Annotated in this window: 59 protein-coding genes and 2 tRNA genes (2 of these 61 only partly in view); 23 read left to right on the top strand and 38 right to left on the bottom strand. The window is 51.9% G+C overall.

What is annotated here, in order from left to right; translation table 11 throughout:
• The 14 genes from pnp to rlmE all read right to left on the bottom strand — a co-directional run.
• Window positions 1-1,056 carry the 5' end (the start) of a polyribonucleotide nucleotidyltransferase gene (gene pnp, locus JOE25_RS09285; RefSeq protein WP_209634358.1) on the bottom strand. 1,062 nt of this gene lie to the left of the window's left edge, so only the first 1,056 of its 2,118 coding nucleotides appear in the window; it begins with the start codon at window positions 1,054-1,056; the stop codon falls past the left edge of the window.
• 255 nt (window positions 1,057-1,311) lie between these two features.
• Window positions 1,312-1,581 carry a 30S ribosomal protein S15 gene (gene rpsO, locus JOE25_RS09280; protein ID WP_012004950.1) on the bottom strand — a complete coding sequence of 90 codons (270 nt, stop codon included), beginning with the start codon at window positions 1,579-1,581 and terminating at the stop codon, window positions 1,312-1,314.
• Window positions 1,582-1,705: 124 nt separating this feature from the next.
• Window positions 1,706-2,650: a tRNA pseudouridine(55) synthase TruB gene (truB, locus tag JOE25_RS09275; protein WP_209634356.1), complete on the bottom strand. Its 945-nt coding sequence runs from the start codon at window positions 2,648-2,650 to the stop codon at window positions 1,706-1,708.
• A complete protein-coding gene (gene rbfA, locus JOE25_RS09270) occupies window positions 2,650-3,060 on the bottom strand; it encodes a 30S ribosome-binding factor RbfA (RefSeq protein ID WP_209634353.1) in 411 nt (136 codons plus the stop codon). Before rbfA ends, truB begins: the two co-directional genes overlap by 1 nt.
• Window positions 3,061-3,128: 68 nt before the next feature.
• A complete protein-coding gene (infB, locus tag JOE25_RS09265) occupies window positions 3,129-5,816 on the bottom strand; it encodes a translation initiation factor IF-2 (protein WP_209634351.1) in 2,688 nt (895 codons plus the stop codon).
• A 24-nt stretch (window positions 5,817-5,840) separates the two neighbouring features.
• A complete protein-coding gene (nusA, locus tag JOE25_RS09260) occupies window positions 5,841-7,349 on the bottom strand; it encodes a transcription termination factor NusA (RefSeq protein WP_012004946.1) in 1,509 nt (502 codons plus the stop codon).
• A gap of 21 nt (window positions 7,350-7,370) precedes the next feature.
• Window positions 7,371-7,823: a ribosome maturation factor RimP gene (rimP, locus tag JOE25_RS09255; RefSeq protein ID WP_004952852.1), complete on the bottom strand. Its 453-nt coding sequence runs from the start codon at window positions 7,821-7,823 to the stop codon at window positions 7,371-7,373.
• Window positions 7,824-8,039: 216 nt separating this feature from the next.
• A tRNA-Met gene (locus JOE25_RS09250) sits at window positions 8,040-8,116 on the bottom strand.
• A 60-nt stretch (window positions 8,117-8,176) separates the two neighbouring features.
• Window positions 8,177-8,263, bottom strand: a tRNA-Leu gene (locus JOE25_RS09245).
• Between the two features lie 77 nt (window positions 8,264-8,340).
• Complete coding sequence (gene secG, locus JOE25_RS09240) at window positions 8,341-8,676, bottom strand: preprotein translocase subunit SecG (RefSeq protein WP_020824951.1); 336 nt, start codon at window positions 8,674-8,676, stop codon at window positions 8,341-8,343.
• Window positions 8,677-8,929: 253 nt separating this feature from the next.
• Entirely contained in the window at window positions 8,930-10,267 is a 1,338-nt protein-coding gene (gene glmM, locus JOE25_RS09235) for a phosphoglucosamine mutase (RefSeq protein ID WP_209634349.1), read from the bottom strand.
• A gap of 7 nt (window positions 10,268-10,274) precedes the next feature.
• Entirely contained in the window at window positions 10,275-11,108 is an 834-nt protein-coding gene (folP, locus tag JOE25_RS09230) for a dihydropteroate synthase (protein WP_209634347.1), read from the bottom strand.
• A gap of 100 nt (window positions 11,109-11,208) precedes the next feature.
• Window positions 11,209-13,140 (bottom strand): ATP-dependent zinc metalloprotease FtsH, encoded by a 1,932-nt coding sequence (ftsH, locus tag JOE25_RS09225; protein ID WP_037423171.1) that lies wholly within the window; start codon window positions 13,138-13,140, stop codon window positions 11,209-11,211.
• Window positions 13,141-13,196: 56 nt separating this feature from the next.
• Window positions 13,197-13,826, bottom strand: coding sequence for a 23S rRNA (uridine(2552)-2'-O)-methyltransferase RlmE (rlmE, locus tag JOE25_RS09220; RefSeq protein WP_012004940.1), 630 nt, complete (start codon window positions 13,824-13,826; stop codon window positions 13,197-13,199).
• Window positions 13,827-13,970: 144 nt separating this feature from the next.
• Here rlmE and yhbY point away from each other — a divergent pair, with 144 nt between their 5' ends.
• Complete coding sequence (gene yhbY / locus JOE25_RS09215) at window positions 13,971-14,264, top strand: ribosome assembly RNA-binding protein YhbY (RefSeq protein WP_004933536.1); 294 nt, start codon at window positions 13,971-13,973, stop codon at window positions 14,262-14,264.
• Between the two features lie 114 nt (window positions 14,265-14,378).
• On the opposite strand, the gene greA is transcribed toward yhbY, so the two are convergent.
• Window positions 14,379-14,855: a transcription elongation factor GreA gene (gene greA, locus JOE25_RS09210; protein ID WP_209634345.1), complete on the bottom strand. Its 477-nt coding sequence runs from the start codon at window positions 14,853-14,855 to the stop codon at window positions 14,379-14,381.
• 256 nt (window positions 14,856-15,111) lie between these two features.
• On the opposite strand from greA, the gene dacB reads away from it, so the two are divergent.
• Genes dacB through pmrB form a run of 3 tightly spaced genes read left to right on the top strand, consistent with a single transcriptional unit; the run spans window position 15,112 to window position 18,277 of the window.
• Window positions 15,112-16,545 carry a serine-type D-Ala-D-Ala carboxypeptidase gene (gene dacB / locus JOE25_RS09205; protein WP_209634343.1) on the top strand — a complete coding sequence of 478 codons (1,434 nt, stop codon included), beginning with the start codon at window positions 15,112-15,114 and terminating at the stop codon, window positions 16,543-16,545.
• 8 nt (window positions 16,546-16,553) lie between these two features.
• Complete coding sequence (gene pmrA, locus JOE25_RS09200; RefSeq protein WP_209634341.1) at window positions 16,554-17,216, top strand: two-component system response regulator PmrA; 663 nt, start codon at window positions 16,554-16,556, stop codon at window positions 17,214-17,216.
• The gene (gene pmrB, locus JOE25_RS09195; protein ID WP_209634339.1) at window positions 17,213-18,277 is read left to right on the top strand and encodes a two-component system sensor histidine kinase PmrB; all 1,065 of its coding nucleotides are present in this window, start codon (window positions 17,213-17,215) and stop codon (window positions 18,275-18,277) included. The genes pmrA and pmrB overlap by 4 nt, the downstream gene beginning before the upstream one ends.
• Window positions 18,278-18,327: 50 nt before the next feature.
• On the opposite strand, the gene cgtA is transcribed toward pmrB, so the two are convergent.
• The 4 genes from cgtA to rplU all read right to left on the bottom strand — a co-directional run bounded on the left by cgtA (window position 18,328) and on the right by rplU (window position 21,187).
• On the bottom strand, window positions 18,328-19,500 hold the full coding sequence (gene cgtA / locus JOE25_RS09190) for an Obg family GTPase CgtA (protein ID WP_209634337.1): 1,173 nt from the start codon (window positions 19,498-19,500) through the stop codon (window positions 18,328-18,330).
• Window positions 19,501-19,516: 16 nt separating this feature from the next.
• Window positions 19,517-20,488 carry a DMT family transporter gene (locus JOE25_RS09185; RefSeq protein WP_209634335.1) on the bottom strand — a complete coding sequence of 324 codons (972 nt, stop codon included), beginning with the start codon at window positions 20,486-20,488 and terminating at the stop codon, window positions 19,517-19,519.
• Window positions 20,489-20,600: 112 nt separating this feature from the next.
• Entirely contained in the window at window positions 20,601-20,858 is a 258-nt protein-coding gene (rpmA, locus tag JOE25_RS09180) for a 50S ribosomal protein L27 (RefSeq protein ID WP_004933559.1), read from the bottom strand.
• 17 nt (window positions 20,859-20,875) lie between these two features.
• Window positions 20,876-21,187, bottom strand: coding sequence for a 50S ribosomal protein L21 (gene rplU / locus JOE25_RS09175; protein WP_037423192.1), 312 nt, complete (start codon window positions 21,185-21,187; stop codon window positions 20,876-20,878).
• Window positions 21,188-21,456: 269 nt separating this feature from the next.
• Between rplU and ispB the strand changes: the two genes are divergently transcribed.
• Entirely contained in the window at window positions 21,457-22,428 is a 972-nt protein-coding gene (ispB, locus tag JOE25_RS09170) for an octaprenyl diphosphate synthase (protein ID WP_209634333.1), read from the top strand.
• Between the two features lie 48 nt (window positions 22,429-22,476).
• Here the strand turns inward: ispB and JOE25_RS09165 are convergent, their stop codons facing one another.
• On the bottom strand, window positions 22,477-22,827 hold the full coding sequence (locus JOE25_RS09165) for a DNA-binding protein (protein WP_209635264.1): 351 nt from the start codon (window positions 22,825-22,827) through the stop codon (window positions 22,477-22,479).
• Between the two features lie 181 nt (window positions 22,828-23,008).
• On the opposite strand from JOE25_RS09165, the gene JOE25_RS09160 reads away from it, so the two are divergent.
• On the top strand, window positions 23,009-23,269 hold the full coding sequence (locus tag JOE25_RS09160) for a helix-turn-helix transcriptional regulator (RefSeq protein WP_209634331.1): 261 nt from the start codon (window positions 23,009-23,011) through the stop codon (window positions 23,267-23,269).
• A 67-nt stretch (window positions 23,270-23,336) separates the two neighbouring features.
• Here the strand turns inward: JOE25_RS09160 and mdh are convergent, their stop codons facing one another.
• Window positions 23,337-24,275 carry a malate dehydrogenase gene (gene mdh / locus JOE25_RS09155; RefSeq protein WP_209634329.1) on the bottom strand — a complete coding sequence of 313 codons (939 nt, stop codon included), beginning with the start codon at window positions 24,273-24,275 and terminating at the stop codon, window positions 23,337-23,339.
• 465 nt (window positions 24,276-24,740) lie between these two features.
• Here mdh and argR point away from each other — a divergent pair, with 465 nt between their 5' ends.
• The 3 genes from argR (at window position 24,741) to yhcN (JOE25_RS09140) (ending at window position 26,268) form a co-directional block, all read left to right on the top strand.
• Window positions 24,741-25,211, top strand: coding sequence for a transcriptional regulator ArgR (argR, locus tag JOE25_RS09150; RefSeq protein WP_020824937.1), 471 nt, complete (start codon window positions 24,741-24,743; stop codon window positions 25,209-25,211).
• Window positions 25,212-25,616: 405 nt separating this feature from the next.
• Entirely contained in the window at window positions 25,617-25,880 is a 264-nt protein-coding gene (gene yhcN / locus JOE25_RS09145) for a peroxide/acid stress response protein YhcN (RefSeq protein ID WP_209634327.1), read from the top strand.
• Window positions 25,881-26,004: 124 nt separating this feature from the next.
• The gene (yhcN, locus tag JOE25_RS09140; protein WP_209635262.1) at window positions 26,005-26,268 is read left to right on the top strand and encodes a peroxide/acid stress response protein YhcN; all 264 of its coding nucleotides are present in this window, start codon (window positions 26,005-26,007) and stop codon (window positions 26,266-26,268) included.
• A gap of 200 nt (window positions 26,269-26,468) precedes the next feature.
• On the opposite strand, the gene mpl is transcribed toward yhcN (JOE25_RS09140), so the two are convergent.
• Window positions 26,469-27,848: a UDP-N-acetylmuramate:L-alanyl-gamma-D-glutamyl-meso-diaminopimelate ligase gene (mpl, locus tag JOE25_RS09135; RefSeq protein ID WP_209634325.1), complete on the bottom strand. Its 1,380-nt coding sequence runs from the start codon at window positions 27,846-27,848 to the stop codon at window positions 26,469-26,471.
• 168 nt (window positions 27,849-28,016) lie between these two features.
• Here mpl and fbp point away from each other — a divergent pair, with 168 nt between their 5' ends.
• Window positions 28,017-29,021, top strand: coding sequence for a class 1 fructose-bisphosphatase (gene fbp, locus JOE25_RS09130; protein WP_099064485.1), 1,005 nt, complete (start codon window positions 28,017-28,019; stop codon window positions 29,019-29,021).
• Window positions 29,022-29,060: 39 nt separating this feature from the next.
• On the opposite strand, the gene JOE25_RS09125 is transcribed toward fbp, so the two are convergent.
• Window positions 29,061-30,614 carry a methyl-accepting chemotaxis protein gene (locus JOE25_RS09125; protein ID WP_209634324.1) on the bottom strand — a complete coding sequence of 518 codons (1,554 nt, stop codon included), beginning with the start codon at window positions 30,612-30,614 and terminating at the stop codon, window positions 29,061-29,063.
• Between the two features lie 256 nt (window positions 30,615-30,870).
• Here JOE25_RS09125 and ppa point away from each other — a divergent pair, with 256 nt between their 5' ends.
• On the top strand, window positions 30,871-31,401 hold the full coding sequence (gene ppa / locus JOE25_RS09120) for an inorganic diphosphatase (RefSeq protein WP_209634322.1): 531 nt from the start codon (window positions 30,871-30,873) through the stop codon (window positions 31,399-31,401).
• A 52-nt stretch (window positions 31,402-31,453) separates the two neighbouring features.
• Here the strand turns inward: ppa and JOE25_RS09115 are convergent, their stop codons facing one another.
• From JOE25_RS09115 to JOE25_RS09105, 3 genes are read right to left on the bottom strand one after another with little or no spacing between them, the layout of a single operon-like run.
• Entirely contained in the window at window positions 31,454-31,801 is a 348-nt protein-coding gene (locus tag JOE25_RS09115; RefSeq protein WP_209634320.1) for a gamma-glutamylcyclotransferase, read from the bottom strand.
• Window positions 31,802-31,803: 2 nt separating this feature from the next.
• Window positions 31,804-35,622 carry a translocation/assembly module TamB domain-containing protein gene (locus JOE25_RS09110; protein ID WP_209634318.1) on the bottom strand — a complete coding sequence of 1,273 codons (3,819 nt, stop codon included), beginning with the start codon at window positions 35,620-35,622 and terminating at the stop codon, window positions 31,804-31,806.
• Window positions 35,619-37,355, bottom strand: a complete 1,737-nt coding sequence (locus JOE25_RS09105; protein ID WP_209634316.1) for an autotransporter assembly complex family protein — start codon at window positions 37,353-37,355, stop codon at window positions 35,619-35,621. The genes JOE25_RS09110 and JOE25_RS09105 overlap by 4 nt, the downstream gene beginning before the upstream one ends.
• A gap of 289 nt (window positions 37,356-37,644) precedes the next feature.
• Here JOE25_RS09105 and msrA point away from each other — a divergent pair, with 289 nt between their 5' ends.
• Window positions 37,645-38,283, top strand: a complete 639-nt coding sequence (msrA, locus tag JOE25_RS09100) for a peptide-methionine (S)-S-oxide reductase MsrA (protein ID WP_209635260.1) — start codon at window positions 37,645-37,647, stop codon at window positions 38,281-38,283.
• 176 nt (window positions 38,284-38,459) lie between these two features.
• The gene (locus JOE25_RS09095) at window positions 38,460-39,791 is read left to right on the top strand and encodes a hemolysin family protein (protein ID WP_209634314.1); all 1,332 of its coding nucleotides are present in this window, start codon (window positions 38,460-38,462) and stop codon (window positions 39,789-39,791) included.
• Window positions 39,792-39,859: 68 nt separating this feature from the next.
• Here the strand turns inward: JOE25_RS09095 and JOE25_RS09090 are convergent, their stop codons facing one another.
• Complete coding sequence (locus JOE25_RS09090; protein WP_037423237.1) at window positions 39,860-40,066, bottom strand: DUF1107 domain-containing protein; 207 nt, start codon at window positions 40,064-40,066, stop codon at window positions 39,860-39,862.
• A 324-nt stretch (window positions 40,067-40,390) separates the two neighbouring features.
• Between JOE25_RS09090 and JOE25_RS09085 the strand changes: the two genes are divergently transcribed.
• Window positions 40,391-40,948 carry a YtfJ family protein gene (locus JOE25_RS09085; protein WP_037423240.1) on the top strand — a complete coding sequence of 186 codons (558 nt, stop codon included), beginning with the start codon at window positions 40,391-40,393 and terminating at the stop codon, window positions 40,946-40,948.
• A 1-nt stretch (window position 40,949) separates the two neighbouring features.
• Here JOE25_RS09085 and cysQ read toward each other — a convergent pair whose 3' ends face one another.
• Window positions 40,950-41,690: a 3'(2'),5'-bisphosphate nucleotidase CysQ gene (gene cysQ, locus JOE25_RS09080; RefSeq protein ID WP_209634312.1), complete on the bottom strand. Its 741-nt coding sequence runs from the start codon at window positions 41,688-41,690 to the stop codon at window positions 40,950-40,952.
• 380 nt (window positions 41,691-42,070) lie between these two features.
• On the opposite strand from cysQ, the gene JOE25_RS09075 reads away from it, so the two are divergent.
• Together JOE25_RS09075 and ytfE are read left to right on the top strand one after the other, a co-directional pair.
• Window positions 42,071-44,023, top strand: a complete 1,953-nt coding sequence (locus JOE25_RS09075; RefSeq protein WP_209634310.1) for a bifunctional 2',3'-cyclic-nucleotide 2'-phosphodiesterase/3'-nucleotidase — start codon at window positions 42,071-42,073, stop codon at window positions 44,021-44,023.
• Between the two features lie 120 nt (window positions 44,024-44,143).
• On the top strand, window positions 44,144-44,809 hold the full coding sequence (gene ytfE, locus JOE25_RS09070; protein WP_209634308.1) for an iron-sulfur cluster repair protein YtfE: 666 nt from the start codon (window positions 44,144-44,146) through the stop codon (window positions 44,807-44,809).
• Window positions 44,810-44,852: 43 nt separating this feature from the next.
• Here ytfE and fklB read toward each other — a convergent pair whose 3' ends face one another.
• Entirely contained in the window at window positions 44,853-45,473 is a 621-nt protein-coding gene (gene fklB / locus JOE25_RS09065) for an FKBP-type peptidyl-prolyl cis-trans isomerase (RefSeq protein ID WP_037423251.1), read from the bottom strand.
• A gap of 288 nt (window positions 45,474-45,761) precedes the next feature.
• On the opposite strand from fklB, the gene JOE25_RS09060 reads away from it, so the two are divergent.
• Window positions 45,762-46,436, top strand: a complete 675-nt coding sequence (locus JOE25_RS09060; RefSeq protein WP_209634306.1) for a LysM-like peptidoglycan-binding domain-containing protein — start codon at window positions 45,762-45,764, stop codon at window positions 46,434-46,436.
• Between the two features lie 48 nt (window positions 46,437-46,484).
• Here JOE25_RS09060 and JOE25_RS09055 read toward each other — a convergent pair whose 3' ends face one another.
• Entirely contained in the window at window positions 46,485-46,838 is a 354-nt protein-coding gene (locus JOE25_RS09055; RefSeq protein ID WP_209635258.1) for a DUF488 family protein, read from the bottom strand.
• A 490-nt stretch (window positions 46,839-47,328) separates the two neighbouring features.
• Here JOE25_RS09055 and JOE25_RS09050 point away from each other — a divergent pair, with 490 nt between their 5' ends.
• A complete protein-coding gene (locus tag JOE25_RS09050; protein WP_174575357.1) occupies window positions 47,329-48,234 on the top strand; it encodes a Mu-like prophage major head subunit gpT family protein in 906 nt (301 codons plus the stop codon).
• Between the two features lie 46 nt (window positions 48,235-48,280).
• Entirely contained in the window at window positions 48,281-48,739 is a 459-nt protein-coding gene (locus tag JOE25_RS09045) for a Mor transcription activator family protein (protein ID WP_174575358.1), read from the top strand.
• 384 nt (window positions 48,740-49,123) lie between these two features.
• Here the strand turns inward: JOE25_RS09045 and JOE25_RS09040 are convergent, their stop codons facing one another.
• Together JOE25_RS09040 and JOE25_RS09035 are read right to left on the bottom strand one after the other, a co-directional pair.
• On the bottom strand, window positions 49,124-49,429 hold the full coding sequence (locus JOE25_RS09040; RefSeq protein ID WP_209634304.1) for a hypothetical protein: 306 nt from the start codon (window positions 49,427-49,429) through the stop codon (window positions 49,124-49,126).
• Window positions 49,422-49,622 (bottom strand): host cell division inhibitor Icd-like protein, encoded by a 201-nt coding sequence (locus JOE25_RS09035; protein WP_174575360.1) that lies wholly within the window; start codon window positions 49,620-49,622, stop codon window positions 49,422-49,424. Before JOE25_RS09035 ends, JOE25_RS09040 begins: the two co-directional genes overlap by 8 nt.
• A 518-nt stretch (window positions 49,623-50,140) precedes the next feature.
• Between JOE25_RS09035 and JOE25_RS09030 the strand changes: the two genes are divergently transcribed.
• A complete protein-coding gene (locus JOE25_RS09030; protein ID WP_209634302.1) occupies window positions 50,141-52,285 on the top strand; it encodes a phage tail tape measure protein in 2,145 nt (714 codons plus the stop codon).
• 240 nt (window positions 52,286-52,525) lie between these two features.
• Here JOE25_RS09030 and rplI read toward each other — a convergent pair whose 3' ends face one another.
• The 4 genes from rplI to rpsF are packed head-to-tail and all read right to left on the bottom strand — an operon-like array spanning window position 52,526 to window position 53,974.
• The gene (gene rplI / locus JOE25_RS09025; RefSeq protein ID WP_209634300.1) at window positions 52,526-52,978 is read right to left on the bottom strand and encodes a 50S ribosomal protein L9; all 453 of its coding nucleotides are present in this window, start codon (window positions 52,976-52,978) and stop codon (window positions 52,526-52,528) included.
• A gap of 39 nt (window positions 52,979-53,017) precedes the next feature.
• Window positions 53,018-53,245, bottom strand: a complete 228-nt coding sequence (gene rpsR / locus JOE25_RS09020; protein ID WP_000135199.1) for a 30S ribosomal protein S18 — start codon at window positions 53,243-53,245, stop codon at window positions 53,018-53,020.
• 4 nt (window positions 53,246-53,249) lie between these two features.
• Window positions 53,250-53,567: a primosomal replication protein N gene (gene priB, locus JOE25_RS09015; RefSeq protein ID WP_037422542.1), complete on the bottom strand. Its 318-nt coding sequence runs from the start codon at window positions 53,565-53,567 to the stop codon at window positions 53,250-53,252.
• Window positions 53,568-53,575: 8 nt separating this feature from the next.
• The gene (gene rpsF, locus JOE25_RS09010) at window positions 53,576-53,974 is read right to left on the bottom strand and encodes a 30S ribosomal protein S6 (RefSeq protein ID WP_006317459.1); all 399 of its coding nucleotides are present in this window, start codon (window positions 53,972-53,974) and stop codon (window positions 53,576-53,578) included.
• A 457-nt stretch (window positions 53,975-54,431) separates the two neighbouring features.
• Here rpsF and JOE25_RS09005 point away from each other — a divergent pair, with 457 nt between their 5' ends.
• A complete protein-coding gene (locus tag JOE25_RS09005) occupies window positions 54,432-54,698 on the top strand; it encodes a DUF1471 domain-containing protein (RefSeq protein ID WP_209634298.1) in 267 nt (88 codons plus the stop codon).
• Between the two features lie 93 nt (window positions 54,699-54,791).
• On the opposite strand, the gene yjfP is transcribed toward JOE25_RS09005, so the two are convergent.
• Complete coding sequence (yjfP, locus tag JOE25_RS09000) at window positions 54,792-55,544, bottom strand: esterase (protein WP_209634296.1); 753 nt, start codon at window positions 55,542-55,544, stop codon at window positions 54,792-54,794.
• 126 nt (window positions 55,545-55,670) lie between these two features.
• Here yjfP and bsmA point away from each other — a divergent pair, with 126 nt between their 5' ends.
• Window positions 55,671-55,979, top strand: coding sequence for a biofilm peroxide resistance protein BsmA (gene bsmA / locus JOE25_RS08995; protein WP_209634294.1), 309 nt, complete (start codon window positions 55,671-55,673; stop codon window positions 55,977-55,979).
• Window positions 55,980-56,100: 121 nt separating this feature from the next.
• Window positions 56,101-56,376, top strand: coding sequence for a DUF1471 domain-containing protein (locus tag JOE25_RS08990; RefSeq protein WP_209634292.1), 276 nt, complete (start codon window positions 56,101-56,103; stop codon window positions 56,374-56,376).
• On the opposite strand, the gene JOE25_RS08985 is transcribed toward JOE25_RS08990, so the two are convergent.
• Window positions 56,373-56,392, bottom strand: the final stretch of a protein-coding gene (locus tag JOE25_RS08985; RefSeq protein ID WP_209634290.1) for a DUF350 domain-containing protein. It continues 379 nt past the right edge of the window; only the last 20 of its 399 coding nucleotides appear in the window; its start codon lies beyond the right edge, outside the window — the gene reads right to left on this strand; it ends in the stop codon at window positions 56,373-56,375. The two genes, JOE25_RS08990 and JOE25_RS08985, sit on opposite strands and share 4 nt — an antisense overlap.

Below are 56,392 nucleotides of genomic sequence, written 5' to 3'. Positions count from 1 at the left end.
AACCAGAGCCTGAGTTTCACCACGGGTGAACAGTGCGGAACCGTGAGTACGCGGCAGAACGCCAGTGCGCACGTCCAGGCCACGAATCATGTCTTTTTCACGGCCATCGATACGCGGTTCGCCACGCAGTACGCGGCTACGAACGACGTTTTTCTCAACGCTGCCCAGGATGTCCTGAATTTCAGACACGTCCAGAGTTTCGTCTTGCGCCAGCAGGGTTTCAACAACGCTGCTCTTAATCGCATCTACCTGAGCATAGCGCTCTTGTTTCTCGGTGATGTGATAAGCGTCGCCCAGACGGGCTTCTGCCAGTTCTGCAACGCGCGCGTGCAGCGCTTCGTTGATGGCAGGTGCCTGCCAATCCCACTTAGGTTTGCCCGCTTCAGCAACCAGAGAATTGATGTTCTCGATAACAACCTGCTGTTGTTCGTGGCCAAATACCACCGCGCCCAACATTTGATCTTCGCTCAGAACGTCTGCTTCGGATTCAACCATCAGCACTGCACCAGCGGTACCCGCAACCACCAAGTCCAGGCTGCTTTCTTTCAGCTCGTCGGTGGTTGGGTTCAGCACGTACTGGCTGTTAATGTAACCGACGCGCGCTGCACCGATTGGGCCATTGAACGGAATACCGGACAGGCTCAGGGCTGCAGAGGCACCGATCATCGCAACGATGTCTGGGTTAACCTGTGGGTTTACAGAAACAACGGTCGCAATCACCTGAACTTCGTTCAGGAAGCTGTCTGGGAACAGTGGGCGGATTGGGCGGTCAATCAGACGTGAAGTCAGCGTTTCGCCTTCGCTCGGGCGGCCTTCACGACGGAAGAAGCTGCCTGGGATACGACCAGCAGCGTAGGTACGCTCCTGATAGTTAACAGTCAATGGGAAGAAGCTCTGGCCTGGTTTGGCTTTTTTCTGGCCAACCACGGTAACGAATACGGCGGTGTCATCCATGCTCACCATAACAGCGGCAGTGGCCTGACGAGCCATCATGCCCGTCTCAATAGTGACGGTATGCTGGCCATACTGGAATTTGCGAATGATCGGTGTCAGCAAAATTATATCCTTTGATTAGGCGCGCAATCGTATTGACGACTCGACACGCCAGTGACTCGACTTGCCTTCTCACTACATCCTCGCGACTAATGACAATCCTTATCTCAAGCCTGAGACAAAGCCTCTCATTAGCCGCGCGAACCTCTGTAATGGAAGATCCTATTTGGAAACATCAGTAATACATTAACCTGATTTGCTTATGCTTCCTAGAAGAAAGGGGCCAAAATAGGCCCCTTTCCACTGAAACTCGCTAGATTAGCGACGCAGACCCAGACGCTCGATCAGGCTGGTGTAACGTGCTACATCTTTACGCTTCAGGTAGTCCAGCAGCTTACGACGCTGAGAAACCATACGCAGCAGACCACGACGGCTGTGGTGATCTTTTTTGTGCTCTGAGAAGTGGCCTTGCAGATGGTTGATCTGCGCAGTCAACAGGGCAACCTGAACTTCGGAAGAACCGCTGTCGTTAGTACCACGACCGAAATCAGCTACGATTTTAGCTTTAGCTTCAACACTTAGAGACATTGTCATACTCCAGAATTATAGATAATAAATACAGGCGCCGATCTCTAATTCAGCAACCCAATGCATAAGCTGCGCCATTCTACTCTTAGCGCAGTGCGATCGCAAGGCAGCGCGCTTTCTACCCTCAGTCGAAATATTCGACGACCAAGCGGCGCGGCGCCACACGACCATCATCGGCAATATCACCCACGCCGATAAATTTACGTTCTTCACCTTCAGTGATGCGCACCATACCTGAAGCCGGTGCACCGGCGACCTGTACCGGCTGCCCCTGCTTGACGTAACCCGCAACAACGGGCAGCAGGTTCACTTCCGGGTAGTTTTCAACCGGGCTATCCATCGGCATCAGCAGCGGATCGAGCAATTCTGCCGGCGCGATTTCCTGCGCCTGGGCTTGCTCCATCAGTGCGTTCAACTGCTCCAGCGTGACCATGCGTTCGGTCGGATAGGTCGCCACCTGCAGACGACGCAGGTAGATCACATGCGCACCGCAGCCTAACAGCTCGCCGAGGTCATCGGTGATGGTGCGGATGTAAGTGCCTTTTGAGCAGTGAATCTCCAGCTCCAGCTCATCCCCTTCCCAGCGAATAAATTGCAGCTCGTAAACGGTAATGCTGCGTGCTTCACGTGGGACTTCAATACCCTGGCGTGCATACTCATAGAGTTTCTTGCCTTGATACTTCAGCGCTGAGTACATCGAAGGCACTTGCTTGATATCGCCACGGAAGCTTTCAAGCGCTACGTCAAGCTGGGCTTGGGTGAAATTCACCGGACGCTCTTGCACGATTTGACCATCGGCATCCGAAGTATCCGTACGCTGCCCAAGACGGGCGATAACACGATAACGTTTATCGGAGTCGAGCAGGAACTGTGAAAACTTGGTCGCCTCACCGAGACAGATCGGCAGCATACCGGTCGCCAGCGGATCGAGCGCACCCGTGTGGCCCGCGCGGTTGGCGTTATAGAGACGTTTTACTTTTTGCAGGGCGTCGTTGGATGACAAGCCCTGCGATTTGTCCAACAGCAGGACACCGTGGATATCACGGCCGCGGCGACGAGGGCGACTCATTAAGCCTCCTCTTCATCGCCTGATGCGGAACGGCGTTCGACGTCCTTCTTCACGACGTTGGTGACCAGGTTAGACATGCGCATGCCTTCAACCAGGGAGTTGTCGTACGCGAAGGTCAACTCTGGAACGACACGCAGGCGCATAGCTTTACCCAGCAGCGTGCGGATATAACCGGAAGCGTCTTGCAATGCTTTAATGCCGTTAGGCACCAGTTCCGGATCGGCGTTTTCGGTCAACACGTTCAGGAAGGTGACATAAACTTTGGCGTAGGCCAAATCACGAGAAACTTCTACACCAGAAACGGTAGCCATCCCGATACGCGGATCTTTGACTTCACGCTGCAGAATGATAGCAATCTCTTTTTGCATCTCTTGTGCCACGCGCTGACCGCGGCTGAATTCTTTTGCCATTTTGGATTCTCCAGACAAATCGGGGGGCACAAGGCCCCCCAGAACAGACTTAAGCAGATGTGCTAGCGTTAAGCGATGGTGCGTTGGATCTCGATGATTTCGAACACTTCGATCATGTCGCCGACGCGCACGTCGTTGTAGTTCTTAACGCCGATACCACATTCCATGCCGTTACGGACTTCGTTAACGTCATCTTTGAAGCGGCGCAGGGATTCCAGCTCGCCTTCATAGATAACCACGTTGTCGCGCAGAACGCGGATTGGGTTGTGACGCTTGATGTTACCCTCGGTAACCATACAACCTGCAATGGCACCAAATTTAGGGGATTTGAACACGTCACGTACTTCGGCCAGGCCGATAATCTGCTGCTTGTACTCAGGCGCCAACATACCGCTCATCGCCTGCTTCACTTCGTCGATCAGGTTATAGATCACGGAGTAGTAACGCAGATCCAGGCTTTCTGCTTCAATCACGCGGCGCGCAGAAGCGTCGGCACGGACGTTGAAGCCCAGGATGATGGCGTTGGAAGCGGCTGCCAGCGTTGCGTCGGTTTCAGTGATACCACCGACACCGGAGCCAACAATCTTCACTTTCACTTCGTCGGTAGAGAGTTTCAGCAGTGAATCCATAATGGCTTCACAAGAACCCTGTACGTCAGATTTCAGTACGATGTTCAGCTCAGAAACTTCACCGTCGGTCATGTTCGCAAACATGTTTTCCAGTTTAGATTTCTGCTGACGCGCCAGTTTAACTTCACGGAACTTGCCTTGACGGTACAGCGCAACTTCACGCGCTTTCTTCTCGTCACGCACAACAGTCGCTTCATCACCGGCAGCAGGAACGCTGGACAGGCCCAGGATCTCAACCGGAATAGAAGGACCCGCAGAGGTCACTTCACGACCCAGTTCGTCACGCATCGCACGTACGCGGCCGTATTCGAAACCACACAGAACGATATCGCCTTTATTCAGCGTACCTTCTTGTACCAGTACGGTAGCAACCGGACCACGACCTTTATCCAGGAAGGATTCGATAACCACGCCGCTTGCCATGCCGCTGCGAACTGCTTTCAGTTCAAGCACTTCAGACTGCAACAGGATTGCGTTCAGCAGTTCGTCGATACCGGTACCGGCTTTCGCAGATACATGGACGAACTGTGCTTCGCCGCCCCACTCTTCCGGCATAACGCCGTACTGGGACAGTTCCTGCTTAACGCGGTCTGGATCAGCTTCTGGCTTGTCAATCTTGTTCACTGCAACAACCAACGGCACCTGCGCTGCTTTCGCATGCTGGATAGCTTCGATGGTTTGCGGCATCACGCCGTCGTCGGCAGCAACAACCAGAACAACGATGTCAGTCGCCTGAGCACCACGGGCACGCATTGAGGTAAACGCTGCGTGGCCTGGGGTATCCAGGAAGGTGATCATGCCGTTTTCGGTTTCTACGTGGTAAGCACCGATATGCTGGGTAATACCGCCGGCCTCGCCTGCTGCCACCTTGGTGGAGCGGATGTAGTCCAGCAGAGAAGTTTTACCGTGGTCAACGTGGCCCATGATGGTCACAACTGGCGCACGTGGCTCAGCAGCGGCACCGGTATCACGATCGCTCATCAGCGCTTCTTCCAGCTCGTTCTCACGACGCAGGATAACTTTGTGGCCCATCTCTTCGGCAACCAGCTGTGCGGTTTCCTGATCGATGACCTGGTTGATAGTGGCCATTGCGCCCAGTTTCATCATCGCTTTGATGACCTGAGAGCCTTTAACCGCCATCTTGTTAGCCAGTTCAGCTACGGTGATGGTTTCACCGATCACAACGTCACGGTTAACCACTTGAGCCGGCTTGTTGAAGCCCTGCTGCAGAGTGCTTGGCTTACGCTTGCCTTTACCACCACGGGTAACGGCGCGCGCTTCTTCACGGTCTGCTTTAGACTCGGAAAGCTTGTTGCCTTTCTTCTGCTTGGTTGCTTTACCGCCACGCGTACGGCTGCGGCGTTCGCCTTCAACTTTAGCGTCGTTTTCGTCTTCGGCTGCACGGGCGTGCTGAGAGGTGGTCACGTGGTAGTCGGCTGTTTCAACCGCAGCGCTTGCTGCTTCAGCTTCGGCCCACTTCTCACCGTTCTCTTCGGCCATGCGGCGCGCTTCTTCCGCGACACGTTTGGCGTCTTCTTCAACCTTACGTCGTACTTCCTCTTCCGCTTTACGTTTCAGTTCGGCGGCTTCGGCTTCACGGCGTGCTTTTTCTGCCTGAGCTGGCTTGGTCATTTCGTCGGTATGTTGATTCGTCACTTTTTCTTTTTCCGCTGAATTACGCTTAGCAATCTCCGCGGCCTCACGTTTGGCTTGCTCTTCGGCTACGCGCTTTGCTTCTGCTTCGCGTTTCGCTAGCTCTTCTGCTGCGCGCTGTGCCTGCTCTTCCGCTTCACGCTGTGCCTGCTCTGCCGCTTCAGCCTGTTGGGCTTCTGGCGTATCGCGATTTACATAAGTGCGTTTCTTGCGGACCTCAATTTGCACCGATTTACTTTTACCGCCGGTGCTCGGAATATTCAAGGTGCTGCGCGTTTTGCGCTGCAACGTGAGCTTACCCGGCGCACTACCGTGTTCACGGTTCAAGTGCGCCAGTAAAGCTTCTTTCTCATGTTGGGTTACAGAGTCTGTCTCAGACTTGTTAATCCCTGCATCAGCAAACTGCTGTACCAGGCGATCAACTGGAGTCTGAATCTCTGCTGCCAGCGATTTTACGGTTACATCTGTCGTCATGCTGTTCCTTCCTGCTACAGTTTATTACGCGTTGTCGCCAAACCAACAGATATTACGTGCGGCCATAATCAGCTCGCCGGCTTGCTCATCGCTAAGCCCTTCAATATCAGCCAGATCGTCAACACCCTGCTCGGCAAGATCTTCCAGCGTACAAACCCCACGCGCGGCCAGTTTAAAGGCCATGCTGCGCTCAAGACCCGGCAGGTTGAGCAAATCATCAGCAGGTTTTTGGTCGCCCAGGCTTTCTTCTTGTGCCAGGGCCAGCGTGGTCAATGCAGCTTTGGCGCGATCGCGCAACGCTTCAACCATATCTTCATCCAGACCGTCGATTTCCAGCAACTCTTTGATTGGCACGTAAGCCAACTCTTCCAGAGTAGAGAAGCCTTCTTCAACCAGTACGGTGGCGAAATCTTCGTCAATATCAAGATGCTTGGTGAAGGTATCAATGGCGGCATGAGCTTCGGCCTGATGCTTGGCCTGCAGATCGTCCGCCGTCATCACGTTCAGTTCCCAACGGTCATCGTCACGATGTTGTTTTAACAGCTGGGATGCCAAACGCACGTTTTGGCCATTACGGCCGATCGCCTGTGCCAGATTGCTGGCTTCAACGGCGATGTCCATAGTGCAATTATCTTCATCAACCACAATAGAGGCAACATCCGCTGGCGCCATAGCGTTGATGACGAACTGCGCTGGGTTATCATCCCACAGGATGATGTCGATACGTTCACCGCCGAGCTCGCTCGAAACGGCCTGAACGCGCGCACCGCGCATACCGACGCAAGCACCGACAGGGTCGATACGCTTGTCGTTGGTTTTCACTGCAATTTTTGCACGGGAGCCAGGATCACGGGCTGCCGCTTTAATTTCGATAACTTCTTCGCCGATTTCCGGTACTTCGATGCGGAACAGTTCTTTCAGCATCTCGGCGCTGGAGCGGCTGACAAACAGCTGCGCACCACGGGCTTCAGGACGAACAGCGTACAGGATGCCGCGGATGCGGTCGCCCGGACGGAAGTTTTCGCGTGGCAGCATGTCTTCACGACCAATCACTGCTTCAGCGTTGCTACCCAGATCCAGCGCAATGCTGTCACGGTTAACTTTTTTCACCACGCCGGTGACGATTTCACCTTCGTGCTGGCGGAACGCATCAACAACCATGGCGCGCTCAGCTTCGCGTACTTTCTGTACGATAACCTGTTTCGCAGTCTGAGTGGTGATACGGTCAAAGGTAACAGACTCAATCTGATCTTCGATGTAACCGCCCAGCTCAATGCCTGGCTCTTCATACTGTGCAGCTTCCAGCGTGATTTCACGCGTCGGCTGAGTCACTTCATCTACGGCGACCCAACGGCGGAAGGTATCGAAATCGCCAGTTTTGCGATCAATGCTGACGCGAACTTCGATTTCCTGCTCGTATTTTTTCTTGGTGGCGGTGGCTAATGCGGTTTCCAGCGCTTCGAAAATCTTCTCACGCGGAAGGGATTTTTCATTGGAAACAGCTTCAACAACAGCCAGAATCTCTTTATTCATCCTAGTTGCCTCATCCAAACTTTAAAAGTGGGGTACCAGGTTCGCTTTCTGGATATTGCTCAGCGCGAACACTTCATCTTTCCCTTCCACAGTAACCGTGATCATCTCGCCATCGACAGACTTAATAATGCCCTGCCATTTGCGACGGTTCTGTACGGCCATGCGCAGGACCAGGCTGACTTCTTCACCGAGGAAACGCGTATAGTGCTCTGCAGTGAACATCGGGCGATCAAGGCCAGGAGAGGAGACTTCCAAGTTGTAAGCGACTGTGATTGGCTCTTCAACGTCCAATACAGCGCTGACCTGGTGGCTGACATCAGCACAATCGTCAACATTGATGCCGTTTTCACTATCAATATAGATACGGAGCGTCGATTGGCGCGCACGAATAAATTCGATGCCTACAAGTTCAAAGCCCAACGCTTCTACCGGTGCCGAAAGCATCTCTGTTAATTTTTGCTCTAATGTGGACAAGCCCACCCCCAAGACATAAAAAAAGGGCCTAATAGCCCAGTGATTCTGTTGCCAAATAACAAAAAACCCCGAAAATTCGGGGCTTTATGCAACTGGACCCTGTTTGCCGCTAAGCGGCTTCGGTGCAACTTTCTAACAAGTGTCATTTTCAAATGTTGATCGAGAAAGCGGAATTCAATCGAAAAGTGTATTTGAAAATAAACACTTAAAGGAAAGTGGTTGCGGGGGCCGGATTTGAACCGACGACCTTCGGGTTATGAGCCCGACGAGCTACCAGGCTGCTCCACCCCGCGTCCGAAAACGTGGCAAATATTACGCCGATAATCGCAAAATTGCAAGTTATCTCTGGGATTTGGTACCGAGGATGGGACTCGAACCCACAAGCCCGTTAGGGCACTACCACCTCAAGGTAGCGTGTCTACCAATTCCACCACCTCGGTACTGATTCTTACTGCTAACGGCTGTTATTTATATGAGGTAACAACAACCGTTTTCAAACTCTGTTACTGCTTGGCGCTTACTGCGGGATATCGCTGCTCGGCTTGGTTGGTGCTGCCGGCGCGGTAGTCTGCTCAGATTTCACTGGCTGACCCAAATTTTCCCACTCGCTGCCTTTCTTGCTCTGGTTGGTGCTCAGGTTGCCCAAGATCAGACTGATGACGAAAAACAACGTCGCCAACACAGCTGTCATGCGGGTCATGAAGTTACCGGAACCACTCGAACCGAACAATGTGCCAGATGCACCTGCTCCGAATGAGGCTCCCATATCAGCGCCTTTACCTTGCTGCAGCATAATCAGAGCAACCAGCCCGATTGAGATCAGCAGGAAAATTACCAGAAGAGCTTCGTACATAGTTGTACCCGTATCCTTGCGGCTTCACCGCGTGCCAAATGCTTCACACCCCAAAGGCTTCTATTTCTATTAAGAAGTCGCAGGCGTTATATCAAACTGCCCACTGAAGCGGGTGTGAATACTAACCAAAGGCGCCAAACCGCGCAAGGGCAATTTGCAGCCACTGGCGCGTTTGCAGAAAAAAACACCAATAAAATTCGCAGGCTGTGATTTCCGGAGACACTTAGTGCCCCCGGAACGCAGTAATGGTCAATTAACCCGCAGACTTCACCGCATCAGCAATGCGATGCGCCAGCGCAGTAACCTGCTGCTCATCTTCACCTTCCACCATCACACGGATCAAAGGTTCAGTACCCGATTTACGCAACAGCACGCGGCCACGACCCGCCAATTCAGCCTCAACCTGCTCGGTGATTTTACGCACGTCTTCAGACTCCAGCGGGTTGTGTTCACCGACAAAGCGTACGTTGACCAGAATCTGCGGCAGCAGTTTCATGCCGCTGCACAGATCATGCAGGGTCATGCTATTGCGTACCATCGCGGTCAGCACCTGTAGCCCGGCCACAATGCCATCGCCGGTGGTGGTTTTGTCCAGCAGGATCACATGGCCTGAGTTTTCTGCACCGATGCGCCAGCCCAGTTCCTGCAGCTTTTCCAGTACATAGCGGTCGCCTACCTTAGCGCGCGCAAACGGGATGCCCAGCTGTTTCAATGCCAGCTCCAGCCCCATGTTGCTCATCAGCGTGCCGACAGCGCCACCGCGCAGTTGCCCCTGACGAAGCCCTTCACGGGCAATGATGTAGAGAATCTGGTCGCCATCAACCTTGTTGCCCAAGTGATCCACCATCATCACGCGGTCACCGTCGCCATCAAACGCCAGACCGACATGTGCCTTTTCCAGCAGCACACGCTCCTGCAGTTGACGCACGTCTGTTGCACCACATTTTTCATTGATGTTCATGCCATCCGGCTCAACGCCGATAGCAATCACCGTGGCGCCCAGTTCACGCAGAACGCTAGGTGCAATGTGATAAGTCGCGCCGTTGGCGCAGTCCACCACAATTTTCAGGCCCTTCAGGCTCAGTTCGCTCGGGAAGGTACCTTTACAGAATTCGATATAACGACCCGCTGCATCGATAATTCGGCTGGCTTTACCCAATTCTGAGGATTCGACACAGGTCAGCGGTTTTTCCATTTCAGCTTCAATGGCTTCTTCGACGTGGTCTGGCAGCTTCGCCCCGTCAATGGAGAAGAATTTGATGCCATTGTCGTAAAACGGGTTATGCGATGCCGAGATCACAATACCGGCCTCCGCACGGAAGGTCCGCGTCAAGTATGCCACCGCCGGCGTTGGCATGGGGCCGGTAAAGGAGGCAGACAACCCTGCAGCTGCGAGCCCCGCTTCCAGCGCCGACTCCAGCATATAACCGGAAATACGGGTATCTTTGCCGATAATAATTTTACGTGAACCGTGACGTGCCAATACTTTACCCGCCGCCCAGCCAAGTTTCAGAACGAAATCAGGGGTAATCGGGCTATCACCGACCTTGCCACGAATGCCGTCAGTACCAAAATATTTGCGCTCGCTCATGTCTCTGTCATCCTTTAGCTGAAAGTGTTGCCTCGACGACACGCATCGCCTCGACGGTTTCTTTAACGTCATGCACTCTGACAATCTGTGCGCCCTGCATGGCGGCGATCACCGCACAGGCCACGCTGCCGATAACTCGCTGATCAGGCGGTACATTCAGCAGTTGTCCAATCATCGACTTGCGCGACATCCCTACCAATAGCGGCAGGCCGAAGCGATGAAATTCTGACAATCTGGCCAGAAGCTGATAATTGTGCGCTAAATTCTTACCGAAACCGAATCCTGGGTCGAGCAGCAATTTCTGATTTGTAATACCGGCAGCATGACAACGTTCAATATGTCGTTGGAAAAATGCATGCACATCGCCGATAAGATCATCATAGTGTGGCGCCTGCTGCATGGTACGCGGCTCACCCTGCATGTGCATCAGGCACACCGGCAGGCCACTTTCTGCGGCCGCCGCCAGCGCACCCGGTTCTTGCAGCGAACGAACGTCGTTGATCAGGTGTGCGCCCGCCTGGGCCGACTCGCGAATCACCCCGGCTTTCGAGGTATCCACAGAGATAAAGACTTCAAAACGCTGAGCTATCGCCTCGACTACCGGCACTACCCGTGCGATCTCCTCCTCTTCACTGACCTCTGACGCTCCCGGTCTGGTCGACTCACCACCCACATCAATCATGGTCGCACCGGCCGAAATCAACGCATGTGCATGTAACAACGCCTGATTGAGCTGGTTGTGCTTACCGCCGTCAGAAAAAGAATCCGGAGTTACATTGAGGATCCCCATCACCCTTGGGTGGGAAAGATCGAGAGTCATGTCTCGCACGGTTAACTGCATGGCTTATTCACCTTACTATTGCCTGATTGCCTGGTTTACTGCCCACCGGGCAATAAAAAACCCCGGCATGCCGGGGTTCGATGTTATTACACAGCTAAAGTTACTTGTCTAGCTGTTCAGACATGGTATTGCCTGGGTTTGGCGTACGTGGTTCATCAACCGGCGTTGGGGCTTTTGGTGTGCCGCCGTTGTCGGAATTGCTGCCTTTACCCGCATCGTCCCAACCCGCTGGCGGACGCACGTCTTTACGGTTCATCAGATCGTCGATCTGAGGCGCATCGATGGTTTCATACTTCATCAAGGCATCCTTCATTGAATGCAGGATGTCCATGTTTTCCATCAACAACGCACGCGCACGGATGTAGTTGCGTTCGATCAGGGATTTAACTTCCTGGTCGATAATGCGCGCAGTTTCGTCAGACATGTGCTTCGCCTTGGCGACGGAACGGCCCAAGAACACTTCGCCCTCTTCTTCCGCATACAACAGTGGCCCCAGCTTCTCGGAGAAGCCCCATTGGGTCACCATGTTACGGGCAATCGAGGTTGCCACTTTAATGTCGTTCGACGCACCGGTAGAGACTTTCTCTGGCCCGTAAATGATTTCCTCAGCCAGACGACCGCCATACAGAGTAGAGATTTGGCTCTCCAGTTTCTGACGGCTAGCGCTGATCGCGTCACCTTCCGGCAGGAAGAAGGTCACACCCAATGCACGGCCACGAGGAATAATCGTTACCTTGTGCACCGGATCGTGTTCAGGAACCAGACGACCGATAATGGCGTGGCCTGCTTCGTGATACGCGGTCGACTCTTTCTGCGCTTCGGTCATCACCATGGAGCGGCGTTCTGCCCCCATCATGATCTTGTCTTTGGCTTTTTCAAACTCAACCATCGACACGACACGTTTATTGCCACGGGCAGCAAACAGCGCGGCCTCGTTGACCAGGTTGGCCAGATCGGCACCCGAGAAGCCCGGAGTACCACGTGCCAGCACGGAAGCATCAACATCTGGAGCCAGTGGTACACGACGTGAATGCACCTTCAGGATCTGTTCACGACCACGTACATCTGGCAAGCCAACAACCACCTGACGGTCGAAGCGGCCTGGACGCAGCAATGCCGGGTCAAGCACGTCTGGACGGTTGGTTGCAGCGATGACGATAATGCCTTCGTTACCTTCAAAACCATCCATTTCAACCAGCATCTGGTTCAGCGTTTGCTCACGTTCATCGTGACCGCCACCCAGACCGGCGCCACGCTGGCGACCAACGGCGTCGATTTCATCGATAAAGATGATGCACGGTGCGGCTTTTTTCGCCTGCTCGAACATATCACGCACACGAGAAGCACCAACACCCACAAACATTTCGACGAAGTCGGAACCGGAAATGGTGAAGAACGGCACTTTTGCCTCACCGGCGATCGCTTTCGCCAGCAGCGTTTTACCGGTCCCTGGAGGGCCAACCATCAGCACACCTTTAGGGATCTTACCGCCCAATTTCTGGAAGCGGCTCGGCTCGCGCAGGTATTCAACCAGTTCGCTCACTTCCTCTTTTGCTTCGTCACAACCTGCAACGTCAGCAAAGGTGGTTTTGATTTGATCTTCGGTCAGCATGCGGGCCTTGCTCTTGCCAAAGGACATCGCGCCTTTGCCGCCGCCGCCCTGCATTTGCCGCATGAAGAAGATCCAAACCCCGATCAGCAACAGCATTGGGAACCATGAAATAAAGATAGAAGCCAGCAAACTCGGCTCTTCAGGCGGTTCACCAACAACTTTCACATTCTTGGTTAACAACGTATCCAGCAACTTAGGATCGTTGACAGGGATATAGGTCGTGTATTTGTTACTGTCTTTCTTGGTAACGTTAATTTCACGTCCGTTGATTCGCGCTTCGCGAACCTGATCTTGGGTCAGTTCGGACATGAAGGTAGAGTAATCCACCCTACGGCCATTCGACTCGCTGGGCCCAAAGCTCTGGAATACAGACATCAACACTACCGCGATGACTAACCAGAGAATTAGGTTTTTCGCCATGTCACTCAAGGGATTAACCTCATATTACAACTGTGTTAACAAACAGCGTTAGGGTACTACAGCTTGCGCCCTGTCGCTACAATGTACACTTCGCGCGAACGTGCGCGGGAAGCGTCTGGCTTACGAATCTTAACCTTCGTAAACAGGGAGCGAATTTCCCGTAGGTACTCGTCAAAACCATCTCCCTGGAACACCTTCACCAGGAAACTTCCGCCTGGTGCGAGGACATCACGACACATTCCCAGTGCTAATTCCACCAGATACATCGATCTTGGAATATCGACGGCCGGAGTGCCACTCATATTCGGAGCCATGTCAGACATGACTACCTGAACCTTGCTTTCACCTACACGTTCCAACAGAGCCTTGAGCACCAGTTCATCACGAAAATCGCCCTGAAGGAAATCGACGCCAACGATAGGATCCATTGGCAAAATATCACAGGCGATGATGCGGCCGGAACCGCCGATCTGGGTCACGACATACTGCGACCAACCGCCCGGCGCCGCACCTAAGTCCACGACGGTCATGCCAGGTTTAAACAGTTTGTCACTCTGCTGTATTTCATCAAGTTTAAACCAGGCGCGCGAACGCAGCCCTTTTTTCTGCGCCTGTTGCACATATTTATCGCTAAAGTGTTCTTGTAACCAGCGACTGGAGCTAGCAGAACGCTTTTTATTAGCCATCTCGTTTTCCAACTATCATAAAAAGAGTCTTAATGTCAGGTTCGCAGCTCTTGTAGACTCACACCGGTGAAGACCGATTTGGTGATATACATGAGATGGCGGTAGAATGTACCGTTTTCAATCCCAACTTAAGCAAAAAAGACAATGAATCTGAATAATAAACAAAAACAGCACCTGAAAGGCCTGGCGCATCCGTTAAAACCGGTTGTCATGCTGGGTAATAACGGTCTCACCGAAGGGGTGCTGGCTGAAATTGAACAGGCTCTGGAGCATCATGAGCTGATCAAGGTAAAAATCGCTGCTGAAGATCGCGAAACCAAAACCCTGATCGCCGACGCTATCGTGCGTGAAACGGGTGCCTGCAACGTGCAAGTTATCGGCAGTACGCTTATTCTTTACCGCCCGTCTAAAGAGCGCAAGATCAGTCTACCGCGTTAATAAGCATTGGGTTAACGAAAAGGTGCCATGCACCTGATTCAGATAAAAGGCCGCGTGCGGCCTTTTTCCTTTCTTTACAAAACCCTGGCGAATTTCTGAACGAATAGCGAATATTCAGAGATATTCAACCTTCAAGATCTCATAATCGACATCGCCGCCCGGTGTTTTTATCACAACAACATCATCTTGCTCTTTGCCGATCAAACCGCGCGCCATTGGGGAATTGACCGAAATCAGATTTTTCTTGAAATCAGCTTCGTCGTCGCCAACGATACGGTAAGTCACTTCTTCTTCGCTATCCAGGTTCATCACCGAAACGGTGGAGCCAAAAATCACGCGGCCATTATTGGGCATCTTGGTGATATCGATCACCTGCGCGTTCGACAGCTTGGCTTCAATTTCCTGGATACGCCCTTCACAGAATCCCTGCTGCTCACGCGCGGCATGGTACTCTGCGTTTTCTTTCAAATCGCCGTGTTCACGGGCGTCAGCGATATCCGCAATGATTTTCGGACGGCGCACACTTTTCAAAAATTCGAGCTCTTCGCGCAGTTTTTCTGCGCCAAACAAGGTCATCGGAATCTGTTTCATCGTGTAAATACCTCTAAATCTTTCCTGTTCAAATAGCCGTCATCCTGACGTGTTCGTATGAAAAAACGGGGGGTACGTGCCCGCCGCCTCCAGGCGATAAACAAAAGAAGCCTGACTCGGGACACTAGCCCAAGTCAGGATCGATTTTGCATTTTGATACGCATTTTAGCGTAGAGTTCCTTGAGGGTCATCGTTTACTTTTTCCCTGAATGCACCGTAGTATGACGGCACGTTATCCAGCTGTTATCCCGAGATTATGCGTTTTTCACGAATTGTCAGTGCATTGGCTTGCGCATTTGTTCTAAATGCGAATGCGGCCCCGGTTGAAGATTACACACAATATTTGCCTGATGGGGCCAACCTTGCCCTGGTAGTTCAGAAGATCGGCGCCGATACGCCGACCATCGATTATCATTCACAGCAAATGGCGTTACCGGCCAGTACCCAAAAAGTGCTGACCGCGCTGGCTGCATTGTTGCAGCTCGGCCCCGATTACCGCTTCACGACCACGCTGGAGAGTCAAGGCGATATCAGCGACGGCGTTTTGCGCGGCAATTTGATTGCCCGCTTCAGCGGCGATCCCACCTTTAAGCGCCAGAACCTGCGCAATATGGTCGCCATACTGAAAAAGCAGGGTGTGCGGCAAATTACCGGTGATGTGCTGGTCGATACGTCCGTATTCGCCAGCCATGACAAAGCTCCCGGTTGGCCGTGGAACGACCTGACGCAGTGTTTCAGCGCGCCGCCGGCCGCGGCGATTGTCGATCGCAACTGCTTCTCGGTGTCGCTCTACAGCGCGCCGAATCCGGGCGACATGGCCTTTATTCGCGTGGCCTCTTATTACCCGGTCAATATGTTCAGCCAGGTGCGTACGCTGGCGAAAGGGTCACCGGACGCCCAATACTGTGAGCTGGATGTCGTACCCGGCGAGTTAAACCGCTTTACTCTGACTGGCTGTCTGACCCAACGCAGCGATCCATTGCCGCTGGCCTTCGCTATCCAGGATGGTGCCAGCTATGCCGGAGCCATCCTGAAAGATGAGCTGACACAGGCTGGCATCCAGATAGACGGCCACCTAAAGCGCCAGACCCAGCCAGGGCTGAAAGGGACCGTGATAGCACAAACGCAGTCAGCACCGCTGCACGACCTACTGAAGATCATGCTGAAGAAATCGGACAACATGATCGCCGATACCGTATTCCGGACGATCGGGCATGAACGTTTTGGTGTCCCAGGAACGTGGCGTGCCGGCGCTGATGCCGTACGCCAAGTGCTGCGCCAGAAGGCCGGTGTTGATCTGGGCAATAGCATCGTCGTGGACGGTTCAGGGTTATCACGCCATAACCTGCTGGCCCCAGCGACCATGATGCAGGCGCTTCAGTACATTGCGCAGCATGACAATGAGCTGAACTTCATTTCGATGCTACCACTGTCAGGCTACGACGGAACCCTGCGCTACCGCGGCGGGCTACACGAAGCCGGCGTCGACGGTAAGGTTTCTGCAAAAACCGGTGCGCTGCAAGGCGTATATAATCTGGCAGGGTTCATTACAACCGCCAGCGGTCAGCGCTTTGCATTCGTACAGTATCTGTCAGGTTATGCCGTACCGCCGGAAGATCAAAAACAGCGCCGCGCTCCGTTGGTGCGTTTTGAAAGCCGCCTGTACCGGGATATTTATCAGAATAACTGAGGGTTATGATGAAACTGCTGATTGTGGAAGACGATGAGCTCCTGCAACAAGGATTGGCGCTGGCATTAGCAGGGGAAGGCTATGCTTGCGACTGCGCCGCGACGGCGGCGGAGGCCAACGCCCTGCTCATTACTAGCCAGTACAGCATGATCATCCTCGATTTGGGTCTGCCTGACATGGATGGCGCCAGTCTGCTGCGGCAGTGGCGTCGTCAACAAGTTGATTTGCCGGTACTCATTCTGACGGCTCGCGATGCCCTTGAAGACCGTGTTGATGGGCTGGACGCCGGTGCTGACGATTACCTGGTAAAACCCTTTGCGTTGGTTGAACTGCAAGCGCGTGTACGCGCCTTAATTCGCCGCTATCAGGGCCACAGTGACAATCTGATGCAGTTGGATGATCTCCAGCTCAATCTTTCCAGCCAACAAGTCTATGTTCAGCAACAGCCGGTGGAAGTCACACCGAAAGAGTTCGCCATTCTGTCACGCCTGATGATGCGCGCCGGCCAAACGGTCAACCGCGAGTTGTTACAGCAGGATCTTTATACCTGGCAGGATGATTTGGGCTCTAATACGCTAGAAGTGCATATTCATAACCTGCGCCGCAAATTAGGTAAGGACCGTATCCGTACCGTACGTGGCATCGGCTACCGCCTGGAGTCTTCATCATGATCAGCATGCGCCGCCGTCTGTTATTGATGCTGGCGCTGATCCTTTTGGTCACCCAGCTTATTAGCGCCTTTTGGCTTTGGCACGAAAGTCAGGAGCAAATCAGCTTTCTGGTAGATGAAACCCTGTCGGCTAAAGTGCGTACTGAACGTGTCGATACGGAGATCGCCGAAGCCATCGCCTCGCTACTTGCCCCCTCGTTAATCATGATGATAGTCACGCTGCTCGCCTCATTTTGGGCTATCAGTTGGATTATCCGGCCACTCAATCAATTGCAGGAACGGCTGGAGAAGCGTTCCGCCGATAATCTGACGCCACTCCCGCTCAGCAGTGACAGCCTTGAAATGATGGCGGTTACCACCACACTCAACCAACTGTTTTCACGACTGGATAACACTATTCAGCAAGAGCGGCTCTTTACCGCCGATGCCGCACACGAACTGCGCACGCCGCTGGCAGGGATTCGGCTGCATCTGGAACTCATGGAAAAACAGGGCATTCCACAAAGCGGCCCGTTAATTGCCCGCATTGACCAGCTGATGCACACCGTCGAACAATTACTGATGCTCGCGCGCGCCGGGCAAGATTTTGCCAGCGGCCATTACCAACAGTTCGACTGGGTAAACAACGTGATCCAACCGCTGCAGGAAGAGCTTGAGGAATTGGTCGCCCAGCGCGAGCAAAAACTGCAATGGCAATTGCCTGAAACCGCGCCGGTTCATGGTGACCCTGTCCTGTTACGCCTGTTGTTGCGTAATTTGGTGGAAAATGCCCACCGTTACAGCCCAGAAGGCAGCAGTATTCGGGTACAGCTTGCCGCGCAGAAGCACGGTTATTTGCTGCAAGTGATTGATGAAGGCCCGGGAATCAAAGAAAAAATGGTTGGCGAACTCACCCAGGCGTTTCGTCGTATGGACCAGCGCTACGGCGGCAGTGGATTGGGGCTAAATATAGTGACCCGTATCGTACAGCTGCACCAAGGGCGCCTGACGATGGAAAACCGCCAGGATACCCACGGGCTGAATGCCCAATGCTGGCTACCGGAAAACGTGCTAAATAAATAGTGTCGATAAAAAAAGGGCCCAGTGTTAACTGAGCCCTTTTCTTCACAAGATTACTTCTGGTAAACGATTTCGACGCCTTCGTCGTCATCTTCGTCCCAGTCATCATCCCAGTCGTCATCCGCTTCAGCTTCCACTTCTGCGAGTTGTTCACGGTGGTAATCATCCCACATGAACTCGACTTTCTCCGGCGCGCTTTCTTCGATCGCCATCGCCTTCGGCTGCGTGTTGATAAACTGCATTACATCCCAGCACAGCGCGTTGACGCCTTCACGATTAACGGCGGAGATCATGTAGTACTTGCCTTCCCAGCCCATGCCTTCTGCAATCGCCTTGGCACGCACGGCAGCTTCTTCTTCACCAATCACATCAATCTTGTTGAAAACAAGCCAGCGTGGCTTGTCTGCCAGATTTGCGCTGTATTGGTTCAACTCATTGATGATGATTTTGGCATTTTCTACCGGATCAGATTCATCGATAGGAGCGATATCCACCAGGTGCAGCAACACACGGCAGCGTTCCAGATGCTTCAGGAAGCGAATACCCAGCCCGGCACCGTCAGAGGCCCCTTCGATCAACCCCGGAATATCGGCAACCACGAAGCTTTGTTCGTGATCCATACGTACCACACCCAGGCTTGGCACCAAGGTCGTAAACGGATAGTCAGCAACTTTCGGCTTGGCCGCGGAGACTGCACGGATGAAGGTCGACTTGCCGGCATTCGGTAAACCGAGCATGCCCACATCGGCCAACAGCAACAGCTCCAGCAGGATGTCACGCGCTTCACCTGCGGTACCCAGCGTTTTCTGGCGTGGAGCGCGGTTAACGGATGATTTAAATCGGGTATTGCCCAAACCATGCCAACCGCCTTTCGCGACCATCAAAAGCTGGCCATGGCGGGTCATGTCACCGAGGATTTCACCAGTGCCCTGGTCTTGCACACGGGTGCCGACAGGGACTTTGATAGTAATGTCTTTGCCACGCTTGCCTGTACAGTCACGGCTTTGGCCGTTCTGACCACGTTCGGCGCGGAAAGATTTCTCAAAGCGGTAGTCGATCAGCGTGTTGAGGTTTTCGTCCGCCAGCAAATAGACGTCGCCGCCATCGCCGCCGTCACCACCATCTGGCCCGCCGTTCGGGATATATTTTTCGCGGCGGAAGCTGACGCAACCATTACCACCGTCACCTGCAACGACCAAAATCGCTGCTTCATCTACAAACTTCATTTACCGTCTCCGTAAATCATTCACCGGGCTGCTTCAAAGGAGCAACCAGGCGGGTTTCTGCCCGTCGCGGCCACCAACGGTGACCAATTGCGGAAAACATGGCGCCCGCTACCACCACGAAAGCACCGACATAGCCAACGACATTTAATGTCGGGGCGGCGAATACGTGTGGCCAGGCCAACGCCAATAAATCTGAAAAAAGCAGGGTAAACAGCGGTGTCAGCGTAACTAACGCACTCACCTGCGCCGCCTGCCAGCGCGCCATGGCTTCCGCCAGCGCACCATAGCCAATCAGCGTGTTGGCGCCACAGAACAGCAGGCAGGCTAATTGCCAGCCGCTGAGCTGAAAAATCACCCCTGGCTTGGCCAGAGGAAATAAAGCTATTGCACATAAAGTGTACAACATTACCAGTATTTGCGGCGAGGCTAATCGGCGCAGCAACACTTTCTGCGCAACGCCATAAGTGACCCACACCATCGCCGCACACACGCCTAGCAGCACCCCAAGGGTGTAATCCGTCAAGCGAGTGAAAATCTCAATCAGGCTGACGTTAAAAAACAACAACAACCCGAAAATCAGCATTAGCGCGCCTATCACCTGAGTGATGCGCATGCGCTCTTTTAAAATCAGCACGCTGGCAAACATCATGCCGACCGGCGACAGTTGGCCGATCACCTGCGATGCTGTCGGGCTGAGATACTGCAGCGAAGAGCTGAAGAAAATGAAGTTCCCCAGAAGGCCCGCCGTCGCGATAGCCAAAATCAGCAACCAGCGCGGTTGGCGAAATAGAGTCACTGGCGGCAGCCTGCCGCGCACGGCTAAAATAAGCCCCAACCCAAGCGCAGCAATGGTAAAGCGATACCAAACAACGGTAAACGGCTCCATCACTACCAGCACTTCTTTCATCGCAATCGGCAATGCGCCCCAACAAACCGCTGTAGTCACCGCCAGAGAAATGCCAATTCCGACCTGCTGTTTCGTTTCCATCTTACCTTTGCCAGCGCTAACGGGTCTGCGCACAAGCAGCCCAACACCCTAGAATGTAAAAAGCCCCGCAACGAATTGCGGGGCTTACATCTATTTAGTCAGGCTCGGAAAATTATTCAGCTTCGATGCTGATGAATTTACGATTGCTCGGGCCTTTAACTTCGAATTTGACTTTACCGTCTTTCAAAGCAAACAGAGTGTGGTCTTTGCCGCAACCCACGTTGGTACCAGCGTGGAATTTAGTGCCGCGCTGACGAACGATGATGCTGCCTGCCAGTACTGCTTCGCCGCCAAAGCGTTTTACGCCCAGACGTTTAGCTTCTGAATCGCGACCGTTACGAGTCGAGCCGCCAGCCTTTTTGTGTGCCATTAATCTGCTCCCCTAACTTAAGCGCTGATGCCGGTGATTTTAACGTCAGTGAACCACTGACGGTGGCCCTGCTGCTTACGATGGTGTTTACGACGACGAAACTTAACGATCTTAATTTTCTCGCCACGACCGTGAGCAACTACTTCAGCTTTGATCTTACCGCCATCGACGTAAGGAACGCCGATTTTGATATCTTCGCCATTAGCGATCATCAGAATCTGGTCAAACTCAACAGCTTCACCAGTTGCGATGTCCAGCTTTTCCAAGCGAACGGTTTGACCTTCGCTTACTCGGTGTTGTTTGCCACCACTTTGGAAAACCGCGTACATATAAAACTCCGCTTTCCGCGTGCCCAACTGTTCAGTACAGAGCGCGCTATAAATATTCACAATAGGGCGCGAATTCTACGCAATAATCCCGCATATGACAAGAGCAGAATAAGACCAGAAGCAGAAAAAAGAAGAAAAAAAGCACAGTTTCTTTCATGGCGTTTATCTGAACCGTTTTTCAAGTACAATCAGGAGGACAGTTACCGCCATGTACCGATGTGAGCAGCGATCTCAACGCGGTGAAGAGAAACACAGCTGAAAAAAATACAATGAACCTAGAGCAAATTACCGAGTTAACCGCGCAAGATATGGCGGCCGTGAACGCAACAATTCTCGAACAGCTGAATTCTGATGTCACGCTCATCAATCAGCTTGGCTATTACATTATCAGTGGTGGCGGTAAGCGCATCCGCCCGATGATCGCCGTTCTGGCGGCCCGGGCTTTGCATTATCAGGGTGATAAACACATTACCGTTGCTGCGCTGATCGAATTCATTCATACCGCCACGCTGCTCCATGATGACGTGGTAGATGAATCCGACATGCGTCGCGGCAAAGCGACCGCCAATGCCGCCTTTGGCAATGCTGCCAGTGTGTTGGTTGGCGACTTCATCTATACACGGGCTTTCCAGATGATGACGAGTCTGGAATCGCTCCGCGTGCTGGCACTGATGTCCGAAGCCGTTAACGTTATTGCCGAAGGCGAAGTACTGCAGTTAATGAACGTGCACGATCCGGATATCACAGAAGAAAGCTACATGCGGGTGATCTACAGCAAAACTGCACGCCTGTTTGAAGCAGCGGCGCAGTCTTCGGCAATCCTGTCAGACGCAAGCGTTGCAGAGGAAAAAGCGCTGCAGGATTACGGCCGCTATCTTGGTACCGCCTTCCAGTTGATCGACGATCTGCTCGATTACAGCGCCGATGGCAGCACCCTGGGTAAAAATACCGGTGACGACCTCAACGAAGGTAAACCGACATTGCCGTTGCTGCATGCCATGCATAATAGTGAAGGCGAGCAGAAAGCCATGATCCGCGGCGCAATTGAGCAAGGCAACGGTCGTCATTTGCTGGAGCCCGTACTGAAAGCCATGGAGCAATGCGGTTCGCTGGAATACACTCGCCAGCGCGCGGAGGAAGAAGCCGACAAGGCCATTGCCGCGTTGCAGGCCCTGCCTGAATCCCCCCATCGCACCGCGCTGGAAGGATTGGCGCACCTCGCGGTTCAACGTGATTTTTAAGAAACTATAGGCAACCGCTGTTTCCACAGGCCCGCTCGGCGGGTCTGCTCATTTCTCCGGTGAAATTCGCGCCAACAGGCCACCAATACCTTCACGCATCAAGAACGTCAAAACTTTCTCACGTTCGCTCTCTGTCAGGTGATAGTAATACTCAACCCACACCGTCAGTGGGTCCTGACGCTCAACGTCATAAATTGCCGAGTCCTCTTTCAATATCAGAAGATTACGGGTGCTATTAGGTAAGCTGTCGATGTGATATTCCAGCGCTTTGCCTTGTACGCCTTTACGGCGTCGGCTGAGCCAACCTTCACGGCGCGCCATCAAATTTATTCCCTGTGGTGAGGAAGGTAACCCTGCCACGCTTGTCAGCTCCTTGGCGGTAAACCACTCTTTTTTCATAGCCATGATCTCTGGGAAGTTGGCAAATATCTTTTTTTTGGAAACTATTCGGGTATTTTTTAAGAAACTTAGTGGTATGCTAGTTTCCGCATAAGCGATTCATGTTGTTTAAACGATTAATCTTGACCTGTTAGTTATACCACTAACAGAACTTTCGCTAATCAAAAAAAGGAATGCAAACATGAACTCAGAGAATAAGGACTGGCACCCGGCGGATATCATTGCGGCTTTACGTAAGAAGGGAACGACATTGGCGGCGGTATCGCGCAAGGCGGGGCTTAGCTCTTCAACGCTGGCAAACGCGCTATCGCGCCCCTGGCCAAAAGGAGAATGGCTCATTGCCGAAACACTCGACATTCATCCTGCAGAAATCTGGCCAAGCCGTTATTTCGATCCACACACCCATAACCTGCTGGATCGAAAAGCGCGAATTCGGTCATAACCGCAGGCATAAAAAAACCGCCGGAACACTGTCCGGCGGCTTATGCATATCTTACATCGCGGGGTGATCAGTTATTGATGAACTTTTCGCCCAGTTCAATATCTTTATGCAGCACATCCAGCATATCTGTCAGCGCTTTCTGCTCGAATGCACTCAGGGTACCAATGTCTTTGCGTTCTTCAACGCCGTTTTTGCCCAGCACCAGCGGTTGTGCGAAGAAGCGAGCGTATTTGCCATCACCTTCCACATAAGCACATTCCACCACGCCTTTTTCGCCTTGCAGTGCACGAACCAGGGACAGGCCGAAACGCGCTGCTGCCTGGCCCATTGACAGTGTTGCAGACCCGCCACCGGCTTTGGCTTCAACCACTTCCGTACCCGCATTCTGAATACGTTTGGTCAGATCCACCACTTCCTGCTCGGTAAAGCTCACGCCAGGGATCTGTGACAACAGTGGCAGGATGGTCACACCAGAGTGCCCACCGATAACTGGCACGTTCAACTCTTCTGGCTGCTTGCCTTTCAGCTCGGCCACGAAGGTGTTTGAACGGATGATGTCCAGCGAGGTTACGCCGAACAGTTTATTTTTGTCATAAACACCGGCTTTCTTCAGCACTTCTGCTGCGATAGCCACGGTTGTGTTAACCGGATTGGTGATAATACCGATGCAGGCTTTCGGGCAGGTTGTTGCCACTTGCTGAATCAGATTACGCACGATGCCCGCGTTCACGTTGAACAGATCTGAACGGTCCATACCCGGCTTACGTGCAACACCGGCAGAGATCAGCACCACGTCTGCGCCATGCAGAGCTGGCGTTGCGTCTTCGCCGCTGAAGCCTTTGATTTTAACTGCGGTTGGGATGTGGCTTAAATCGACGGCAACACCTGGAGTCACTGGGGCGATGTCGTAGAGAGAGAGTTCAGAACCTGAAGGAAGCTGGGTTTTGAGTAGAAGGGCGAGGGCCTGGCCGATACCGCCAGCAGCACCGAGAACTGCAACTTTCATCCTATACTCCTTTATTATCTTAAATATATAAAGCGCCGTGAATATGTTGGTTACGGACCTTAGATTATTACACCTTTAAAAACAATCTCTTAACAGTTCATTTGAGAACTGGCGCAATAAAACAGCCGATGTCGCGCTCATTTTAGATTAAATAGCTTACGCATTAAGGGCATAGCGCACACTAATCAAAAATACTGCGAGGTTATTCACGAGCAAGTTAACCGGCGGTTACATTACACCCTTACACAACATCAGAACAACATCATTTTAATAACATTTTCTTTACCACCACGAACCACTTTAAGGTCGCCGAAAGGGCATATTCATGGGGTTCGGATTTTGTTAAAATGCCGCCCTTTCCTCATTGTCCGGGCATGATTGTTTTTCTTGGACGTCCTCTTATTGCATAAAAATTCATTTATATGCATAATAATCACTTCTATTGTCAACATTCTACGGTGCAAAATGCGTAATCCCGCAAAGCAGGAAGATCTGATCAAAGCGTTTAAAGCGTTATTGAAAGAAGAAAAATTCAGTTCTCAAGGCGAGATCGTTTTGGCGCTGCAAGAAGAAGGCTTCGAAAACATCAACCAATCCAAAGTATCGCGCATGCTGACCAAGTTCGGCGCAGTGCGTACGCGCAATGCCAAGATGGAAATGGTGTATTGCCTTCCAGCAGAACTCGGTGTGCCGACCACCACCAGCCCGCTGAAGAACCTGGTACTCGATGTCGACCATAACGATGCAGTCGTGGTCATCCACACCAGCCCTGGCGCTGCACAGCTCATTGCCCGCCTGTTGGATTCATTAGGGAAGTCCGAAGGTATCCTGGGCACCATTGCCGGCGACGACACTATTTTTGTTACCCCGGCCAGCAGCTTTACCGCTCGCCAATTGTACGAAGCCATCCTGACGCTGTTTGAACAAGAGTTATGATGCTTAGCGCTAACAAAATGCGGCTAGCCGTCGCGTTTTGTTAGCGCTTCTTTAACCCTATGCTTACGTTTCTCTCATCCCTTTCCACGTAAAACTCTAGATTTCCTTCACACCACAGCACATTTCAATGACATTTCTGTGTAACCAGTGATAGCCACTGCAATCTTTCGCACTTTTGGTCAAAAGCACTTACCTTATTGAAATTACATAAATTTAACATCAAAAGATCATTTTATGACCCGTTTTTATTCCATTTGGTTATAAAAAACAAACAACACCCTGATAAAGTTTCACTAGAAACTGTTAGCTAACTATTAATTTTTAGCGTTACTAGATGTATACTCATTTCCGTGACGTAAATCACAGTTCACTGGAACTGATAAAAGAATACGATGAGGTCAAACCATGAAAATTAAAGCTACCGTTGCAACTATGAGCATTCTATCCATGCTTTCTTTCGGCGCATTCGCAGCACAATCTGTTGATGCAAGCCAGGCAGCAAAAATGCAGGCTGCAGGTACCATTACCGTAAGCGGCGTAGCCGGTGCACCTTCCGACATCCGTCAGGCACTGTCTGAGAAGGCCGATGCCAAAGGCGCAACTGCATACCGTGTCATTGAGGCGCGTAACGAAGGTAACTTCCACGCCACCGCAGAAATTTACAAGTAAGTACAAAATGTTACCCGGAAACGGGCAAAAGAACTCTGGTACCCAGCATCACCGATAACTGCCTTCAAGAATAAAAACGCTGTAAAAGCCCTTCCAGGCGGTTATCGCAACAGGACGCAATATGATGAACATGAAAACAACCCTCGCCGCACTTAGCCTGCTGTCAGTCGTTTCGTTCGGGGCCTCGGCCGCCACGTTAATCACTAATGACCAGGCCGATACCCTGCAATCTGCCGGCACCATCACCGTCAGCGGCATCACCGGTGCGCCTTCTGATATTCGCCAGGCCTTGTCAGACAAAGCTGATAAGCAAGGTGCCAAGGCTTACCGCGTAATTGAAGCCTATGAAAACGGTAATTGGCACGCGACGGCTGAAATCTATAAATAACAATTCAGGGGACGTGCTTACGGAACTGACTACCCTCGTCACTGCCACTGCCGAGTTCTGTCGTAAGCACTGATTCCCTGAAGAAATGTCGTCGTCCTATCCGACGAACCCCGTTGCCCTCGCTCGCGAGGGCTTTTTTATGCGCGAAAAAAAGGGCCGCGACCGGCCCTTAGAAAGGTTGTTTCACGCCACCCATATGATCAATAGGTGACTTTCGGTTCAGACTTGCGAGCCAAAGCGTCCAACAGTCGATCGTGGATACCGCCGAAGCCGCCGTTGCTCATGACCAGAATATGGTCACCCGGCTGAGCCGTTTTCACAATCATCTCTACCAGGGTGTCGAGATCGGCGCTCCAATGGGCCGGCTGCACGCAGGCTTCCGCCACTTCTGCAACCTGCCAGGGAATATGATGCGGCTGGAACAGGAATACTTCATCGGCACGACCAAGCGATGGCGCCAAATCGTTCTTGCTGATCCCCATTTTCATGGTATTGGAGCGGGGCTCAAGCACGGCAAGAATACGGGCAGTGCCACCAACCTTGCCACGCAGCGCGGCCAAGGTTGCCAAGATAGCCGTTGGGTGATGGGCAAAGTCGTCGTAGACCGTCACTCCATGGGCTTCACCACGCAGTTCCAGACGGCGGCGCGCATTGATGAAATCACCGAGCGCACGGCAAGCATCCGCAGGCATCACACCAACATGGCGCGTAGCAGCAATGGCCATTAAACCATTATGCATGTTGTGTTCACCCACCAGCGACCACTTCACTTCCCCCACCTGCTCACCATGCAGGAATACCGCATAATGGCTGGCGTCCGGTGTTAGCTTCTGTGCACGCCATGCGCCTTCTTCCCCGACCAGCTCCTGCTCGCTCCAGCAGCCCATCGCCATCACCTGTTTCAGGTGATTGTCGTTGTCAGGCAAAATGATCTTGCCCTTGCCGGGAACCAAGCGCACCAGATGATGGAACTGTTTTTGGATCGCTTTCAGATCATCGAAGATATCGGCGTGATCAAACTCCAGATTATTCATGATCAGCGTACGTGGGCTGTAATGCACAAACTTGGAACGCTTGTCGAAGAACGCGCAGTCATACTCGTCAGCTTCGATCACAAAGAACGGGCTGTCGCCCAAGCGGGCGGAAACGTCAAAGTTGCCAGGAACACCGCCGATCACAAAACCCGGTTTATATCCGCAGACGTCGAGGATCCAGGTTGCCATACCCGCAGTGGTGGTCTTACCGTGAGTCCCGGCAACGGCCAGCACCCAGCGATCGCGCAGCACATAGTCATGCAACCACTGTGGACCGGAAACGTAAGGGATGCCCTGCTCCAATACCGCTTCAACACAGGGATTGCCACGCGTCATGGCGTTACCAATGATCACCAGATCCGGCATGGGATCCAACTGAGCGGGATCGTAGCCTTGGATCAGTTCGATCCCTTCCTTCTCCAACAGCGTGCTCATCGGCGGATAGACATTAGCGTCAGAGCCGGTCACCTCATGCCCTAGCGAGCGAGCCAGCACAGCGAGCCCGCCCATAAAGGTGCCACAGATCCCAAGAATGTGAATGCGCATAGTTTTCTCATAGAGTACGTCGAATGTTGGCTTATTCTAACGCCCAGAATCATCCAGAAGAAATGGATTTGCCTATGAATAGCGCTCATCTTTGGGCTACACTGCTCGCGAATACGTTGGCGGTATGTTAACAAACCGCTACCCATCCGTAGATTCAGGGATTGTGTCATGAAAACGTTAGGCGAATTTATCGTCGAGAAACAGCACGACTTCTCTCACGCCACCGGCGAGCTGACTGCGCTACTTTCTGCAATTAAACTGGGCGCCAAAATCATCCACCGCGATATCAACAAAGCGGGTCTGGTTGATATTCTGGGCACCAGCGGCGTTTCCAATGTACAGGGTGAAGTTCAGATGAAACTGGACCTGTACGCCAATGAAAAGCTGAAAGCGGCGTTGAAAGCGCGCGGTGAAGTTGCGGGTATCGCTTCCGAAGAAGAAGACGAAATCGTGATATTCGACGGCGAGCGGGCTGAAAATGCCAAGTATGTGGTGCTGATGGATCCATTGGACGGTTCGTCCAATATTGATGTCAACGTCTCGGTCGGTACGATTTTCTCTATCTATCGTCGCATTACCCCGGTAGGCATTCCGGTAACCGAAGAAGACTTCCTGCAACCGGGCAGTGCTCAGGTGGCTGCTGGCTACGTAGTTTATGGTTCATCCACCATGCTGGTGTACACCACCGGTTATGGCGTGCATGCCTTTACTTACGATCCCTCTCTGGGCGTGTTCTGCCTGTCCCATGAGAAAGTCCGCTTCCCAGCCAGCGGCAACATGTATTCCATCAACGAAGGTAACTACATCAAGTTCCCACGCGGTGTGAAGAAATACATCAAGTATTGCCAGGAACAAGACGAAGCAACACAACGTCCTTACACCTCACGCTACATCGGTTCACTGGTTGCAGATTTCCATCGCAACCTGCTGAAAGGCGGCATCTACATTTATCCAAGCACCGCCAGCCACCCACAAGGCAAGCTGCGCCTGCTGTATGAATGCAACCCGATGGCGTTCTTGGCAGAACAAGCCGGCGGCAAAGCCAGTGACGGTAAAAACCGTATTCTGGACATTACCCCGGTGAAACTGCACCAGCGTGCACCTTTCTTCGTCGGCACCAAATCCATGGTTGAAGACGCAGAACGCTTTATCGCCGAAAATCCGGACGAATAAAGCGCCCAACGCAGGGGTGCAGCATGCTGCACCCCTGCATTATAATTTGAACGCCGCCATACTCTGCGCCAGTAACTGCGCCTGATCCTCCAGCGATCGTGTCGCCGCCGCTGACTCTTCGACCAACGCCGCATTTTGTTGCGCCACCTGGTCCATCTGAGCCACCGCCAGGTTTACCTGCTCAATCCCACTGCTTTGTTCGCGCGTAGCCGCAGAGATTTCTCGCATCAACGCCGTTACACGCCCGACTTCGCCGGTAATGCCATTCATGGTTTTCGCCGCAGACTCTGCCATCTGCTCGCCTTCCTGCACGCGATTCTGCGACGCTTCAATCAGCCCTTTAATCTCTTTCGCTGACTGTGCGCTGCGTTGTGCCAAACTGCGTACCTCACCGGCCACGACCGCAAAACCACGGCCCTGTTCGCCAGCACGTGCCGCTTCTACTGCCGCGTTCAGCGCCAAAATGTTGGTCTGGAAAGCGATGCCGTCCATCACACTGATAATATCGGCGATACGACGCGAACTGTCGGTAATCGCCTGCATCTTGCTCATCACCTGACTGACCACCTCACTGCCTTGATTGGCAATGCCAGATACACTCAACGCCAGTTGATTAGCCTGCTCGCAGTTTTCGGCATTCATTTTCACCGTCGAGGTCAATTGCTCCATGCTGGCTGCCGTCTCTTCCAGCGAGGCGGCCGACTCTTCAGTGCGCTGGGCCAGATGTAAGTTACCGGCAGCCAACTCGCGCGAGCCGGTATCAATTTGGCTGCTGGCATCACGTACCTTGCTGACCGAACTCGCCAGCGCCTGCTGCATACGCTGCATTGCACGCACCAAACGGCCCATTTCGGTATTCCCTTCGCCCGTGATGGTATGCGTCAAATCGCCCCCTGCAATATATTCCAGTTGGGCGATAGATTCATCGAGCGGGCGCAAGATAATCATCCTCAATGCAAACCAGGCCAATACTGCCAGCAATACGCTCAGCAGACCTGCGATCACAATCAGGGTAATCTTGGTACTGGCATTACTTTCCGCTTCCGTTACCCGCTGCTGGCCAATCTTCATCGCAAAGCTGCGGAAATCGCTCAGGTCTTTCTCAAAAGCAATACTCAAGGCAGAGATTCTGGTTTCCTGAATCTCGTAGTAATCGTCGACTTTACCCGCCTTGATGGCATCAGCCATCGGACCAACACCTTGCTCCAAATAGGCTCGATAGCTGTTTTGCAGACGGGCAGACAGCTCGCGGCCACGTTCGGTGACGGTGCCCACTTTGACAAAACGCGCCATTTCCTGCTTCGATTGCGCAAGGTAGTCATAAATGCGCCCCACTGTCGCGTCGGAAACCTCAATCTGGCCGATTTCCCGTTGGCGCACCGCCAGTGAGGCCGCGGTTCTGGCGCGCAACGTCAGGTTGGAGCTGCTGGCCAGCGACCCCAATTCTTCCCCCAGGATTTGATTCAGAGTGTGTAACGAGCGCGATCCTTCGTTAATCGCGTTGACGCCGATCGTGCTGACCATAATCAACAGCAGCGTCATCAGGCTCAACAGGGCAATCAGCCCGGCCTTGACCGTAATCTTTTTTAGCATGAGTTCTTCCCGGCTTCAGAAATAGTGAGATCTTACGTAGAGGAGGTCAAACGGAGAGTCAGACTTCGCTGACTCATTATTATTTGATGAAGTTATCGGCAACCCTCGGGAAAACTTAACGCCGTAGGAAGATTTATCTGGAAATTCGATGGATGGCCCTGCGCCGGGGCGTGGATGATGAAAAGGGCAGGAATTCGTAAAAGAGTCCGCTATAATAGCCGCCACTCCATTTCTGGTTTGATTAAAGGAAACCGACATGAGCTTGAATCTGGTCCCTGCTGGCAAAGACCTGCCGGAAGACATCTACGTAGTTATCGAAATCCCGGCAAACGCCGATCCGATCAAATATGAAATCGACAAGGACACCGGCGCGCTGTTCGTTGACCGTTTCATGTCCACCGCGATGTTCTACCCGTGCAACTACGGTTATATCAACCACACCCTGTCTCTGGACGGTGACCCGGTTGACGTGCTGGTGCCGACGCCATACCCACTGCAGCCTGGCTCTGTGATCCGCTGCCGTCCGGTTGGCGTGCTGAAGATGTCTGACGAAGCCGGTGAAGATGCGAAACTGGTTGCCGTACCGCACAGCAAGCTGACCAAAGAATATGATCACATCAAAGATGTGAACGACCTGCCAGAACTGCTGAAAGCGCAGATCGCTCACTTCTTCGAGCACTACAAAGATCTGGAAAAAGGCAAATGGGTGAAAGTGGAAGGCTGGGCAGATGCTGCCGCGGCTAAAGCTGAAATCGTTGCCTCTTTCGAACGCGCAGCCAAGAAGTAATTCTTACCTGCCGCTCGATAAAAAAACACCGCTCAGTGAGCGGTGTTTTTTTTTACTTTTCGTCGAGACGCTTCAGCCAGTCTCCGCTTTGAATCCGCGGGTAACCGTCTACGCTGTGTTTATACAGGTAGATCCACGCACTCCCATAAGGCGTCTGAATCAGCTCACGCTTATAGTCCCGGGTGTTGCTTTTCAGTTCGTCCAGCTCGGCCAATATCGATGAGTTAATACGGTACACCTCACAATGTACCGTGCCCTCTCCAGGGATCGCCGCCGGGTAATGGCCCAGATTATAAATCTGATAGCCTTCGAGCTCATGCTCGCCGAGCCATTGGGCGTTGGTCATCCAATGGCTGTTTCCCTGTTTGCGTCGTAAACTGCCGTAGACAATTATTCGCATCGCTAAAACTCAAACTGATAGAGCAAATCTAATGCCTGGTCGAGACCAGACACCGCTTCCAGATACAACTTAGGCATCAGGCGGTAGCGCAACGTCAGCGTGGCCAGTGAGTCGAATATACCCACCCCATATTTTACTTGTAAGCCTGGGAGAACATAACCGCTCACGACAACCTGCGAACTGTCACCGACCCCTTGAGTATCCAGGGCCAAATTACTTACGCCAAACGCCTCGCCGATTTTACCCACAAGTTGACCACTTTGTGCAACCCCCATCCCAATTAACATTGAGGTCATTGCGTTACCATCAGCGCCGGAGCTATTCAGTCCTTGCCCACGCAACAGATAAGACAGCGCTTCCTGCTGCGATTTTGCCGGGTCCGAGAACACCTCCAACTTCGGCGCATCAGCCAGCCCGGTGACGCGCACCCCTGCGGTGACATCGTCTTCGGTCGACTCCGGATTACGGATGGCCTCAAGGTTCAACAACGGCTGATCCGGTGGCCCCGAGAACAGCAGCTGTCCCTTGCGGACAATCAAATCCTGACCATAAGCATGGAAGCGCCCGGATGGGATGTCAATCTGACCATTCAAGCCCAACCCGTTTTTATCCTGCACAACTTTCAGATCGCCCTTTAATCGCGCCTTCAGACCAAAGGCATCAAGCCGCACGTCATTGCCAACGTGGATCATCAGGTTGCTATTGATCGGGATCGCCGCCGTTTTCGGTTGTAACGGCTTCAGTTGGTCATCCAGCATCACCTCGTCTGAGGAAACACCCACAGCGCTCTCTGGTAGTTCCTGCACCGTAATGCGCGCCCAAGGAATATCAACGGAACCGTTGAGCGAGAACAGCTGCGGCGTGGCCTCGAATATCAAATCCGGCGACACATCAATCCGGATCATGGGCGGTACCGTCACGCGTAGCTTATCGCCCTTAGCGGCAATGCGTGCACGCCATGCGTTGATATCACGCCAATCGGCATCACCGGACAGGTTAAGCTGACCGTGGGTCGTGCTGACCAACCCTTCCAACGTCGACGTCATGCCGTCGAAATTCATCGCCAGCCGGCCTTCCGTCATGTCAAACGGCATCCAGTGCCCCTGCACCTTCACCTTGTCCAGAGCCATCCGGCCATACACTAAAGGCTTTAATGCACTGCCGCCCAAACGCAGGTTGGCGTTCAACATACCCGCGGCTTTTTCGCCCTGCATCAGCGCCGGGTTAATCATCGCCAGTGAAAGATTCGTGATATTGACGTTACCGCTGATATTGCGGCGTACCTGTGGATCAGCCACCTGAATATTGCCGTCAAACTGGCCATTGTTATTCAGTTTGATCAACCAATCGGCCTGCGCCCGACCGTTGGTGAGGCCGGCATTGAGGTTCAACTTGTCAAAGGCAATCGGCAATGGATTCCCCTGCACCTGCTGTACCACTTTAACCCCGTTGCCCACCAACGAGACTTTCGCCTCTGGCAGTGCACCACCAGGCTTCCAGCTAACGTCGGCCCGTCCGGTAAAGACGCCACTCAGAGCCGTCTCCGGGCCAAGGAAAGGTTTGATCATCGCCAGATCAAAACGGTTCAGCACAACGCTTGCCTGGCCGCTCTGACCAGCTTCGATAGTTTTCGGCACGCACAGTTCGGCATTCGGGTTCTGCCAGCAATGTGGCCCAATACTGATTTTCTGCGCGGTATTCAGGTAATCCAGCGCAATGGCGCGCGTTAATCGCCATTCGCCCACCGGCGTATCGAAACGCGTGTTGTTCAGGTTGCCGCGCCAGCGTTGCTGCTGACGGTCGAAACTGCCTTGCAACGCCAGTTGGCCGGATACCGGTTTGCCATCAATTTTCAGTTGCAACTGATGCTGTTTTTCACTGCCTTTGGCATCCAGCGTCAGCAGGTTGATGTCCAATGCATCTTGCTTGAGCCGTTCAACACGCACAGCCAGTTGGCCCTGAATTTGATCGCTGGAACGCACGTCGCCGTCGATTTTCACACGGTTAATGCGTAACGCCTGCCACTGCAGACCAGACGCGGTCAGATCGGCCAATAATTGAGGTGCCTGCAGGTTACCACGCAGTTTAATCAAGCCTTTCGCCGTACCGCCGAGCCCTGGCAGGGCACCGTCCAGACGCGGTGCGTCAATATTTGCATCCAGGTTCCAACTCTTTTCATCCAGTTGGCCCTTCACGTTCAGTTGGTTGCGTCCCAGCGTCAGGTCGATACCTGGGATTTTCCACTGACCGGCGGCATTGCCGCTAAGCGTGCCACGTGCAGTGACCTTGTTCTGCTTCACGTTACCGTCGAGTTGCAGCACGGGGACCTGCAATTGCCAACTGCCGCCGTGCAGGCTGCCACGCGTGGTGATTTTACCGTCCAACTTCGCTGGCCATTCCGGCCACTGCTTAGCGGTATTGATCCCACTCAGTGTCAGCTGTGAATTCCAGCTGATAGCCTTACTCCAGTCCACCAGCGCCGTCAGATCGGTATTGCCCTGCAAGGCGGCCAACCGCAGGCGTTCCAGCTTAAACTGGTCAGTGTTGCCTTTACCGTCCAGCGTCAATACGGCTGGGGGCAGATCCTGCCCTTTGATATTTGCACGTGTCGACAACGCATAATCGGTCGCCTTGCCATTGAAACGCAGGCGGAAATCATTGATCTGGTACTGCGCCTCACCGCTCAGAGGCCATTTCAGTTGTTTGCTTTGCAGCGTCAACGCGAGCGGCAAACCGGCCTCGGCCAATTGGGTTTGTAGATCAAGCTGCGCGCCAACGGGCCCAGAGAGGTTGAGTGCGACCTTGAGTTCTTCGCGTAAACCACCGCCAATGTTCAGTTTGATCTTTTCGCCTTTCAGCGGTTCGATGTTCACCGTGCCGTTGGCGACCATCTCTACCGGCCAACTGCCGGTCAGCGTTGCCTGCCCTTGCGCTGACAACGTGCCCTGTGGGGATTTCACATCGAAATTGTCGAGCTTGATATGCTGATCTTGAGTGCTGGCCTGCAACAGCAAGCTTGCGATCAGTACGTCGGTATCCCCTGTCAGCCGTAGCTGTTCACCCCTGATCTCCTTGACAGTGATGTCCAGCGGCAAACGGATATCCGGCAAGTCCGGCAGCAACGGTTTCGCGAACAGTTCTTTCAGCGTTTCGCCCAGTGGCTTCTCTTCGGGCTGCGGTACGGGTTTCGTGGCCGGATTGGCCTTTTCCTCTACTTTCTTCGCTGCGTCTACCACCGGCTGCACGGCCTCCGGCAGCGGATTTTGCGGCGTTTTCGGCAGTGCGATCAGTAATCCGCTGATCTTGGTTGGCAGCAGTGTCAACGCACGTTCCTGCCACTGAGCACCGGTACGGAATTCAGCAAGCGAAATCGCCGTGTCGTCTACGCTGACTTTGACGTTATTCAGCGCCAACATGCGCAAAGTAATCGGGTATGGCGTGCTGAGATTGGTTGTTGGCTCGCTGGTCTCTTCGACTGGCGCGGACGGCGTCATTTCTTTGGTTTTCACCACGACGTCCACATCCTGTGCCGTCAACGCATTGACGCACAACGCACTGTTTTTAAAGCAGGCCAGATCGAGTGACAAATGGAACTGCCCGGCATTCACGGTGACACCCGGCATTTGATATTTCACGCCTTTCAGCGTCAGATCACGCCAACCGCCGCTGACACTGGCAATATCCAGTCCCGGCACCCAACGCGCCGCACCGTTTATCACCATATGCAAACCACTGGTGGTGCCCAGCAAGAACGCAACCCCGCCAATCAGCAGCAGCAGGATAATCAGGAAACCCAGGCAAATCTTTTTTATCAGGCTCATAGTTCAGGCCCCAAACCAATATAGAACTGCACCCCGTGGGTATCTTTATCCCCAACCGGAGCAGCGATATCCAGTTTCACCGGGCCGACCGGTGACTGCCAGCGCACACCAAAACCGGCACCGGTCTTGAAATTACTCTGGGTGATATCGTTTACGGCTTCACCGGAATCCACAAACACTGCGCCCCACCATTTGCCGGTCACGTTATATTGATACTCCAGCGAGCCGGTCAGCATTTTAGAGGCCCCGGTCAACTTGCCGTCGTCGTCGCGAGGGGAAATGCCCTTGTATTTATAACCGCGAATACTGCGGTCACCACCGGCGAAGAATCGCAGGTCTGGCGGGACTCTTTCAAAGTCGTTGGTTTCAATCCACCCTACCTGCCCACGCGCAACAAAGCGGTGCTTGTCGGCCAACGTGCGAATCCAGACGTTCTGTGCCTGCATCAGCGCAAAGTCCACGTCTGAGCCCCAGGTGCTGTCAGACACATCAATAGAATAACGTTGACTGTCGCCCCAGGTCGGCATCAACCCCCCCCGGGAACGGGTCCGGTTTACGCTCACCCCGGGATACAACAGCATAGTCGTATTGGTCACGGTACCCTGAGTAAAGTGGTCCCAACGCCAGGTGAGGTTTATCGCCCGTTGCCAGCCGCTGGACAGATCCCAGTTACGGGAGACCACGGCTTTTGACGTAACGGATTTGGTATCGTTGAGGTCGACGTTTTTGAACCCCCCTTGCAGCAGGTAATACTGCTCAAGCGGATTCTTCAGCAACGGGATTTTATAGGTCAAATCGAGCTGCTGTTCCGGGGCCGAAACACTGGCGCTGGTTTCCAGGCTGTGACCACGATCGTTGAGCCACGGTTTTTTCCAGGTGCCCTTCACGCGCGGGCCAACATCCGTGGAATAACCCACCCCGGTTTCAATGGTGTTTCGGGTGCGTGGCGTTACCAACGCATCTAGCGGCAAAATCTTGTTCTCTTTGGCGTCTTGGAAATCAGGAGACACAACCACCGAGTTAAACCAGTTGGTGGCGGACAAACGGCGGTTCAGCTCGGCCAAATCCTCCGAGCTGTAGTAATCCCCCTGATGAAAGGGCACCAGATTTTGCAGATAGTCTTCACGGATTTGCGAGCCGCTGAACTTCACTTGGCCGAAGCGATAACGCTGTCCGCTGTTGAAGTCGATGTCCCAATAGGCCTTATGCAGATCTTCCGCGACACCAAGCTGGCTTTTGGTCATGTCAGCATCGAAATAGCCTTTGCGAAGCGCCATGCCGGTCAATGACCCTTTAAAGCTGTCGTACTTGCCGTGATTGAGGATCTCGCCTATCGTCGGCTTGCCTTTCTTGACCAGTGCCAGGTAGTCGTCATCGGTTTTCGCGCCGCCTTCCAACACAATATTGGCACCGGCAATCCGCACGGGTTCACCTGGGTTCACCTTGGCATGCAATACCGGACGTGACAGACCTGGGCGATCGTCCAGGGTAAAGTCGATGGTGGGTTGATAATAGCCGAGCGCTCGCAGCCCCTGACGGACAGCTTCATCCACGCGCGCGCGGAAACGGCCGTCAGTGCTGACCTCTTCCGGCGTGATGGATGACAAACGCACCCGGACGTTTTTTTCCAGTTCCCCGCTAAGTCCTTCAACCTGCAGCCGCACATTCGCCGAATACGCCGCAGGCGTCGCGAGCAGCGCACACAAAAAGCACAGGGCTCGGTATCGTGGCACGCGTTCTCCTTAATTTATTTTACTTTCCTGTAATAACACTCGCTCTGGTACCAGGGCATACTCCGCGCTATCAAGACGGCAACCCTTTCAGCATTATTCCAGACGCTGCATGTTACGGTTTTACTGTCGCAGTAAACTGGCGCATTCTTCGCTTTTGGCGCTCTAAATACTGCGTTAATCTGATACATAATCTGAATATGTAGCTTATTGTGGGCAAAGTTTCGGTTAGATACAACCGAACTGCCGCGTCTTAGGCCAATTCTTACTGTGACAACAGGAGTCAACCGTGGTGCCATTTTTTGATAAAACACAAACCGTCGACAAGGCGAACGCACTGCCTGGCCGCACGACTCCCATGCCGGTTGCCACACTCAATGTGGTCACCGATCATTCGATGACTCACGTGCCGGATGGCATGGCGGTAGCGATCTTCGCCATGGGCTGTTTCTGGGGTGTCGAGCGCCTGTTCTGGCAACAGCCGGGGGTATACAGCACCGCTGCGGGCTACAGCGGCGGCTATACGCCGAATCCAACCTACCGTGAAGTGTGCAGTGGCCAGACTGGCCATACCGAGGTGGTTCGTGTCGTGTTCGATCCGAAAGTCATCAGCTATAAGCAGTTGCTGCAGGTCTTCTGGGAAAACCACGACCCGGCACAGGGCATGCGTCAAGGTGGCGATGTCGGCACCCAGTACCGCTCGGCAATTTATACGCTAACGCCAGAGCAGCAGGCCGAAGCCGAAAACAGCCTGCAGCGCTTCCAGCAGGCCATGGTTGAAGCGGGCGACAAGCGCACCATCACGACTGAAGTCGTGCCCGCGCTGCCGTTTTACTATGCCGAAGATGACCACCAGCAATATCTGTACAAGAACCCTGAAGGCTACTGTGGCTTGGGCGGTATCGGTGTCTGCTTGCCTCCTCAACGCTAACTCACTGGCCAGCGGTAATTTTTAACCGCTGGCGGCTCCTGTAGGGCTGCTGCTATACTGTGCGGGCCGCATCTGCGGCCTGATAGCCTCCTTTCTGGTTGTTATCACTACTTTTTTTACAATGTACTACCCTTCCTCAAGAGCGCCGTCATCCCGTCGGCACGTATGGATAGATTATGTTAAACAGTATTTTACTGATTCTTTTTCTGATCGCAGTGAGTGCGTTTTTCTCGCTGTCGGAAATATCTCTGGCCGCGTCACGCAAGATTAAACTGAAACTGATGGCTGACGAAGGTAACGTCAATGCCACCAAAGTCCTCAAGCTGCAAGAAACGCCGGGGTTGTTCTTTACCGTGGTACAGATTGGCCTGAACGCCGTCGCCATCCTGGGTGGTATCGTCGGTGATGCAGCCTTTTCTCCTAGTTTTAAAGTGTTGTTCGACCGTTTCTTATCCCCAGAGATGGCTGAGCAGGTTAGCTTCATCTGCTCGTTCGTGCTGGTGACCAGCTTGTTTATCCTGTTCGCAGATTTGACGCCGAAGCGCATCGGTATGATTGCACCAGAGACGGTCGCCGTCCGGATCATCAACCCGATGCGTTTCTCGATCATGATTTTCCGGCCGCTGGTTTGGTTCTTCAACGGTATGGCAAACCTGATTTTCCGTCTGTTCAAACTGCCGATGGTGCGTAAAGACGACATCACCTCCGACGATATCTATGCGGTGGTGGAAGCCGGTGCGCTGGCTGGCGTTCTGCGTAAGCAAGAGCATGAACTGATCGAAAACGTTTTCGAGCTGGAATCACGTACGGTGCCTTCGTCGATGACCTCACGCGAAAGCGTGGTTTACTTTGATCTGCGCGAGAGCGAAGAAAGCATCATCGAGAAAGTCTCAACGCATCCGCACTCCAAGTTCCTGGTGTGTGACGGCAATATCGATCAGGTTGTCGGCTACGTTGACTCCAAAGACTTGTTAAACCGCGTGCTGGGTAATCAAAGCCTGGTATTGAGCAGTGGTGTGCAGATCCGTTCAGCCCTGATCGTGCCAGATACCCTGACGTTGTCTGAAGCATTGGAAAGCTTTAAAACGGCGGGTGAAGACTTTGCCGTCATTCTCAATGAATATGCGTTGGTTGTGGGCATCATCACGCTGAATGACGTAATGACCACGCTGATGGGTGATTTGGTCGGCCAGGGTCAGGAAGAACAGATCGTGGCGCGCGATGAGAACTCATGGCTGATTGAAGGCGGTACGCCTATCGATGACGTGATGCGCGTGCTGGATATCGACGAGTTCCCACAAGCAGGTAACTACGAGACTATTGGCGGCTTTATGATGTATATGCTGCGCAAGATCCCTAAGCGTACCGATTTCGTCAAATATGCCGGCTACAAGTTTGAAGTGGTAGATATCGACAGCTACAAGATTGACCAGCTGCTGGTCACCCGGTTGAGCGATAAGCCGGCGTCGACGCTGCCAAAAGCGCCGGACGACACCCCTTCAGCCTGACGCACCTACAGCAAAAACATAAACGGCCCCCTCGGGGCCGTATTTTTTGATTGGCGCTCTGTGCCCAATCACCCCATTTCAGACTGCAGCAGCAACACCTGACGGTTTACCTCTGACATCACACTGAAATGGCGCCTGTCGCGGATTTTTGGCAACAGGATTTTTCCTTCATCGAATTCAAACGCACCAACATCTTTGATATACAGCCGACCGCGAAACAAGGTCTTTACATACTTTGCCACTTTCAACGGATTATAACGCTGGAAGATTCTCATTCTATTACTCTCCTCCGTTTGTCCATGCGCTCAGCGAGCCGCCAAGGTGGCAGCCTCTAAAATAAGAACGCAACGTGATTGCCATGTAGTAGACCCAGTAAAGACCATATCGTTCATTTCCGCTTGGAGATCTGCACTGGATTTACACCTTTTGACAGAATTGTATATGATAATATATAACTTTTTCAGTATATCCCTTCAAAATACAGGCATTTGCCCCCAGAAGGAAAAACTGCGATCCGGCTAACAGGACAGACCTCTGATCACCACCTATGCTTTAGGCTATCGGGTGCTGTCGGCACCATTTCCCCTTAAGGAGAAGGCATGAAAAAAAGTCACATGCTCATTGTATCCCTGCTGTTTGCTCCCCTTTTTGCCTCCGCGCACAACTTCCAGCTCCAGCAACGCGTCGCGCCGGTTGGCGTCAGCGATAAAGGAGAGCTGGATTACGCTAATAATAAGTTTAGCTATCAAAACTGGAATAGCGCGCAGCTCAGTGGGAAAGTGCGAGTGATCCAACACATTGCCGGCCGCAGCTCAGCCAAGGACATGAACGACCCACTGATAGAAGCGATTAAGAAAGCTAAGCTACCGCACGATCGTTACCAAACGACGACAATTGTGAATACCGACGACGCGTTACTCGGCACCGCGATGTTTGTGCGCAACAGCATTGAAGACAGCAAGAAAGAGTTCCCGTGGTCGCAGTTTATTGTCGACAGCAACGGCAACGTACGCAAAGCGTGGGATCTGCAGCCAAAGGGCTCAGCCATTGTAGTGTTGGATAATCAAGGCAGGATCCAGTTTGCCAAAGACGGCGCACTGACACCGGAAGAAGTGCAGCAGGTCATGACCCAACTGCACCAGCTTCTGGCAAAGTAAATTAGAACAGCGACACCCGAAAGCCGGGGTTAAGGAACGATTCACGCGGTGTGTAGAGCAAAGGTTTGCCCTGCCAATCGTGGATCTGCGCCCCGGCCGCAACGGCGACGGCATGACCGGCAGCGGTATCCCAGATGTTAGTTGGCCCAAAACGTGGGTACAGCTGCGCTTTACCTTCCGCGACCAGACAAAACTTTAACGAGGATCCGACAGAAACCGTCTGATGCTCGCCCAACTGGTTCAGGTAATCCTTCAATTCTTCGTCACTGTGTGAGCGGCTGACGACCACCAGCGGTGGGTGGGCGTTACTGACGCTAATGGCCTGGCGTCGGCCCTTTTCTTCTTTCCAGGCTTTGCCGCGTTCCGCCAGATACAGCACGTCAATCGCCGGGGCGTAAACCACGCCCATCACGGCTTGGCCGTCTTCAATCAGCGCAATATTTACCGTGAATTCACCATTGCGGTTGAGGAATTCCTTGGTGCCGTCCAACGGATCGACCAGCCAATAACGCGTCCAGCTCTGCCGTTCAGTCCACGCCGGTGGATCTTCCTCTGAGAGCAGCGGGATGTCCGGCGTTAATACCGCAAGACCGCGTTTGATAATATGGTGCGCCGCCAAGTCGGCCGCTGTCACCGGAGAATCGTCTTTTTTCTTTGCAGCATCAAGCGGTTGTTCACCTTGATACACCGCCATGATCGCCGCACCCGCCTCGCGGGACAGTTGGCAAATTTGTTCTAACATCATTCACCTCAGATAAATACCCTGAATAACTGGAACTGCATCGCGGTGGCAAGTCTACGGATCCCCGGAGCACAGTCCACTATGTGACCGGAGTGACCAGACGTAGCCAACAAAGAGGCAACTTCAAGTATGACGGGTATACAGTTCAGTGGGGCATTTCCCCTTTCTCATTGCTAGCAGCCTAGTTTTTTTTGCAGGGAATATCCATCACAACGATTTAACCTGCGGTAATTACTCAAGTCTTTCCCGTCACAACTGCGATATTTCCTCAGATACCTCGGTCAGTTTTCTGCCACACTTCACAGTTTGGTGAGACAACCAATGTTAATTACATGTCCCTCTGCGATAAAACTCGAAAAATGGAATGGAGAAAGCCAAAAATGATGAAGCGTTCGCTGACGTTGTCTGCCCTCGCTGTACTGGTTTGCGCCTCGGTGCAGGCGGCTACGGTCGATCTGCGCGTGCTGGAAACAACCGACCTGCACAGCAACATGATGGACTTCGATTACTACAAGGATAAACCGACCGATAAATTCGGTCTGGTGCGTACCGCCAGCCTGATTGAACAGGCACGTCAACAAGCGGCCAATACGGTGTTGGTGGACAATGGCGACATTATTCAGGGTAGCCCGCTCGGCGACTATATGGCGGCCAAAGGCTTGAAACCGGGAGATGTTCACCCGGTGTATAAAGCAATGAATACCCTGAACTATGTGGTTGGCAACATCGGTAACCACGAGTTCAACTACGGGCTCGACTACCTGAAAAATGCCATTGCCGGAGCCAAATTCCCGTATATCAACGCCAACGTCATCGACGCTAAAACACAGAAACCCTTGTTCACACCTTACATTATCGTCGATACACCGGTAAAAGATCGTGATGGCAAAGAACATACTTTGCGAATTGGCTATATCGGTTTTGTACCGCCGCAAATTTTAGTCTGGGATAAAGCCAACTTGCAGGGCAAGGTTAGGGTTAACGACATCACCGAAACCGCTAAACGCTATGTACCGGAAATGCGCAAACAAGGCGCCGACCTGGTGGTCGCTATCCCGCACTCCGGCTTGTCCAGCGAGCCATACAAGGCAATGGCAGAAAATTCGGTGTACTACCTCAGCCAAGTACCAGGCATTGACGCCATCATGTTCGGCCATGCTCACGCCGTGTTCCCAAGTAAGGACTTTGCCAATATCAAAGGCGCAGACATTGCACAGGGTACGCTCAATGGCATACCTGCGGTAATGCCGGGTCAATGGGGTGATCACCTCGGCGTAGTCGATCTGCAGCTAAACAACGACTCTGGCAGTTGGAAAGTGGCCTCCGCCAAAGCGGAAGCACGGCCAATCTACGACAAAGAGAACAAGAAATCGCTGGCTGCAGAAGATGCCAGTCTGGTGAAAGTCCTGGCGGAAGATCATAAAGGCACACGTGATTTCGTCAGTAAACCCGTCGGTAAAGCGGACGACAACATGTACAGCTATTTGGCACTGATTCAGGATGATCCCACGGTGCAAATCGTGAATAACGCGCAGAAGGCTTACGTCGAGCACTATATTCAGGGCGATCCCGACCTGGCCGACCTGCCCGTGCTGTCAGCCGCTGCACCGTTCAAGGTGGGCGGACGCAAAAACGATCCGGCCAGCTTCGTCGAAGTGGAAAAAGGCCAGCTCACCTTCCGTAACGCTTCGGATCTTTACCTCTATCCCAATACCTTGGTGGTCGTGAAAGCCAGCGGCAAAGAGGTGAAGGAGTGGCTCGAGTGTTCCGCTGGGCAATTCAACCAGATCGACGTTAACAGCCCCAAACCACAGGGCCTGATCAACTGGGACGGTTTCCGCACTTATAACTTTGATGTGATTGACGGGGTAAATTACCAGATCGACGTCAGCCAGCCAGCGCGTTACGACGGTGAATGCCAGTTGATCAACGATAAGGCGGAACGCATCAAAGATCTGACGTTCAAAGGCAAGCCTATTGATCCAAACGCCACCTTCCTGGTTGCCACCAATAACTACCGTGCTTACGGTGGTAAGTTTGCCGGCACCGGCGATCAGCATATTGCCTTCGCTTCGCCGGATGAGAACCGTTCGGTGCTGGCCGCTTATATCAGCGCTGAAACTCAGCTGCATGGCGCAGTACGGCCACAGGTGGATAATAACTGGCGTTTGGCGACGTTCAGTAACCCTCAGCCACTGGATATTCGTTTCGAAACATCACCAAGCGAGAAGGCTACGGCGTTTATCAAAACCCATGCCCAGTATCCAATGAAATCCGAAGGTACGGATAACATTGGATTTGCGGTTTATCAGATTGATTTAAGCAGCAAATAAGCAGTAGGCCGGAGGGGAAATCACCTTCCCTCTGGCCATCTACCCCTTTTTCTCTCTGGCGCGCCCTTTAAATTGCATTTAAAATGCATGTTATAGTTTTTCATTTAAAGAGGCCTTCCCATGAATTACCGTGACCAATCCCTCGGCGCTCTCGCCATCGCCATTCCCCGGGCATCACGCCTGTTCCGCATGAACGACTTGGATTTCTGCTGTGGCGGCAAACAAACGCTGCAACGCGCCGCCGAGCGCAGAGGGCTGGATATCGACCGGCTGGAAACCGAATTGGCCGTCCTCGCCGCCAAACCGGAACAAACCCGCGACTGGCGCACTGCGCCCCTCGGCGAAGTGATTGACTATATCCTGCCACGCTTCCATCAGCGGCACCGTGAACAGTTAGCCGAGCTGGTACTGATGGCAGAAAAAGTCGAACGGGTTCATGCCGACAAACCCACCTGTCCACGTGGACTGGCGAAACAGTTGAACCTGATCCGGCTGGATCTGGAAAATCATATGATGAAAGAAGAACAGATCCTGTTCCCGATGATCAAGCAAGGTATGGGACGCCAGGCGAGTGGCCCCATCTCGGTGATGGAACATGAGCATGACGACGCGGGCGAACAGTTGGAAGTGGTAAAGTTCCTCACCAACAACGTGACGCCACCAGAAGGTGCCTGCAATACCTGGCAGGCGCTGTATGGCGGTATCGACGAGTTCATCGGTGACCTGATGGAACACATCAATCTGGAGAACAACCTGTTGTTCCCGCGCGCACTGAACGGCGCATAAAACAAGGGCGCCATGTAGGCGCCCAGAGAAACCTGTCAGAGGATTACAGGATTTCCAGCAGTTCGACGTCAAACACCAGCGCGCTGAATGGCGGGATGGATGCGCCAGCACCACGCTCGCCGTAGGCCAGGTCGTGTGGAATATACAACTGCCATTTAGAACCGACCGGCATCAGGGTCAGCGCTTCGATCCAACCTGGGATCACACCGCTAACCGGGAATTCTGCCGGTTGGCCGCGCTCTACGGAGCTGTCGAACACGTCACCGTTGATCAGACGGCCGGTGTAATGCACACGCACGCGATCCTGACGGGACGGGATTGGGCCATTGCCCTGCTCCAGTACGGAGAACTGCAGACCGGATTCGGTCAGCGTCACTTCGTCACGCTTGGCGTTGTCTTCCAGGAATTTCTGGCCTTCAACAGCCATCGCCTGTTGACGATCACGACGCACGGCATCCGCACGTTCGTGGATTTCACGCAGCGCACGGTGCACCACGTCTACCGGAACCGCCGGGGCATTCCCTTCCAGCGCGTCACGCAAACCTGCCAGCAAAGCTTCCGGTTGTAAACCTTCCAGACCGGACTCTTGTAACTGCTGGCCGACCTGTAAACCAATCCCGTAGCTCGCCTGCGCTTCAACGCTGTCAAAAGAAGGGGTTGTCATGGGGTTTTCCTTTAGTCTGTAAAAAGTCGAAAGCGCAGCATAACAGCGCCGCAATGCCGGGTAAAATCTTGTGTGGAGAATGATGACTTTTGTCGTAGAAAAAGAAACAATAACCCTCAGTTAACACCCGCTCCCGCGAGCCCAGGCGAATCGCCTGTCGCAACAGGCATGGGTTTGCTGCTGCCTTTCACTTCAATCAGTTAGCAGACTATACTGGAAACAGGGCATCGGGTCGGCGGTACACCCTTTTGTACCGTGATATTTTTACGCCGTTGAAGAGAGGTTACCATGGGCAGAATCTCGCCCAGGAGAAGGAAGACCACCCGAGTCTACCAGCCGTTGTTGCGCACCTGGCTGAACTTCAGCCAGCGCCTGAAGCCGGGGTCCGCGCCAGAGGCAGTAGAGAATCCGGATTCAGAACAACCACCGGAAAGCGGTAAGGGGCAAAACATCAAAGCGCTACTGCTGAAGATCTGGCACCTGCCGGACGGCTTCGGTTGGATGGAGCCATTACCCTATTTCCACCGCCGCTGGACACTGATTTTCGGCTGCATCTTGCTACTGGCACTGCTGTGGCCGTATTCATCGGAAAACAGCGGGCAGCCATTCCCGGTCACCCAGCAGGGCAACAACATACCCCTGCAGGCCGATCTGCAAAATGATCCTCAGCAGCAGCACGCCGCCGAACCGGAACCCGCCGGCAACTGGCAGCGTTACCAGATCCAACCAGGGCAAACACTGGCGCAACTGTTCCGCGACAATAGTCTGCCGGTGAATGAAGTCTTCGCGATGGCGCAGGTGGAAGGTAACGATAAACCACTCAGCAACATGAAGGCCGGCCAGGAAGTGCGTATCGAACGTGACACCAACGGCGTGATTACTGCGTTATCGGTCACTGCCGCGGATAACACTCAGGTATTATTCCGCCGCCAGGCCGACGGCAGCTATCGCCGCGAGCGTTAAACCTTGCCCCGCCATTGACCGCGTGATCGCACGCAATGGCCAGGCAACTTAAATCTGCGCCAATAAAAAGTCGCGCAGCACGATGCCGTGGTTGTGCTGTGTGTCTTTGCTGCCATAGAGCAAGGTTAAGGGCTCCCCTTGCCGTAATAACGCCACCAGGGGCCGCCAGGCGTCATTTTCAGCCAATTGCTGCCGGTAACGGCTCTCAAATAATTCCCACTGTTCAAGGTGCTGGTGAAACCACTGTCGTAGTGTGTTATCTGGCGCAATCTCTTTTAGCCACTGCACTCCCAGTAACTGCTCCTTACTGATGCCCCGCGGCCATAACCGGTCAATCAGGTAACAGTTAACCGGTGCTGTGGGGGAGTGATCTATTTTGCACACTTGGTGAGGTGGGGGAATTTCGCCGCGAGGCCAGTGAAAATAAGGATTCCGGACGACTTATTTGATTTTGCATAGCTGATAATAAAATGATCAATATAGGCAAGTTTTGCGTTTTAATTTGCATAAATCTGAGCATCTTTTAAAGGATTTTGAACGTTTTTTTAAAACTATTGAGCAACAATAATAAAATCGATCTTAAACAGTAGCTTAGCGATAAGAGTGTGAGTTTAAGTAGTGGATGATTTTTATCTTGCCTTGTGATCGAAGGCTTTCTTTATTGTTTTAGTGAAAAGAAAATCATGATAAAGTTTACCTCGCTCCTTTCTTTTTAGTTAACTCTATGATTTTGATCAAGAAACCAATATAGATAAATCGTGCCTTTCTTTTTGAAAGGTAAGCGAGCCAATTAAAGGCACTGAACCCCTTCATGCAGGTGAACGAGTTCAGTGGTGATATCCTTGCTCTGTATTAACGTAACCTACCCGTTTAAACCAAAGGATATCTCCACATGCTAGTTAACAAGCAAACAATCGGCGGCCTTTTTATCAATGGTCAAGTTCTGTATAAGAAAGAGTTTGAATCAGTCAAAACTCTCTATCCGCAGATTTCAACAATAATCCCATCATCAACCAGTGAAACGAATTATGCATGGTTGAGTGGGTTTCCGTCACTGCGTGAATGGGTGGGTGAACGCATAGTAAAAAACATAAGCGCTTATAGCTATAATATTAAAAATAGAAAGTTTGAATCAACAATTAAAATTAAGCGTGATGATATTGCCGACGACCAAATAGGATTGTATGCGGCATTCTTCCAGGAAATGGGTGGCGCTGCCGCTCGGCATCCGGATGAATTACTATTTGAGCTAATTAAGTCTGGTTTTGTTGCTCGTTGTTATGATGGTAAACCGTTTTTCAGTGAACAGCATCCGGTAATGAACGGCGTTGAAGAATCTAAAGCATCCAACGTTCAATTACCGGTAAGCAGTGAAGATGAAATGCCCGCATGGTATCTTTTGGATAACTCACGAGCAGTTAAACCGTTCATTTTTCAAGTGCGCGAAAAGTATGAACTTGCCAGAGTTAACGAAATCGATGATTATAATACGTTTATGCGCGATGAGTTTATTTTCGGTGTTCGTGCCCGTGGGAATATGGGCTTTAGTTTCTGGCAGTTAGCATTTGCAAGTAAATTAGCCCTAACCCCCACTAACTTTGCAGAATTGTACGATAGAATGTCATCACAAAAAACAGAAGAAGAACGCCCCTTGGCTATTCAACCTAAAATTCTGTTAGTAGGGCAATCAAACAGGGAGGCGGCGTTTTATATTGCGAAGGCTGAGACCTTAGATAATCAGAAACCAAACCCAAATTACGGGTTGGTTGAGGTAGTTGTTTCACCACACCTTCCTTAAATATTTCTGGCGAGCCATGCTTGCCACGTAATTTTGGATTTTCAAAGTGGGTGCTAAAATGAATTATTGTATTGATAAATTTGGTAATCAAGAATTATCAAAACTACTTACACCAACAGGTGAATTGATTGTTCAGGTTATTGGTATTGAAAACGCAAGAAAACTATTTGGAAGTTTCGGCGGTGCTTACTTTGATTTTCCAAAACGCAAATGGAATTGCGATTCTTTTTCAAAGCTTTCTAATGCTATTGGTCTAGAAGCCGCCCGCGCATTATGTAACCATTTTAGTGGTGAAAAACTATATATTCCAAGGGAAAATATCTTACTGACGAGGGTGAGACATCTACGTTTTGTAAGCGATGTGAAAAAGGCAATTATGAAAGGTTCATCTCTTACCAGTGCAATCAAAAGCGTTTCAATATCACACCAGATAAGCGACAGGCATGGGTGGGATATTTGGAAAAAATTTAACACAGCAGTTGACATTATAAATAACATACACTAAGTTTTAATCGTTCGAGTATTTATCCCTAAAACCCCGGTCATATAATCAGTATGCCCGGGGTTTCTTTTTTCTCTTTCTGGCTATGAACTACCATCTAGTGCCATCCTTATCCATGCCAACTAGTACAGCGCTGCCCTCTGAAAATACACCGATTCAATAAAAACGTTAAAGTTCGCTAAGACCACCTTAGAATGCTACTTTAAAACCCGTTTAAATCGCTTTAATTTAGCTTTATTGATTGTCACTCACCCTAACCTACAGCTATAAGGTTATGTCTTCTTGTAGTGGCTTACATGGCGAATTTGAAAATAGGCGGTTTTGATGTGGCAATGTGAAAACTCCCGACAGTGCCGGGAGCCTTAAGGTGAACAATCAATGCATAATTCATTCGGTACTGTCAGCGCTGCTCGTGATGACATCGTCTAGTGCACGTACCAGCTTTGTCGCTGTCATTAAAAACATACCAATGGATTGCATATCTTGAGCGCTCATATCATGAGCTGTACGCCTGATAAGACATTCGGCGGAATAGTGTTCCATCAATGTTCCTATCGATTCTATCCCGCAGATTAAGCCGTCCTTCGTATTTTCCGCATCAGATAGAATGTTCTTAGCTTCCTCACCCGATAATTTGAGTAGATCGCCGCTTCTCAGCAGGTCGACACACGAACTTACCTCTCTTTTATCCATGAGTGGTCTCCTTAGATGGGAGGCGTGCAGCGAGCGACAGGATGAATTGTTGAGCTAAAATCTGTCTTGCCTCGCTTTCCGAAGCGGCTTCGACACTCAGGCGACAAGGAACAGCGGCCAAGTCAAGCCGAGCTATCGCAAGAAAGCGATACTGATATTTTGGTTGAGTATGAGTACAATGGAACTTAGCCATAGCGTTAATCTCCGTAACGTAGTGGTCAGACGCCTCTGCTGTGCTGGTAACACTCAGAGGCGTTGCTTTGTGTGGCAACTGTAATTACAATGGTCGTTACCATGTAAATGATAATAGACCCGGGTAACGACCATGTCAACACAGCAAGAGAAGAGATCTCCACAGTATCAGATGAGACTACCGGAGGAGTTCCGATCGCAGTTAGAGGAGCAAGCTAGGCTCGATGGAGATTCATCTTTAGCAACTTGGATTAAACGTGTTTTGCGAAAAGAATTACATGCTCGAGGAATAACACCTAAAGGGTAACTACCTAAAGCCAGCTTTATAGCTGGCTATTTTATATTAGAAATCATGGCTTTTTGTTTTTCCTTCTTTGTCATTATCACATTATGGTATCTTTTTGTTGTGAATGACTTCACTTAATTTGCGATTTATTCTGCATTGTTTTGCGATTTATTTTGCATAGTTAATTTAAGTTATTAATTAACGTTATTATGTTCCTATAGAAAGGAAAAATCATGTCTAGAAATCTTTCTTTAGCCCTGCAATTAACGGCGCGTGATACTGGTTCAAAGGTTTTACGCAAAGCAATGCAAGACGCTATACAACAAACGAAGGCTGCTGAGAAGCAAGGGGATCAACTTGCCAAATCTCAGCAACAGAATGCTTCTCGAGGCATTCAGGCATCCAGAGCCCTGCAAGATGAATATCGAAGAGCAGCTTCAGCAAGGTCTACACTTGGAGTCCGATCAGAACGTGAAATTCAGCGTGAAATAACACAAACACAAGCAGCTTATATGCGTTTGACTCGTAGCGGAATAATGTCGGCAAACGACCAAAGCCGGGCATTCACAGCAATGACGCAAAAAGTTGGGCGGTTGCGGGAAGAACTTAATGGTGCAGGCCTAGCTATGAGTCGCATGGAGCGCGCCCGTGGCATTGGCTCTAATGCATTAGCCATAGGTGGTGGGATTTTGGCGGGTGCATCTGTGATAGCTCAGCCAGTGAAAAACCAGATGAGTTATGAGCGACGGCTTCTCATGATGTCAAATACCGGTTTCAATGACCTTAGCCCGGAGGAGCGTATTAAAAAAGTTCCCGTCATGAATAATGCTATAAAAAAGGCTGTAAAATATGGTGGTGGAACAAGAGAAACAGCGGCGGAAACATTAAATAATATTTTTGCTGATGGGCAGGTTGACTCTGAAACTGCCATGGAGATGCTGCCATCAATAATGCGCTATTCTACTGCGTCAGGTGCTGCCCCTCAAGACCTTGCAAAAGTTGCTTCTGCGGCTATTGCCCTTTTCGGTATTACTAAAGAACAATTGCCAGAACTCTTTGATAAATTAATTCGTTCTGGCGAAAACGGCAGCTATGAGTTAGCTGACATGGCAAGAGGACTTCCTCAGCAAATGTCAAAAGGTAAAGCTTTAGGGATGGGAGGGTTAAAGGATATAGATAAATTGCTAGCAGAAAACCAAGCAAACGCCCTTACAGCTGGTGATAACAGTGCTGCCTCGACTAATATCAATAACCTAATGGATAAAATTGTCAGCGCTGATATTAAAAATTCACTCAAGAACTATAAGTTCAGGGGTAAAGATGGGAAGGCATTGTCTTATGAGCAGTATCTTGTTTCTCAGCGTTCTCAGGGGGTCAACACTGCTGATGCCAATATGAAAGCCATAACTGGAATTGTCGAGAGCAATAAGGATTATAAAGCGCTCGAAAATAAATTAAATAAATATAAGGGTACAAGTAAAGAAGCTGACCTAAGTGCCGCTATGGATGTGCTGGTTTCATCTTTAGTTGCAAATATAGTCGCAGACCAGCAAGCGGGGATGGCTTTAAAGACAAAGATTTTAAAGCGGGATTTCATTAAGGAACAAATTGCCGGAACTGAGAATTCCTTTGGTGCAGGCGAGGCTGCGTTTAAAGTCATATCATCTAGTAATGACTTCAAAACTGAACAGTTCCAGAATGATAAGGATTTTGCAGAGATCGACTCAATGAAAACTGTATCTGATGTTTTGGGGCGATTATCAAAAGAACTTTCCGATTACTCTAGTCAATACCCGGGGTTAACTACTGCGTTAGCAGGCGCTGAACTTGGTATTAAGGCAATGACAGCGGCTGCTGTCGTTTTTGGTGGCATACGACTATTACAGGGTGGGACTAATATTGGTTTACCTAAAACGTCTTCACCTATCCCAGGGGCTGCAAATGCTGCGGGTATTTCTATACCAGCACTTTACGTAACAGCGGGTTCTGTTGCTCTAACAAGTACACGTGATTATCTTCGCGATGAATTTAAGAATAACGACATGTCCGGTAAAGTCAGTTCAATTAAAGCGGGAACATCTGGTTATAGCTTTGTTGATATTGCTACTGAAATTATAAAAAATCGCTGGGATAACCCTTCCAGTGGAATTAAGGTGCCGAAGGTATCCAGTGGCAGTGTCGACCCATTCGGCTCCTTACCTGATACTGCTAATTTCGGTGTTCCTGATTACTTAAAAAGACAGCCTGCCTCACTAACGAAGGATGACCTAAAAATCCATCTAACATCTGTTGTTAAACTTGATGAGCGCACTATTGGTGAGGCGGTTAGCGATTACCTTGGCGGTCAAGCTGCTCGCGGCCCAAGAGGGCATGAATAACTGACCTAGGTATAAGTTGCTAGTAGTGGTGGTCTATGCAAAATAGGCCGCTAATCTATGCAAAATAAATCGCCGCGCTACAGTGCAGGGCCTGTAAACCCATACACGCGTTCTAAGTGAATCTCTGCCATTTGCCGCTGCTCCTCACCCAAGGTGCTGGCAGGATAACGCGTTTTACCGGACGCAGAAAAGCAAAACGCCAGCACGAGGCTGGCGTTTTAACTTGGTGAACAGGAGCGATTAAGCTTCTGCTACCACAACTACATTCAGCTGTGCGAACACGTCGCTGTGTACCTGGAAGTGAACTTCGTGTTCACCAGTGGTACGCAGAACGCCATTCGGCAGACGAACTTCGCTCTTGGCAACTTCAACGCCTGCCGCAGTAACTGCGTCAGCGATGTCGCGGGTGCCGATAGAGCCGAACAGTTTACCTTCGTCGCCTGATTTAGACGCGATGGTGACTGAACCCAGTTCGTTGATCTTGGTTGCGCGAGCTTCAGCAGCGCCCAGAACGTCAGCCAGTTTGGCTTCCAGTTCTGCACGACGTGCTTCGAAGAACTCTACGTTTTTCTTGGTAGCAGGAACAGCTTTGCCCTGTGGTACCAGGAAGTTACGGGCGTAGCCCGCTTTAACGTTAACTTGATCACCCAGGCTGCCCAGGTTTGCTACTTTATCAAGCAGAATAACTTGCATTACCTTATCCTCTCAAAGTCGTTAATGGACAGTGGCCGATTACTGATGACGATCAGTGTACGGCAACAAAGACAGGTAGCGCGCGCGCTTGATAGCACGGGCCAGCTGGCGCTGATATTTTGCACGAGTACCGGTAATACGGCTCGGGACAATTTTACCACTTTCAGTGATGTAGTTTTTCAGCGTAGCGATGTCTTTATAGTCAATCTCTTGAACGCCTTCCGCGGTGAAACGGCAGAACTTGCGACGACGGAAATAACGTGCCATTAGGCTAGTCTCCAGAATCTATCAATTCAATCTGCTCGGCATGCAGAACCAGTTTGTTCAGCCCGTTGCGCCCTTGATGGCTGCTAACAAAGCCTTGCACGGTTATCTGACTGCCGACCGTTAATCTTTGAGTTAGTGCTTGTGACTGTTGTCCGCTGACAACCACGGGCATTCGGCACCATGCTTGTCTGCTGAATCCGGCTTCCATTTGCTGCGAACGGTGCTCAAGCACAAATTGGCAGTGGGGTATCCCGGAAGGACTCACTTTTCGAACCGGCGTCTTGCACACAGTGCCCGACAAAACCAGACGATTAGATGTCACGGCAGCAATTACTCTTCAGAATCCCCAGCATCTGCATCATCTGCGGTTTCGTTAGCGAAGTCTTCGCGGCGATCGCCACGACGTTCGTCTTTCGCTTTAACCATCGGAGATGCTTCAGTTACCGCGTGCTTAACGCGCATAACCATGCTACGGATAACGGCGTCGTTGAAGCGGAAGTTTGTTTCCAGCTCATCGATCGCTTCCTGCGGAGCTTCAACGTTCAGCAGAACGTAGTGAGCTTTGTGCAGTTTGTTGATCGGGTAAGCCAGTTGACGGCGGCCCCAGTCTTCCAGACGGTGAATCTGACCAGCAGCGTTAGTGATGGTAGCACTGTAACGCTCGATCATGCCCGGAACCTGTTCGCTTTGGTCAGGATGGACCATAAAAACGATTTCGTAATGACGCATCGAATTGCTCCTTACGGATTATTCAGCCTCCTGTCAGGGTCAACCGCGGCCCATGGAAGCAAGGAACGTGTATGTGTGTGCGGCTGAAAAAATGACGCGTAATCATACTTGCGCCAGCGGGGAAACTCAAGGACCGAGGGGGATTTATTATCAGTAATGCGAGCCTGCTACGGAAATAGCACGATTTGCTGTCTGCACAACCTATGTACACAGATCCATCACTTCAGAAAATCTTTCAATGAAATCATCACTGACGCGCAAAATTCATTCATTTTTTTTGAAAGAGGCTATCAAAATACCTCCCTTTTTAATCCTGAATGAAGGTCTAAAATTGTACTTATCCGCCGCAGACAGCGCGACGAAAAAGATTCGAGGTTATTCAATACATACAAATAACTTTTTGCTGCACTGGCACCGGCTGTCAGGCCGTTGAAGCAAACAGTTAAGAGAGGCACTTATGAAACACGTTACCATCGCCACTGCCATTGCTTTACTGTTTTCTGCCCATGCCATGGCCGCCACTGAAATCACGTCACATCAGGCCGATCAACGCCAAAGCGTTGGGTTCGTGACCCTAAACCAGGACGTTGTCTCCCCTGACGATGCCAGTAGCCAAGTGAACAAAATAGCCGAGCAGCGCGGCGCGACGGCCTATCGGATCATCGCTCTGCATGAACCTGAAAACAACAGCACCATGCATGTGAGTGCCGAGCTGTATCGCTAAGAGAAAATGCAGCACCAGGAAGTCAGCCGCGCCCAAAAGCGGCAAATAAAAATGTGAATGTCATCGTCAGCCCCCTGATTCAGGGGGCTTTTTTTATAACGTGCGCCTGAAGAAATCGGCCGTTGCGCTAAGCGCCTGTGGTGTAATGCGGTGCTTGACGTCAGGTTCCGTAAGCAACGTTAGTTGTTGATCCCAACCACTCTGACGAAGTTCGGTCGCCAACCGCAAGCTTTCTGCCACCGGCACTAAATCATCTGCCTCGCCGTGCCACAACAACAGAGGGCGATCGGCAATGTTCTCCAACTGGTGTTCCAGACCATAATCCGCGAGCGCAGCAATACGAGCCTCAAAGCCGTTTGCTGTCAAAGGGTTACCCTGTTCATCCAAAGGGGGGAACAGTGTCTGTGCCAGGGACGTGTAATACCCGGCCCCCATCAGGCTGGCAGCCGCTTTCACCCATGGGTAACGGGCGAAGCTCCCCAGTGTCGTCATCCCGCCCATAGACGCACCGGCAACGCCGATACGTCCCTCAGCAATCAGTCCGCGCTGTTCAAAATGCGCTTTCAGCGCCGGCAACTCATCGATATTGCTGCGCAGGATCTCCCAAAAACGGGATAACCGCTTCTGTTCATCTCCGTCAAAGCGCTCGCCGTGAAAATCGGCATCCGGCAACACCACGCGAAATCCTGCCTTGGCTAACGCATAGCCAAAATAGGCATACACTTCTTTAGACGAGGTATAACCATGGTAGAAAAATATCGTCGGCAGCGGCTGATGGTACTGCCCCGCAGGCACCGCGTGGATCACTGCAATATTCCCTGCCCGCTCGTCATAGATTTCAATCATCCGTTTTCCCTCTGCATATTTGTTGCCTTCATAATGGCAAACTTGCGCTAAAAAGCATTAGCTCAATCTGTTCCAATTTATAATGGGTTACACTGAAATCATGCCGTCGACTTTCCCGAGGTGCTCATGAAACTTTCCCGCCTGTTGCTCCCCCTAACACTGATCACGCTGCTTAGCGCCTGCGGCATCATGACCACAACCCCAAAAGCACCGCCATCACCGACCGGTCAAGCACAGGAGATCACCCGGGCACAAACCGGCACTCTGGTGAAAATGGGTACCACCAGCGCCCTGGTCCGCGGCAGCCCGATGGATGTGGAAGCGGCAATACAGCAGAAGGCCAACGCCAGTGGGGCACGTTATTACATGATCATTATGAACAGTGAAACCGTGGTTCCCGGCCAATGGTACTCACAGGCGATCCTGTATCGGTAACCTTTAGAGTTTTAATAAGATTTACATTGGCTTTGCACAGACTGAAGTTGGATATTGCACACTGGCAAACAGCGCGCCGCACCCTGCGGCGTGGATACAGGATCCGACGAAGGGGAACGCCATGACACGCTCCGCCGCACTCACCGCCCTCCTGCTTTCCATGGGGTTACTCAGCGCCAGCGCCCAGTCCGCTGAACTGGCTCCCGCAGACCGCGTGACGCCTCTTAGCGAAATTGCTGAAATCACCCTAAGTAACCTGTCCGGCTCACCTCAGGATGTAGAACAACTGATAGCCCGTAAGGCCGATGAACACGGGGCCAGCTATTATCGAATCCTGAAGATGGAAGAACAGGCGCACCAACCTGGCTGGCGCGCCTCGGCAATACTCTATCTTTAATAGGTCATGCATGCCG

Source organism: Serratia sp. PL17 (assembly GCF_017832355.1).
Lineage (GTDB): Bacteria > Pseudomonadota > Gammaproteobacteria > Enterobacterales > Enterobacteriaceae > Serratia.
Note: the sequence above shows the minus strand (reverse complement) of the source record. Positions and strands in the feature narration are given on the sequence as shown.

Bases quoted from the DNA above. Each gene is read 5' to 3' on its own strand.
- rpsO (WP_012004950.1), bottom strand. From the start codon at position 1,581: ATGTCTCTAAGTGTTGAAGCTAAAGCTAAAATCGTAGCTGATTTCGGT.
- truB (WP_209634356.1), bottom strand. From the start codon at position 2,650: ATGAGTCGCCCTCGTCGCCGCGGCCGTGATATCCACGGTGTCCTGCTG.
- rbfA (WP_209634353.1), bottom strand. From the start codon at position 3,060: ATGGCAAAAGAATTCAGCCGCGGTCAGCGCGTGGCACAAGAGATGCAA.
- infB (WP_209634351.1), bottom strand. From the start codon at position 5,816: ATGACGACAGATGTAACCGTAAAATCGCTGGCAGCAGAGATTCAGACT.
- nusA (WP_012004946.1), bottom strand. From the start codon at position 7,349: ATGAATAAAGAGATTCTGGCTGTTGTTGAAGCTGTTTCCAATGAAAAA.
- secG (WP_020824951.1), bottom strand. From the start codon at position 8,676: ATGTACGAAGCTCTTCTGGTAATTTTCCTGCTGATCTCAATCGGGCTG.
- glmM (WP_209634349.1), bottom strand. From the start codon at position 10,267: ATGAGCGAGCGCAAATATTTTGGTACTGACGGCATTCGTGGCAAGGTC.
- folP (WP_209634347.1), bottom strand. From the start codon at position 11,108: ATGCAGTTAACCGTGCGAGACATGACTCTCGATCTTTCCCACCCAAGG.
- ftsH (WP_037423171.1), bottom strand. From the start codon at position 13,140: ATGGCGAAAAACCTAATTCTCTGGTTAGTCATCGCGGTAGTGTTGATG.
- rlmE (WP_012004940.1), bottom strand. From the start codon at position 13,826: ATGGCTAATAAAAAGCGTTCTGCTAGCTCCAGTCGCTGGTTACAAGAA.
- yhbY (WP_004933536.1), top strand. From the start codon at position 13,971: ATGAATCTGAATAATAAACAAAAACAGCACCTGAAAGGCCTGGCGCAT.
- greA (WP_209634345.1), bottom strand. From the start codon at position 14,855: ATGAAACAGATTCCGATGACCTTGTTTGGCGCAGAAAAACTGCGCGAA.
- dacB (WP_209634343.1), top strand. From the start codon at position 15,112: ATGCGTTTTTCACGAATTGTCAGTGCATTGGCTTGCGCATTTGTTCTA.
- pmrA (WP_209634341.1), top strand. From the start codon at position 16,554: ATGAAACTGCTGATTGTGGAAGACGATGAGCTCCTGCAACAAGGATTG.
- pmrB (WP_209634339.1), top strand. From the start codon at position 17,213: ATGATCAGCATGCGCCGCCGTCTGTTATTGATGCTGGCGCTGATCCTT.
- cgtA (WP_209634337.1), bottom strand. From the start codon at position 19,500: ATGAAGTTTGTAGATGAAGCAGCGATTTTGGTCGTTGCAGGTGACGGT.
- JOE25_RS09185 (WP_209634335.1), bottom strand. From the start codon at position 20,488: ATGGAAACGAAACAGCAGGTCGGAATTGGCATTTCTCTGGCGGTGACT.
- rpmA (WP_004933559.1), bottom strand. From the start codon at position 20,858: ATGGCACACAAAAAGGCTGGCGGCTCGACTCGTAACGGTCGCGATTCA.
- rplU (WP_037423192.1), bottom strand. From the start codon at position 21,187: ATGTACGCGGTTTTCCAAAGTGGTGGCAAACAACACCGAGTAAGCGAA.
- ispB (WP_209634333.1), top strand. From the start codon at position 21,457: ATGAACCTAGAGCAAATTACCGAGTTAACCGCGCAAGATATGGCGGCC.
- JOE25_RS09165 (WP_209635264.1), bottom strand. From the start codon at position 22,827: ATGAAAAAAGAGTGGTTTACCGCCAAGGAGCTGACAAGCGTGGCAGGG.
- JOE25_RS09160 (WP_209634331.1), top strand. From the start codon at position 23,009: ATGAACTCAGAGAATAAGGACTGGCACCCGGCGGATATCATTGCGGCT.
- mdh (WP_209634329.1), bottom strand. From the start codon at position 24,275: ATGAAAGTTGCAGTTCTCGGTGCTGCTGGCGGTATCGGCCAGGCCCTC.
- argR (WP_020824937.1), top strand. From the start codon at position 24,741: ATGCGTAATCCCGCAAAGCAGGAAGATCTGATCAAAGCGTTTAAAGCG.
- yhcN (WP_209634327.1), top strand. From the start codon at position 25,617: ATGAAAATTAAAGCTACCGTTGCAACTATGAGCATTCTATCCATGCTT.
- yhcN (WP_209635262.1), top strand. From the start codon at position 26,005: ATGAACATGAAAACAACCCTCGCCGCACTTAGCCTGCTGTCAGTCGTT.
- mpl (WP_209634325.1), bottom strand. From the start codon at position 27,848: ATGCGCATTCACATTCTTGGGATCTGTGGCACCTTTATGGGCGGGCTC.
- fbp (WP_099064485.1), top strand. From the start codon at position 28,017: ATGAAAACGTTAGGCGAATTTATCGTCGAGAAACAGCACGACTTCTCT.
- JOE25_RS09125 (WP_209634324.1), bottom strand. From the start codon at position 30,614: ATGCTAAAAAAGATTACGGTCAAGGCCGGGCTGATTGCCCTGTTGAGC.
- ppa (WP_209634322.1), top strand. From the start codon at position 30,871: ATGAGCTTGAATCTGGTCCCTGCTGGCAAAGACCTGCCGGAAGACATC.
- JOE25_RS09115 (WP_209634320.1), bottom strand. From the start codon at position 31,801: ATGCGAATAATTGTCTACGGCAGTTTACGACGCAAACAGGGAAACAGC.
- JOE25_RS09110 (WP_209634318.1), bottom strand. From the start codon at position 35,622: ATGAGCCTGATAAAAAAGATTTGCCTGGGTTTCCTGATTATCCTGCTG.
- JOE25_RS09095 (WP_209634314.1), top strand. From the start codon at position 38,460: ATGTTAAACAGTATTTTACTGATTCTTTTTCTGATCGCAGTGAGTGCG.
- JOE25_RS09090 (WP_037423237.1), bottom strand. From the start codon at position 40,066: ATGAGAATCTTCCAGCGTTATAATCCGTTGAAAGTGGCAAAGTATGTA.
- JOE25_RS09085 (WP_037423240.1), top strand. From the start codon at position 40,391: ATGAAAAAAAGTCACATGCTCATTGTATCCCTGCTGTTTGCTCCCCTT.
- cysQ (WP_209634312.1), bottom strand. From the start codon at position 41,690: ATGTTAGAACAAATTTGCCAACTGTCCCGCGAGGCGGGTGCGGCGATC.
- JOE25_RS09075 (WP_209634310.1), top strand. From the start codon at position 42,071: ATGATGAAGCGTTCGCTGACGTTGTCTGCCCTCGCTGTACTGGTTTGC.
- ytfE (WP_209634308.1), top strand. From the start codon at position 44,144: ATGAATTACCGTGACCAATCCCTCGGCGCTCTCGCCATCGCCATTCCC.
- fklB (WP_037423251.1), bottom strand. From the start codon at position 45,473: ATGACAACCCCTTCTTTTGACAGCGTTGAAGCGCAGGCGAGCTACGGG.
- JOE25_RS09060 (WP_209634306.1), top strand. From the start codon at position 45,762: ATGGGCAGAATCTCGCCCAGGAGAAGGAAGACCACCCGAGTCTACCAG.
- JOE25_RS09050 (WP_174575357.1), top strand. From the start codon at position 47,329: ATGCTAGTTAACAAGCAAACAATCGGCGGCCTTTTTATCAATGGTCAA.
- JOE25_RS09040 (WP_209634304.1), bottom strand. From the start codon at position 49,429: ATGGATAAAAGAGAGGTAAGTTCGTGTGTCGACCTGCTGAGAAGCGGC.
- JOE25_RS09035 (WP_174575360.1), bottom strand. From the start codon at position 49,622: ATGGCTAAGTTCCATTGTACTCATACTCAACCAAAATATCAGTATCGC.
- JOE25_RS09030 (WP_209634302.1), top strand. From the start codon at position 50,141: ATGTCTAGAAATCTTTCTTTAGCCCTGCAATTAACGGCGCGTGATACT.
- rplI (WP_209634300.1), bottom strand. From the start codon at position 52,978: ATGCAAGTTATTCTGCTTGATAAAGTAGCAAACCTGGGCAGCCTGGGT.
- rpsR (WP_000135199.1), bottom strand. From the start codon at position 53,245: ATGGCACGTTATTTCCGTCGTCGCAAGTTCTGCCGTTTCACCGCGGAA.
- rpsF (WP_006317459.1), bottom strand. From the start codon at position 53,974: ATGCGTCATTACGAAATCGTTTTTATGGTCCATCCTGACCAAAGCGAA.
- JOE25_RS09005 (WP_209634298.1), top strand. From the start codon at position 54,432: ATGAAACACGTTACCATCGCCACTGCCATTGCTTTACTGTTTTCTGCC.
- yjfP (WP_209634296.1), bottom strand. From the start codon at position 55,544: ATGATTGAAATCTATGACGAGCGGGCAGGGAATATTGCAGTGATCCAC.
- bsmA (WP_209634294.1), top strand. From the start codon at position 55,671: ATGAAACTTTCCCGCCTGTTGCTCCCCCTAACACTGATCACGCTGCTT.
- JOE25_RS08990 (WP_209634292.1), top strand. From the start codon at position 56,101: ATGACACGCTCCGCCGCACTCACCGCCCTCCTGCTTTCCATGGGGTTA.